Genomic DNA, 57021 nt, shown 5'->3' with positions numbered 1-57021 from the left:
CGTCGGACGGCCGGGTATCAGTTGCAACCGAACCGGATTCTCCGGGGCCGCTCACGACGGCGCTCGCCGGGACGTTGCTGTCCGTGCGCCGACCGCTTGAGGTGCTGCCGCCGTCGGACGTTTTGCCAGTTCTTTGACGTGCGCCTTGGACGCCGCCCGATAAGAAGATGACAGGCAGCACAGGCAGGATGCACGGCGAGATACCTGTGATCAAACCGCCTAAGAGGCCGATGAGTGCTAATTGCAGCATTGCGTCTCCCAACGTTGCCGGGCCGGCTGTGAGTTATGCAGGCTCCGGATATCTGTAGGCAGTTCGGAGCCGAAGCCGCGATGGCTTGGTTGAAAAACTTTTTCAATCCGCACCCATCCACCCCGCCCCACCCTCCGAATAGCTGGTGAGGCACAAACAGTCGGCCAAGCAAACGCGGAGTCGAGCAGCACGTGCCCACCCCCGATGGACCCAACGCCCTGGTTCCAAAAACAAGGAGAATGACATGTTGTCCACCAAGCGCCCCGCCCTCGCCTTCGTTGGCCTCACTGCAGCTGCCCTTCTCGGACTCACAGCCTGTGGTGGCTCAAGTACACCTTCATCGTCGTCAGCCGCTCCCTCTTCCGCGGCACCGTCGTCCGCGGCACCGTCGCCGTCCGCATCCGCCATGACCAGTGCCGCCATGGACCCGGCCCGTGACCTGGTAGGCCCTGGTTGCGCCGGTTACGCCGCGCAGGTCCCGGACGGTGCCGGCTCGGTAGTTGGCATGGCCCAGGATCCGGTGGCCGTAGCTGCTTCCAACAACCCGCTGCTCAAGACGCTGACCGCCGCAGTTTCCGGCCAGCTCAACCCGAAGGTGGACCTGGTCTCCACCTTGAACGGCAGTGAATTCACGGTCTTCGCACCGGTTGATGACGCTTTCGCCAAGATTGACGCCGCAACCATTGAAACGCTCAAGACGGACGATGCCCTGCTGAGCAAGATCCTCACGTACCACGTAGTCCCCGGCCAGCTGACCCCGGACCAGATCGTCGGCACCCACAAAACTGTGCAGGGTGGCGAAGTGACGGTAGCCGGCACCAAGGATGCCCTCACGGTTGACGGCGCCAACGTCATCTGCGGCGGCGTGCACACGGCCAACGCCACGGTTTACCTGATCGATTCGGTGCTGATGCCTAAGTAGGCCTTAATCCCACACCAAGCACAAACAAAAGCAGGCGCCGGAATCCGGCGCCTGCTTTTGTCTGTAGTGGAAGGGCGTGGGCGGTCAGCGCTGGCCCAGATCGCTGTCGACGTATGAGCCGGGTCGGTTATGTTCCGAGCCACAGGGGCAACGGTCAACCTCAAGCCGGACCGTCATGGGTTTGGACGCGTCCAAGGTGAGGGTCACGTCCTCGCCGGATTGCTTGCTGAATCGGAGGGTGCCTTGGTCAGAGGTGTTGGGCATGGTGGACCTTACTGGTGTGTGGATGGGTGTCAGCCAAAGGCTGGATTACTTTTCGCGGGGCTCCGGTGTGGGGTTCCCAACCACCGGGATGCTGCCGGTGGGCGTACCGCCGGGACAGTCGGCGTCCGGGCATTTTTCAGCGCACTCGTGCTTGGTAACGAGGTCGAACTGCACGCCGCGGTGTTGCTCCACGCCCGTCCGAATGGCACGTTCCACCACCGAAGTAGCCAGGCGTTTATGCAGCGACAGGGGATCGCGTCGTAGGTCTTTTGCCAGAGCGAAACAGAGCAGCAACATGACGATCACGAACGGCAGCGCCGCAACAATGGTGACTCTTTGCAACCCGGCCAAAGCCTCCGATGGTTCGTCACCACCAGCCAGGAGCATGACGGCCGCTACGGCACCCGTGAGGCTTCCCCAGAAGATGACCACGCCACGCCGCGGGTGCTCAGCTCCATTGGAGCTGAGCGAACCCATAACAATGGAGGCTGCATCAGCGCCGGTGATGAAGAAGATAGCCACCAGGACCATGGCCAGCACGATGACGCCCACCGTGAGCCAGCCGGGCATGCCCAGATTCTTGACCAGATCAAAGAGCGCGCCATCGAAATTGACGGATGGCACCCCGTTGGTCATGGTCACGAGTCCCGGTGTGCCGGCTTTGTCGGCTTCTTGCTGGACGTGGAAGGCGGCTCCGCCGAAGATGCCGAACCAGATCACACTGACCACGCTGGGCACCAGCAGTACGCCGGTGACGAATTGGCGGATGGTGCGGCCACGGCTGATGCGTGCGATGAACATACCCACGAACGGCGTCCAGGAGATCCACCAAGCCCAGTAGAAGATGGTCCAACTGGTCATCCAGCTGCGCAATGCGTCGTCGCCCACGGCTTCGGTCCGGGACGACATTTCCGCCAGGTCGCGGGCATAGTCGCCGATTGCTGAGGGGATCAGGTTGAGGATGAAAAGGGTGGGGCCGGCAACAAAGACGATGACCGCCAAAACCACCGCCAAGACCATGTTGATGTTGGAAAGCCACTGGATGCCCCGGCTGATGCCGGAGACCGCTGATGCCACGAAGCAGAAGGTCAGGATGGCCACGATGACCACCAGCACTGGTGTGCCGATTTCGCCGACCCAGCCGTTGGACGTCATGCCACTGCCGATCTGCAGGGCGCCAAGGCCCAAGGAAGCAGCGGTCCCGAAGAGTGTGGCGAAGATGGCCAGGATGTTGATGAACTTCCCGATGGGCCCTTCAACCATTCTGATCCCGAACAGCGAAGTGAATGCCGCGGAGACCAGCTGCTTGCGGCCCAGGCGGTATGTGCCGTAGGCCATGGCGATGCCAACCACGGCGTACATTGCCCAGGGGTGGAGGGTCCAGTGGAAGATCGATGTGGCCATGGCCGTCTGGATGGCAGCAGGGGTGCGGCCGTCCACGGTGCCTGGCGGCGGCGAGATGTAGTGGTACAGCGGTTCGGCCACGCCGTAGAACATGAGCCCGATGCCCATGCCGGCGGCGAACATCATGGCCACCCAGGAGATGGTGCGGAATTCAGGCTTCTCGCCGTCTTTGCCCAGCGGTATGTTCCCGAATTTGCCGAGAGCCAGCCACAGGACGAAGACGACGAACAATGAGGCGAGGACCATGAATAGCCAGCCGGTGTACTCCATGACCCAGTTCAGGGCGCCTTTGGAGGTTTCGGAGAGGCTGTCCCGTCCGACGAAGCCCCAGACCACGAAGGCGACGGCGATGGCGCCCGTGATCCCGAAGGTGACTTTGTCGAGGGTAAGTTTGCGGTTCCGGCGGGCCGAAACGGCCTGCTCGGTCTTGGCGTGGCGCAGCTCTTCCAGGATCTGTTCGTATTCTCCAGAATCGGGAAGGGGCTCGGCGCCTCCGTCCTCAGCGTCGAGGACTGCCGGGTTGGTTTCATCGGGGGAGACGCTGATGGTTTCGTCAACGTTCTCCGTGTGGACGGGTTGGGCAGCTGCTGGAGTATCCGCCAGACGGTCGTCGGCGGGTACCTCCCCGGGTGTTAAGGGTTTTAGTTCACTGTTTATAGCCATGAGCGGGTCCTTTGCTCGGCGAGTCATGGGCTGGCGTTTATGCATGGCCCTGGGGTGTGAGACCGGCGGGAAGGTTGGGGGCTTCTTCCGATTCGATGACCATGATGATGCGGTGCACCTCTTTGGGGGTGGGACGGGCTGGTTGTGCTGGGCTCAGTGAGCCTGAAGGGCGTTCCGCATGAATCAACAACATTCGCGCTAAGCAACAGAGTGCTCCCCGTCACACGCAAAGTCAAGGACTTTCGGATGTTTGCAGACACCTTGACATTGCGAGTGGGCCGGGTTCCACGTGTTGCGCATAATGCCTACTGTTGCGTAGGAAGCGTTGTCGGATGAGTCCCCAGCGGCGGTGCCAGCGGTCATGGGAGCTTCGCTGGGAGGTCTGTGGGCCGACGACGACATTCTCGAATCAGAAGGTCACGGACTCGACGTCGAATGGATTCCGGGCGCAGGAGCAGCAACTTTTGACGCAAGGACCAGGACCATCCACCCGGCGCGCGGCCGGAATGTTACGTCGGACGGCGCCATTATTGCAACAGTGCCCGTTGCCGCTCGCTCATTCGAGGAGCGGGCACTCGAGGAGCGGGCCTACCGGTGTCTGTAGCCCATTCGGGCGCTGATGGTCAGCCCGGCCTCGCGGAGGCCGTCGATGAGCCCTGGCTGGTCCTCGGGGGAAAAGCGGAACGCCGGGCCGGAGATACTCACGGCGGCAATGACGCTTCCTTCATGGTTGAAGACGGGTACGGCGACGGCGGTGAGGCCGATTTCGAACTCTTCGTGGACTGTGGCGTATCCGTTGCGGGCGACGTCCAGCAACTGCTTTTCCAGCTCCCCGCGGTTTGTCACGGTGCGTGGCGTTCGCGCGGGCAGGCCCACTGCCTTGAAGACCTGGCTTCTTTCGTCGGCCGTCAGCGCGGCCAGGAGAACCTTTCCGCTGGACGTGGCATGCAGGGGCGTCAGGCTGCCCACCCAGTCGTAGGTGGCCAGCGTTGAGGGTCCCATCGCCTGGTCCACGTTGACGGCATAGTTTGACCTCAGCACGGCCAGGTTGACGGTTTCCTTGTATTCGGTCGCCAGCGCCTCCAGGACTTGCCGCGCCTCATGCACCACACTCAGCCTGCCGGGGATGGAAGACGCCAGGCGGAGGATCCCAAAGCCCAATTGATACTTGCCCCGCTCACTGTTTTGCCGGACGAGTTCACGGTTAACCAGGGACCCAACCAGCCGGGACACAGTGGATTTGTGGATGCCCATCTCCTCAGCGATCTCGCTCACCCCGGCATCGCCTTCCCGGGCGAGGATTTCGAGGATTTGGAGCGCGCGGTCGACTGACTGGACGCCTCCGCCCTGGGCGTCTGCGTCCTTGTCGAAGTCCGGGTTGTTGCGTGCGGCCATGGTGCCTCGTGTCATTGTCCAGGCAGGCCGCCCTGGGCTGGTAGCACTGTCCGGCCTGCACCCTCGTCTTTCCTCATCCTAGACGGAGTTTTGCACGGACCCTTTCACACCCGGGGGACTCGCGGAACTGATGGACGCTGTCCACGGCAGCGGCAGGACGGGAACCGGCGCGCCGGCTGCCACTCCTTCAGGAGGAACGGCCATGTATCCGTCTGCCCAGGCAAGCCCACGCATCATCCCTGGACCCGTGTGGGACGAAGGGAACGCGAGGTCGTGGATAAAGGTGCAGGGTATGAGCCGTGTCCGTCCTGGGTCCGGATCGATGTCGGCCCCGGAGACTACGTGCGCGGTCGGTTGAAAACAACGGTTTCCCAGGGCGGCTAAAAGGGGTTCGCCAAGGGTCATGAGTGCCATCAATGCGGCCAGCGGATTTCCGGGCAGCCCAACGACGAATCGGCCATCAGGAAGTTCCGCCAACACTGCCGGATGCCCTGGTCGCATGGCAATCCCGTCCAGGAGGAGCCGCCCACCGAGTGCCGCAACGGCATCACGGAAGTGGTCGGTCCCGGATTTCCCGGTTCCGCCGGTGGTAATGGTCACGTCGGGCCTCTGGGCCTCATGGGCGCCGGCCAGTGCTGCCAGCCACTCTTCGTACGAATCGCCAATCCTGAGCTGGCCACCCGGGTCCCCGCCCAATTGCGAGATGACGGCAGCCAGCTGTGGGCCGAACGCGTCGCGGACCTGTCCTGGTGCAGGCTCACCTGAGGTCACCACCTCCGAGCCGGTCAGTACGACGGCGACCCTCGGCTTGCGTTGTACCTGAAGTTGGTCGTGGCCTGCCACGGCGGCGAGGGCAATGTGTGCCGGGTTGAGGAGCGTGCCGGCAGGTATGAGGACTTCACCCGTTGAGGCTTCTTCCCCTGCCGGGCGTATGTGTCTGCCCGCGAGTGCTTCGCTGGGCTTTGCCTCCGGCGTCAGCATGAGGCGTCGGGTACCTGATGCTGACTCGGTAATGTGGCCGCTTTCCTTGCGCAGAACTGCTGTGGCGCCGGTGGGGACGAGTCCGCCGGTAGCGATAACGCTGGCTTCACCGCCGGCGAGCGGGCGCCCTGACGTGGTGAGGGTCCACGGGCCGCTGCCGTTGATGGCCCAGCCGTCCATGGCTGAGGACGCATAGTGCGGTAGGTCCTGGTGCGCGGTGACCGGGCCTGCCAGCGTGCATCCGATCGCTTCAGTGAGAGTGACATGCACAGGCGGGAGCGGGGCAGCACAGCGGTAGGCAAGCTGCCGTGCTTCGGCCCAGGTGGGTGCATGCTTCCGGAAGAGGGGTGCGCTGGCGGCGATTTCTTGGGCAAGCATGGATGTCCGCTTCCTGAGGTGGTGCTGCTGGTGTGGCGCAGGTACCGGGGACTGCACGGCCTTCCCGTAATTGCCGCGCAGTCCCCGGTATCTGCTTGGTGCGTACTAAGCCTTCACGTAGCCGTTGGGGTTCAGTACGAACTTTGTTGCCGCCCCGGCGTCGAATTCGGCGTAGCCGCGCGGAGCGTCTTCGAGCGGTATGGCCTTGGCATTGACTGCCTTGGCGATCTGGACCTTGTCATGAAGGATGGCCATCATCAGTTGACGGTTGTACTTCATGACGGGGCACTGGCCGGTGGTGAAGGACAGGGACTTGGCCCAGCCGGTGCCCAAGGACAGGGAGAGGGAACCGTGCTTGGCGGCCTCATCGATTCCGCCCGGATCGCCGGTGACGTAGAGTCCCGGGATGCCCAAGGAACCGCCGGCGGCCGTAATGTCCATGAGGGAGTTCAACACGGTGGCCGGCGCCTCGTGCGAAGCGTCCTTTCCGTGTCCGCGTGCCTCGAAGCCCACAGCGTCGATGCCCGAATCAACTTCCGGAACGCCGAGGATTTGTTCAATCTGGTCCTTCGGGTCTCCCTTGGAGACGTTGACGGTTTCGCAACCGAACGAGCGCGCCTGCGCCAGTCGGTCTTCGTTCATGTCGCCCACAATCACGACGGCGGCGCCAAGCAACTGGGCGCCGACGGCGGCAGCAATACCTACAGGACCAGCGCCGGCTACGTAGACCGTGGAACCGACCCCGACGCCGGCGGTAACAGCACCGTGGAATCCGGTGGGGAAAATGTCCGAGAGCATGGTCAGGTCCAAGATCTTTTCCAGGGCCTGATCGCGGTCCGGGAAGCGCAGCAGGTTCCAGTCAGCGTAGGGGACCAGGACGTACTCAGCCTGTCCACCTACCCAGCCACCCATGTCCACGTAGCCGTAAGCGCTGCCGGGACGGTCGGGGTTGACGTTGAGGCAAATGCCGGTCTTCTGGTCCTTGCAGTTCCGGCAGCGGCCACAGGAGATGTTGAACGGCACCGAGACGATGTCGCCTACCTTGATGAACTCGACGTCGGGTCCCACCTCCACCACTTCGCCGGTGATTTCGTGGCCGAGGACCAGGTCCTGTGGTGCTGTGGTGCGGCCCCGGACCATGTGCTGGTCTGAACCGCAAATGTTGGTGGTCACAGTACGGAGGATTGCTCCGTGCGGCACTTTTCGACCCACGTTGGCCGGGTTGACGCCCGGACCGTCCTTGAGTTCGAACGTCGGGTAGTCAGTGTTGATGATTTCGACGACACCGGGTTCCTTGTAGGCGACTGCTCTGTTTCCGGACATGGACACTCCTTGGTACGTATGGCTGGTGCGGAAAATGAACACTGTCCACTTGCCCGAGAGCGGTGCTTCGATGAGGAATACCTCCCCAGGTTTCAGGCCACCGAAGCACCAGTCACGGACAAGTGGACAGCTTTCTCTTGTGGTCGGGCTGCGCTGGGAGCCCCACCACCATCAGAGCCGGGCTGCGCCCTGAAGCTGTACTGCAGCGCCTGCGGACGCTACCGTATGGTCGTTTTCCACTGTGCTGCCGCTGACGCCGATTGCGCCGATCACGGTGCCGTCTTCGGCGCGCAGTGGAATGCCGCCTGGGAAGGTAATGAGTCCGCCGTTGGAGACCTCGATGTTGTAGAGCGGTCCACCCGGCTGCGAAAGACCGCCGATCGCGCCCGTGGGCATGTCGAAGAGCCGGGCGGTGCGGGCCTTCTTGACGGAAATGTCGATGCTTCCGAGCCACGCCCCGTCCATGCGGGTGAAGGCCTTGAGGTTGCCGCCGGCGTCCACCACAGCGATGTTCATTGCGGTGTCGGTTTCCCGGGCGGCATTGTGGGCTGCGGCAAGTACTGCATCTGCTTGGACTTGGGTGATATCAGACATTGTTTCTCCGTTGATTGATGTCTTCATGAACTGGTCGGTCTGGGCGGGGCCGTCGGGCAAGCTGCCCCGGCGAAGGGCCTGGGCACCTTCGGTCGCCCTGATATCTTTGCCGCAACAGGAAAGATATATCAGTTACATACTATGACGTGAGTCACGTGGTGTCCAGAGTTTTTCAGGCCCTCTCCAGCCGGATGATCACGGACTTTGAGGTAGGCGTTCCGCTGGTATCCGCCACGGAATCGAGAGGCACCAGGACGTTGGTTTCCGGGTAGTAGGCGGCCGCGCAACCCTTCGGCGTCGAATACGAGACGAGACGGAAGTTCTCGGCCCGTCTGTCCGTTCCTTGGAACTCGGAGATCAGATGGACCATGTCCCCGTCGGCGAAGCCCAGCTCGTTGATGTCTTCGGCGTTGATGAGCACTACGCGACGGCCACCGTGAATGCCACGGTAGCGATCGTCCTTGCCGTAGATGGTGGTGTTGTACTGGTCATGCGAACGCAGGGTCTGAAGGACCAGGCGGCCAGGTGGGATCTTGATGAACTCCAGCTCGTTGCCCGTGAAGTGTGCCTTCCCGGATGCGGTGTCGAACTTTCTGGCATCGCGCGGTGGATGTGGGAGCACAAAGCCGCCCGGATGTTGGATCCGCTCCTCAAAGTCCTCGAAGCCATCAAAGACTGCCCCGATGTGCTTCCGGATCAGCGAGTAATCATCCCGCAGGGAGAGCCAGGAAGCCTGGGGGGTGTTGGGCAGGCGATGGTGGCCATCGGTAAAGAGCCTGTGCGCAAGATTGCACACGATGGCTACTTCGGAGTGGAGGTGTTCACTTGCGGGTTTGAGGCGTCCCCGTGATGCGTGGACGGCGCTCATGGAATCTTCCACTGTGACCCTCTGGTCACCGGTCCGCTGGGTGTCCTTCTCGGTGCGTCCGAGGGTGGGCAAAATCAAGGCCCGGCGACCAGTGGAAAGGTGTGAGTGGTTCAGTTTGGTGGAGATCTGGACGGTCAAGCGCGTGTTGGCCAGCGCCTGCTCGGTGACCTCTGAATCGGGGGCAGCCCGCACGAAGTTGCCTCCCATCCCCATGAAGAAGCGGACTTTCCCGTCCCGCATGGCGCGGATGGCGGCCACGGTGTCATAGCCGTGCTCCCGGGGTGACCGGAACTCGAATTCCTGGTCCAAGCGGTCGTGGAACGTCTCCGGCATCTTTTCGAAGATGCCCATGGTCCGGTCGCCCTGGACGTTCGAGTGGCCGCGCACGGGGCAAACGCCAGCGCCGGGCTTGCCAATGTTGCCCTGAAGGAGCAGGACATTGACTACGTCGCGGAGGGTAGGCACGGAATGTTTGTGCTGGGTCAGCCCCATGGCCCAGCAAACAATCGTGGCGTTGGAAGCGAGGAGCCGTTCACCGGTCGAATGGATCTGCTCCAGGGTCAGCCCAGTCGCTTCCACAATGTCAGCCCACTCCACCTTTTCAAGGAAACGCAGGTAGTCGTCGATGCCGACCGTGTGGTCATTGATGAACGCGTGGTCCAGGACGGTCTGCAGGCCTGGGGTGTTCCGGCCCGCAGCTTCTGCTTCAAGCAGGTATTTGCCCAGGCCCTGGAAAAGGGCCTGATCGCCGCCGGCGCGGATCTGCAGGAAGTCGTCCGTCAGCTGGGTCCCTTGAATCATGCCGGCTACATGCTGCGGGTTTTCGAAGTGCAGGAGCCCGGCTTCAGGAAGGGGATTGACGGACACGATGATCGCGCCGTTCTTCTTCGCCTTTTCCAAAGCGCTGAGCATGCGCGGGTGGTTGGTACCGGGATTCTGTCCCGCTACGAAGATCAGCGATGCCGTCTCCAGATCTGTCAGGCTGACAGAACCCTTGCCGATGCCGATGGTTTCCACCAGCGCGGAGCCGGAGGATTCATGGCACATGTTGGAGCAGTCCGGGAGGTTGTTGGTACCAATTCCCCGCACCAAGAGCTGGTACACGAATGCGGCTTCATTGGAGGTCCGGCCAGAAGTGTAGAAGACCGATTCATCCGGGTGTTCCATGGCCCGCAGCTCTTCAGCCATGAGGTCATAGGCGTCGTCCCAGTCGATGGGTTTGTAGTGGGTGGCCCCAACATCGAGGAACATCGGGTGCGTGAGCCGGCCTTGCTGGCCCAGCCAGAAGTCATCGCGGGTCTTGAGTTGGGCAACGGAGTGCTGGGCAAAGAATTCCGGCGTGACGCGGCGACGGGTAGCTTCCTCGGCCACTGCTTTGGCGCCGTTCTCGCAGAACTCTGCAGCGTTGCGCTTTTCGTGCTCAGGCCAGGCGCAACCCATGCAGTCGAACCCGTCGAGCTGATTCACCGCCAGGAGGGTCTGAACGCTGCGCACCGGTCCCATCTGTTCCAGCGAGATCTTCAGCGCGTTGGCAACAGCCGGGATGCCCACGGCCTTGGTTTTGGGTTTGGTGACGGTCAGCTTTGACTCGTCGATGTTCTCGCGCGGGGCTTTGGTAGCCATGGGAAACCCTTCAGATCCGGGAAATGGAAGCAGTCAGCAGCGTGGTTGGGGACTGCTGCCGTGCAGCCTCCACGGTGTGCAGCAGCAACAGCGCCGTCGTCACTGACCCGACGCCGCCTGGAACAGGACTCAGGCCGGCCGCGACGCCCGTGACACTGGCTTCATCAACGTCTCCCACCAGGGAACCGTCGGGCAGGACGTTCGTGCCGACGTCGATCACTACCGTCTGGGGCGAGATGTGGCTGCCTTTGAGCAGTCCGGTCCGGCCGGCGGCAACAACCACGACGTCGGCTCGCTGGGTATAGCGCTCCAGCGGTCCTGACTTGGAATGGCAGATAGTGACGGTCGCGTCCTTTTCGAGGAGGAGCAGCGACAGCGGCTTACCCACCACGGCGGAACGCCCGACGACGGCCACGTTCTGTCCCGCGACCGGGATCTGGAAGTGATCCAGCAGTTCCACCACGGCCCGCGCAGTAGCGGGTGCGAAGGCGGGCTGTCCCACAGCCAGGCGGCCGAGGCTCAGCGGATTGGCGCCGTCGATGTCCTTTTCCGGAGCTATGAGGCCCACCAAATCGTCAGCCTTCACGCCCACGGGCAGGGGCGTCTGGAGGATGATTCCGTTGACGGACGGTTCGGTGCTCAAATCTGTCAGAACGCTTGCCAGTACTTGTTCAGTGGCATCGGGTCCAAGATCGACGATCCGGCAGCCCATACCCAAGCGTTCGGCCGCACGTTCAATGGAACGGACGTACCAGTGCGTTGACTCGTCGTCTGTGGCCACCACCACGGCCAGGACAGGATGACGTCCGCTGTTTTCCAGGGCGCGGGTTTCTTCCCGGGCCCGTTGCTGGATGAGACCAGCGAGCCCCTTGCCGGAGAGCAGTTTGGTGTTCCCGAGCACTTCGGTCTTCACGCGAGGATCCTTTCGCGGACGCGCTTCACCAGGAAATCAGCTGCGAGGACCACCTTGTCCTCGAGTCCGTCCGTCTGTTCGGCCAGGCGGGAGCGGGCGGCGTTGTCTTTGATGGCGACGACGTTGATGTCGATGTTGACGCGGGCTGTTGTGGCGGCAGCGCGGGCGGCATCTGCTGCCGCGGCGACGTCGCTGATGACATTGGGGTTGGCCACGTCAAAGAGTTCGGTGGCCAGGTCCACTACTTCCCCAGCAACCTTGATGAGCTGCGCCGGGGTGTGGGCGGCCTGAATCAGGGCGTCCTGGATTGCCGCTGTGCGCGCACTTTTGAGTTCGTCCGTGCCCGACGGGAACTTGTAGGAGTCGATGACTGCCTGGAAGGCATGTTCGTCGGCGTCGGCGAGGCGCATTGCTTCCACGATCAGGTGGTCGGCAGCGCTGGTGATCCGTGCGACGAGTGCAGCGTGCTGCTCAAACTTTGTGCCGGTGGTGTATCTGGCAACCATGGCAACCAAGGCGGCACCTTGGGCTGCGTGCAGCGCCGCCGCCGCACCGCCGCCTGGAGTGGGCTGACGTGAGGCAAGCCTGGAGAGGTAATCATTGATGGTTTCTGAGCTGATCATGTGCCGTCCTGGCTGAACTGAAGAAGAGGGCTGAACTGAAGAAGAGGGCTGAACTGCAGAACTGAGGAAAGCAGCGGCCCGGACCCTGTCGCTTGCGAGGGGGGAGGGCCCGGGCCGCATGCCCTGGGCCGCTGCGCCGGGTGTTAGCCGCGGAGCCGGCTCATGGTGGGGTCGTACAGCGGATCTTCGGTGACGGTGGCCTGGATGCGGCGGCCGAAGTACTCGATTTCCACGGAATCACCCAGTGAAACAGCGGCCGGCAGGTAAGCGTAGGCAATGGGCTTGCGGACCGTGTAGCCGTACGCTGCGCTGGTGACGTAACCCACCGCCTGGTCCTTGTAGAACACCGGTTCCTTGCCCAGCACCAGGCTCCTGCCGTCGTCGACCGTCAAGCAGCGCAAGCGGCGGGCGGAGCTTTCCTCGCTGCGTCCTTCCAGGGCGGCCTTGCCGACGAAGTTCTCCTTGGTCATCTTCACGGCGAAGCCAAGGCCCGACTCGTAAGGGTCGTGTTCGGTGGTCATGTCCGTGCCCCAGGAACGGTAGCCCTTTTCGAGGCGCAGTGAGCTGAAGGCCGCGCGTCCTGCTGCGATGACGCCGAACGGCTGGCCGGCTTTCCACAGGGCGTCCCACAAACGCTGACCGTTGTCTGCGCTGGTGTAGAGCTCCCAGCCGAGTTCGCCCACGTAGGACAGCCGCATTGCGGTGACGGTGACGCCGCCGATGGTGACCTTCTTGGAACGGAAGTACTTCAGGCCGTCGTTGGAGAAGTCATCGTTGCTGACCGTGCTGATGAGGTCACGTGCCAGCGGGCCCCACAAACCGATGCAGCAGGTGCCACCCGTGGTGTCGCGGACCTGCACCCAATCGCTGGCCGTGCCGTTTTCTGTCTGGTGGCGGGCGGCACGCTCGAAGTAGGCGGTGTCGATGTTGCCGTTGGCGCCCAGCTGGAACAGGTCCTCGCTGAGGCGTGCCACGGTGATGTCGCTTCGGATGCCGCCGGCGTGGTCCAGAAGCAAGGTGTAGGTGACGGCGCCCGGCTTCTTGGACAGGTCTCCGGTGGTCAATTCCTGCAGCAGCTTCAGGGCGCCGGGGCCGGAGACCTCGAGGCGCTTCAGCGGTGTCATGTCGTACATGGCAACTGCTGTGCGGGTCTTCCATGCTTCTGCCGCGGCGATCGGAGAGCTGAACATTCCGGACCAGGCGTCGCGGGCCGGCGGCTGCCAGTCGTCCGGCATTTCCTTGAGCAGTTCGGCGTTTGCTTCGAACCAGTAGGGGCGTTCCCAACCGGCACCTTCCAGGAAGTAACCGCCCAGCTGCTTGTGGCGGGCGTGGAAGGGGCTGACGCGAAGGTTGCGGGGAGAAAGCTTGGGCTGGAGCGGGTGCAGGACATCGTAGATTTCCACGAAGTTCTGCTGGGAGGTCTCGCTGACATACTCGGGCGTCAGCTGGACTTCTTCGAAGCGGTGGATGTCGCAGTCACCCAGATCGATCTGGGACTTGCCGGTGGTCAGCAGTTCGGCAACGGCGCGGGCGATGCCGGCGGAGTGGGTGACCCACACGGCTTCGGCCACGAAGAAGCCGTCCACTTCCTTTGATTCGCCAACCAGCGAGCCGCCGTCCGGGGTGAAGGAGAAAATGCCATTGAAGCCATCCTCGATTTCGCTTTCGCGGAGGGCCGGCAGCAGCTGCTTGGTGGCTTCCCAAGCCGGGAGGAAGTCTTCCAAGGTGAAGTCCAGGCGGGAGGGCATGTTGTGTTCGCTGATGCTTTCCGGCGCGTACGTGCCGAGCTCATCAAGGTCCACGGGCATGGGCCGGTGCGCGTAGGACCCGATGCCGTAGCGCTCGCCGTGCTCGCGGTAGTAGAGGTCCTGGTCCTGGTGGCGCAGGATGGGCAGGGAAGCGCCATTGGGCAGCTCGTTCTTGCCCTGCTGCGCAGGCACGGGCGTGGTCTTCACGTACTGGTGTGCCAGTGGGAGGAGCGGAACGGACATCCCGATCATCTCGCCGATCTTGGCGCCCCAGAAGCCGGCGCAGGAAACCACGATGTCTGCGGGAATGACGCCGCCAGCGGTCTCGACGCCGGTGACGCGACGGTTTGACTGCTCGATTCCGGTCACCTCGGTGTTGCCGATGTACTTCACGCCTGCAGCTTCGGTGCGCTTGATGAGCAACTGGACGGCGCGGGCGGCCAAGGCCAGGCCGTCGGTGGGCACGTGGAGGCCACCCAGGATGTCTTCCTCGTTGATGAGCGGGTAGAGCTCCTTGCACTCGTCGCGGGTAAGGATCTTGCCGTCGATGCCCCACGACTGTGCGTAGCCGAGCTTGCGCTTCAGGTCAGCCAGGCGGGTCTCCGTAGTGGCCACCTCGAGGCCGCCCACTTGGTTGAAGCAGCTTTGGCCGTCCTCGGTCAGGGACAGCAGCTTCTCCACCGTGTACTTGGCGAAAAGTGCCATGGACTTTGACGGGTTGGTCTGGAAGACCAGGCCCGGGGCGTGGGACGTCGAGCCACCGGGCATGTTGAGCGGTCCTTGGTCCAGGACGGTGATGTTGTTCCACCCGCGGGTGACCAGTTCATCGGCGAGGTTGGTGCCGACAATCCCGGCTCCAATGATGACAATACGAGGCGTGGATGCCATGGAAGATTCTCCTGCAGAAGTTCGTGTGTGGGCTGGTACGGCGGGTGGCTTAGCGGAAAACTACTGTGCTGGTCTGGTCCAGCAGGACGCGGTGTTCACAGTGCCACCTGACAGCGCGGGACAATGCCAGGGCTTCGGCATCCTGGCCCACTGTTGAGAGTGTGGTGGGGCCGTAGCTGTGATCGACGCGGATGACTTCCTGCTCGATGATCGGTCCCTCGTCCAGATCTGCTGTCACGTAGTGGGCGGTGGCACCAACGAGCTTCACACCGCGGTCATAGGCCTGGTGGTACGGGCGGGCGCCCTTGAAGCCGGGCAGGAACGAGTGGTGGATGTTGATGGCGCGCCCTTCCAGTGCGCGGCACAAGTCATCCGAAAGGACCTGCATGTACCGGGCCAGCACCACGAGGTCTACGTTGTATTCCTCCACCAGGTCCAGGAGGCGTTGCTCAGCGTCGGCCTTCGTGTCCGGGGTGACGGGAATGTAGACGAACGGCAGGCCCGCGGCCTCAGCCATGGCCCGGTGGGTTTCGTGGTTGGAAGCAACCACCACCAGGTCGCCGCCCAGGCTGCCGCCCCGCCAACGGAAGATGAGGTCGTTGAGGCAGTGCCCGAACTTGGACACCATCACCAGGACCCGCTTCTTGGTTTGGTCGTGGAAGCTGAACTTCATTTCGAAGCGGTCAGCAATCGCACTGAATTCCTCTTCGAGCCGGGCCGGTGAGTAGGACAGCGGGCCGGAAAAAGCGGTTCGCAGGTGCAGCGTCTGGCGGAGGCCGTCGTCGAACTGCTGGTGTTCTTCGATGTTGAAGCCACGCTCAAACAGGAAGGTAGTGACTGCCTGAACGATTCCGGCCCGTTCGACGCACGACAATGTGAGTACGAATTTCTGGGCTTGCTCGTCTTTGAGCAATTCCGGCTTCGGCAGGGTGCTTACGGGGGAATCTGTCGCCATGAGGGTCATGTCGCCTCCTTTAGATATATTCTTGTGTCCTGAACTGATATATTACGATGGGAATCAGCGTATACTGGTGTCCGAGGCAGGTCAATAGATTTTTCGGTTTTGAAGAAGGGGCTGGCGCTGTGGCTTTTGGAACTCTTGCAACCGTCGGCGATGCCGCCAGGAAATCTTTGGCTGACATCGCCTACGAGCGGCTGCGCGACCGGCTGCTGATGCTGGAAATCAAGCCCGGCGACCTCCTTAATGATGACCAGCTCGCCAAGGACCTGGAGATCGGACGCACTCCAGTGCGCGAGGCCCTGAAGCGGCTGGAGCTGGACCGGCTCGTGATTACTTACCCGCGGCGGGGGACGTTTGCCACTCGCGTGGAAGTTACCGATCTGGCTTTTATTTCCGAGATTCGGGCCCAATTGGAACCCCTCGCCGCCGCACGCGCAGCACGGGTTGCCTCGGCTGCCACCCGGGAACACCTGCGGGACGTTATGCGTGCGGTGGAGGACTTTGATGTCAGCGCCGCGTCGGTGGTTGAAACACTGAGGCTCGACGCCAGCGTTCACCAGGGAATCTATGCGGCGGCTGCGAATCCGCACCTGGAAGACGTGCTGATTCGCTACGACAATCTGGCCACGCGCATCTGGTGCATGGTGCTGGACCGGCTCCCGGATCTTGAGCATCACGTGCGCGAGCACCTGGACCTCCTGCGGGCCGTCATCGACGGGGATGAAGAAGAAGCTGCTGAACTTGCCCGCGTCCACGTCAGCGGCTTCGAGCGCGCTGTGCGCCAGGCGCTCTTCGCGGCATAGGGCTGCCCTGCGCATTCCGGGCTGTTGACTCTCTGGTTGACCGGTTGCATACTGGACTTCCCACTAATATATCACCCGGATATCAGGCGGCATCGGCATCTGGCCAGCGTTCGGTCCGGGCGCTTGTGATGCAGTCACAGCCTTCAGCCCTTGGAGTATCGCGTGTTTAACAGACCCCTCCTTTTCGAACACATTCCGCTCACGGGCAGCAGCCGCGTTAAGCGGGGCATGGCGGAGATGCTCAAGGGCGGCGTCATCATGGACGTCGTTAACGTCGAGCAGGCCCGCATCGCCGAAGACGCCGGTGCCGTCGCCGTCATGGCGCTCGAGCGCGTCCCGGCCGATATCCGCGCCCAGGGCGGCGTGTCCCGGATGTCCGATCCCGACATGATCGATGCAATCATCGCCGCCGTGTCCATCCCGGTCATGGCCAAAGCTAGGATCGGCCACTTCGTTGAAGCCCAGGTCCTGCAGTCCCTCGGTGTTGACTACATCGACGAGTCCGAGGTCCTGACCCCGGCCGACTACATCAACCACATCGACAAGTGGAACTTCACCGTTCCCTTCGTCTGTGGCGCCACGAACCTTGGCGAGGCGCTGCGCCGTATCAACGAGGGCGCGGCGATGATCCGTTCCAAGGGCGAGGCCGGTACCGGTGATGTTTCCAACGCCACCGGGCACATGCGCCAGATCCGTGCCGAGATCGCCAAGCTTTCGGCTCTTCCGGAGGACGAGCTGTACGTTGCGGCCAAGGAGCTGCAGGCCCCGTACGAACTGGTCAAGGAAGTTGCCGCCACCGGTAAGCTCCCGGTGGTCCTCTTCACCGCCGGTGGCATCGCGACCCCGGCTGATGCTGCGATGATGATGCAGCTCGGCGCCGACGGCGTGTTCGTCGGTTCCGGGATCTTCAAGTCCGGCAACCCGGCAGAGCGCGCCGCCGCCGTAGTGAAGGCCACTGCTTACTACGACGACCCCGACGTGATCGCCAAGGTCTCCCGCGGCCTGGGCGAAGCCATGGTCGGCATCAACGTCGACGACATCCCCCAGCCACACCGCCTCGCAGAACGCGGCTGGTAGGGCTAAGCGTTGGACATGAAGCCGTTGAAGACCGTGGATGGCCGCGGCTTGCGGGAGGATTGGGCGATGTTGACGGGCCACACGGTTGAGGTGTGGCTCTCGGATGACCACGTTCTCACCGGGGTGGTGGAGCAGGCATCGGACGACGACTCCGTGCTGTGGATCGCCGCCGCAGGCCCTTCCACCAGGAGGTTGTTCGATAAGTCGACCGGCTACCAGGTCTGGGCCTGAGCGCCTCCTGAGTCAGACCCGCCAGGGTTCCTGGAGCCACCATCGCCACGGAGCTGTGGCCGCCCGCGCCACGCTGCTGGGGCCGCCCGCGCCTTCCCGCCGATACTTGCGCTTCTCAGAGATCGTCTTCAGGCCGGGCGGCGAGGATCCGATTCGCGCTGATCTGCAGGATGCCGAGTGACTCCTGGATCAGGGGCGATGCGATGCTGCCCCTGCGCACCGCAGCGACAATACGGCGAGTGGGCTTCCCCTTGCCCGTAATGCGCAGTCGAACCACGTTTTCGGCACTATGCAGGGGAGCGAGTCGCGGCAGCAGGCCCACGCCCAGCCCCGCACCCACGAACGCGATTTGGGTCTCCCATTCAACGGCCTCATGGGCAATCCGCGGTGTCACCCCGACTGCCGTGAATGCCGCGGTGAAGAGGGCGTGGTAGGTGGAGCCGGCGGCCTCGGTGATCCACGGCTCCGATGCCAGCTCTTCGAGCGTCACTGTTTCCCGCGATGCCAACGGATGGTCAGCCGGAATGATCACATCCAGGGGATCGTCGAGTAGAACGGTCTGCTCGAAGCGCGGATCGTCCTCACCATATGTTTCGGACTGCATGGCGACGATGACGGCGAGGTCGATTCGCTCGGCAACCAACAAATCGAAGCAGCGGGCCGGGTTGGCTTCGAGTACCTGCACCTCCAGCTGGGGGCGTGTCGAGCGCAGGGTGGCCGCCAGCGGCGCGAGCAACTGGGCGGCCGCCGTCGAGAATCCGCCGAGGCCAAAACGGGACTGCACCTGGTCGCCGGCCTCCATGGCTGCGGCGCGCAGGCTCTCCCAGTCGGCAATGAGGGTGTCCGAGCCTGCCACGAGAAAGCGGCCTGTGGCGGTCAGACGCACACCCCGGCCGTCCTTCGTCAGCAGTTGCATTCCCAGTACGCGCTGGAGCTCCCGCAATTGCGAAGAGACGGCGGAAGGAGAGTAGCCTGTGAGCTCCGCGGTTGCGCTTATGGTGCCGCACCGCGCAAACACTCGAAGTGTGATGAGCCTTGCATCGATCATGCACCTATTGTGCATGGTTATCTTCTAAATATTGCGCTTTTGTTGCAGATCAATCGTCCCTAATCTCATACTACGAAGACTTCGATAACGCCGGTCGCGACGATGCACCTGCGGTCCCCACAAAATGCACACTCACCCAGCCTCCCGGGAGGAAACCCATGACTGCTCCAGTGAACTTGCCCCTCAAATCACGCGGAAAATTCGCCTCATCGTTGCCTGCTGAGCAGCTGGCGGAAATCGCCGGGTTGTTCGAGTTCCGGCGCACGGGCTACTCCCTCGATGCCCCCTTCTACACAGATCCGACGATTTTCAAGATCGACATGGAAGCCATTTTTGGCCAGCACTGGATCTTTGCCGCCAGCGTGGCCGAGCTGCCGGAACCGGGAGACTACGTCACGGTCGATTACGGGCCCTACTCCCTGATCGTGCTGCGCAACGACGACGGCGATGTTAACGTCCTGCACAACGTGTGCCGTCACCGCGGCGCCCGCGTCCTGACCGAAGCCGCGGGGTCAACGGGAAACCTGGTGTGCGGCTATCACTCCTGGACTTACTCTCCCAACGGCGATTTGATCCACGCCTCGGCACCAGGGGAAACCAAGTTCGACAAGAGCTGCTTCGGCCTCAAGCGCGCTCACAGCCGCGTGGTCGCCGGACTCATCTTCGTCTGCGTTGCGGACGAACCGCCGGCGGATTTCGACGAAACCTCCAAGATTTTCGAGCCTTACCTCGCGCCCCACGATCTCTCGAAGACGAAAATCGCCTACCAGCAGAACATCATCGAGGAGGGCAACTGGAAGCTCGTCATGGAGAACAACCGTGAGTGCTACCACTGCGACGGCCACCCGGAGCTGGCCTGTTCCCTCTTCCCCACCTGGGGCCTGACGGAAGGGCTGATCCCGGCCCACCTCGAGGAAGTGTGGGACCGCAACAAGGAAGCAGAGTCCTCCCTTGAGGAGCGTTGCCGCCGCTACGGTCTCCCCTATGAGGTGGTGGAGGAGCTTGACACCCGCATTGCGGGAATCCGCATCTCCCGGGAACCGCTCGACGGTGAGGGCGAATCGTTCTCGCCCGATGGGCGCAGGCTCTCCAAGAAGCTGCTCGGCGACTTGCCGGACTTCCGTCTTGGCCGCTGCTCCATGCACCTGCAGCCCAACAGCTGGTTCCACTTCCTGGGGGACCACGTCATCACGTTCGGCGTCTTCCCCATCAACGAACACCAGTCACTGGTTCGCACCACCTGGCTGGTGGCTGACGACGCCGTGGAGGGTGTCGACTACGATCTGGACAAACTCACCTACACCTGGAAGCAGACCAATCTGCAGGACAAGGCGTTCGTTGAGCTGTGCCAGAAGGGCGCCGGCAGCCCCGCCTACGAGCCCGGCCCGTACATGAAGAGCGAATACCAGGTGGAGGCGTTCATCAACTGGTACGTCCAGCGTGTGCAGGAGCACTTGGCATGATCGAACTCCTCACAAAGACGGCAATTCAGGAACCTCAGCGCATTCGCGGTCTTGAGATGCCGTGGAACAGGGTGATGGGCAGCACCGAGGGTCCTGCCGGCGCTGCCCGTGCATTGGGCCCTTGGCATCCGCAGGAGTTCATGGCCGAATGTGTCGAGACCGTTCCCGAGGCGGGCGGCATGATGACTTTCGTGTTCCGCCGCTGCGACGGTGCGCCCCTGGCGTTCCGTGCGGGCCAGTACGTGAACGTCGCCTTTCCAGTGAACGGCGAGGACCAGGATCCGGCGGACCGCAGCTACTCGCTGTCCAGTTCGCCCACAGAGCCATGGACCTTCAACATCACCGTTAAATGCGACCCCACTGGGCTCGTCTCACCGTGGGTGCATGAGAATGTCAAACCCGGCACGGTGCTCGAGATGCTGGGACCGGTCGGGGCATTCCACCTGCCCGACGCCGACCGCAGGGCACGGTACCTCTTGCTGGCCGCCGGCGCAGGGATCACCCCCATCATGTCGATGGTTCGGACCATCCACTCCCTGCCGGGACAGGCCGATGTTGTGGTGCTTTATCACGGATCTGAGGCCGGAGGCTTTGCTTTCCACAAGGAGCTGGCCTACATCGCCTCCGTGGACTCGCGCGTCAAGGTCTTCTACTCCTTGGGCGACCGCAGCAAACCTGAAGGGTGGGAAGGGCTCAGCGGGCGACTGACCGCAGCCATGCTCGAAGAGGTGGCCCCCGATGCCAACGGTCGCCAGGTCTATGCCTGCGGTCCCGAGGGTTACCTGAACACCGCCACCGAGCTCCTGGGGAAGGTGGGCGTCGACGACACCTCCATCTACATGGAATTCTTCTCTGGAGATCGCCAGACGCTCCTTGAATACCAGGCGGAGCTCGCGCATGCAGCGGACATCGCCGAGGAAATCGCAGAGGAAATCGCGGATTCCGCGGAGGACTACTTCGAAAGCCAGCCCACCGCGTTCGGACTCTACGAGCCTGGCTATGACGCCGAGGGAACTCTGAAGGCCACGGGGCTGCCGCTGGAAACGGTCGACCCCGACGCACCCGGTTCTGAAGACCCCGACGGCGGTTCGGGCACGGCGCCGGAGGCCGATTCGCCTGATGCCTCGAGCTTCGACACCGTGGGAACGGGAAGCCTTACCCTGTCCTTCATGCGCACGGGCCTCAATGTGCGGATTGACCCCACCGAGCATATCCTCGGGGTGGCCCAGCGTGCGGGGGTCAGGATCGGCGCGAACTGCAAGGAAGGCATGTGTGGCTCCTGCAAGGTGGTCAAGCTTTCCGGGGAGGTCGAGATGAACCACCAGGGCGGGATCCGGGCACGGGAAATCGATGCAGGCAAGTTCCTGCCTTGCTGCTCCACCGCACAGACCGATTTGGTCATTGATGCGTAGGAACCCGGAAGAGTGCCTGGGAAGGCGCTCTTCCGGGCTTTTTACTTTTCCGGCTTCTCCAGGTGCGCCTGTTCCAACAGTTCTGTGAGCCACGGCCGCTGCGCGTGGTGGAACGTCAGCCCATCCGGCAGGCCTTGGACCGTGGAGTCCGAGCCGGAGATGTCGATGGTGACACGTCCACTTCCCATTGGGGCGTTGCTGATGTGCAGCTCACCGTAGGACTCCGGTAGAACGGGGTCCAGCCAGACGCCGCCCAACGAAATGTGGGCGTCATAGCGCATGAGGCCCGTGACCAGTTGTATGGGGGTGGTGGCAGCCCATGCTTGGGGTGAGCAGGCGGTTGGATAGGGAACCGGTTCGTTGAACTGTTTCCGGTCGAAGCCGCAGAAGAGTTCTGGAAGGCGTCCGCCCGAAAACTCGGCGGCTTCCAGCAGGGCTGTGGCAATCCTTTGTGCTTCTTCCACAAATCCGTACCGCAGCAGTCCCTGGACAATCAGGGCGTTGTCATGCGGCCAGACCGATCCATTGTGATAGCTCGCCGGGTTGTAGGCGCCCATGTTGCTGGCCAGCGTCCGGACTCCCCATCCGCTGAACATTTCGGGAGACATCAGGTGCTCCACCACAGAGGGGGCTTTATCCTCATCCACCAAGCCAAACCACAAACAGTGGCCCATGTTCGAGGCGCATGCGTCCACAGGCCGTTTGTCGCGGTCCAGCGCGACGGCGTAATAGCCCTTGTTCGGAAGCCAAAAGTCTTCGTTGAACTTCTGTTTGAGGCGATCCGCGCGCTCCTGAAGCTCCGCAGCCAAGGTGAGGTCGCCGTCGTCGTAGGCCATCCAAGCCCGGGCTGTATACGCGCCGTGCACGTACGCCTGGACTTCGCACAGCGCCAGAGGCGGTTCCGCGAGTGTGCCATCGGCAAAGTTGATGCCGTCCCAAGAGTCCTTCCATCCTTGGTTGATGAGCCCGTGCACATTGGGGCGACCGTACTCCACAAAGCCGTCGCCGTCCCGGTCGCCGTAGTCGCGGATCCACTCAAGGGCGCGGTCGGCGTTGGGCAGGAGGGCGGAGATGGTGTCCTTGGAGAAGCCCCAGCGGCTGATCGATCCCAGGACAATAACGAAGAGCGGCGTTGCATCAACGCTGCCGTAGTACGTGGACTTTCCGCCGAGAGCGAGGCCACTGGAGACGTCGAGCCTTACCTCATGCAGGATCTTGCCGGGTTCTTCCTCGCTGGCCGGATCCACTACTGTTCCCTGGCGGTCGGCTAACGTACGGAGCGTCCCCAGGGCGAGGGAGGGATCGACGGGCAGGGCCATCTCGGATGCCCAGAGTGAGTCGCGGCCGAACAGTGTCATGAACCAAGGAGCGCCGGCGGCCACCACCACCCTGTCCGGATGGTCCGGATCCTGGATCCTGAGGGCGCCGAGGTCCTCGTAGCTGCGCCGCAAGGTCCGCTCGATGGATCGATTGCCCATGTGCAGGACGGGGATCTTGTCCACCCACTCCTGCCGACGCCGGTCGCTCGGCGACATTTCCCCGCGCGCCGGGTGGGCGAACGGCGCCAAGGCCCCATTGGCGGCGGGCATCACGCTGACACGGGTGCTCCATTGCCCGTAGGGCGGAATGCTCGTCCTGAAACCCAAGGCCTTGGCTCCGACACCAGCTCCTTCGGCGCGGATCATCACACTTTTCCTTACGCCTTCCCATTGCCCCCGGATTTCCAGCGAGTCCCCCTCCATGCGTCGCGTTTCTTTCCATTCGCGGGTGATCCGGGCTTCCTTCACTTCAAAGAGATCCGCAAAGTCGGCCTCCACAGCCAGCGTGATGCTGCACTCGGCCGGTTGTTTGGAGTAGTTTCGGATGGTGATTTCCTCGAGGATGCCGGCACCGACTTCGCGGAGTCGCTCAACCAGCAGGGGACTGTCAGCGTAGCCACCTGATCGTGGCACGCGGCCTGCGAAGAGAGCCCGGTACGGCTCCTTGGTTTCTGCCGCCAGGGGTTCGACGGGCTGGCCGTTGATGGTCAACTCCCAACGGGACAGGATGCGGGTATCCAAGTGGAAGACGCCTTGCGGCAGGTCAGGCCGAATATCTCCGTTGGCTGCAGAGATGCAGAAAGCGGAGCCTTCAACGAGTGTTACGGTGCCGGAGCCAAGGGGGCCAGCGGCGGTGTCTGCGTTCCATCCAGCCACTTCTTGCCTCCAATCATCACGCCCGGATTACTCATCCAGCTGAGGGGACATGGTTTCCGGGGTGTGTGGCTGTATCCGAAGCTACGCCGAACTTGAGGATGGCACCAGAGCCTGCGGCCGGTTGCCTGCGGCCTGGGTTTGGGCCCGCGCTTCGGCAGAGGGGGCATTGGCTGCCGGCAACACAGAGTTAATCTGTTTCCCGGTTACTCCGGAGTACAGGGGGTCTATCATAGGGACAGGATCACACGCTGATGCAGCCCGGCGGACCTGTTTCTTCCGCCCCCGGAGGCCCGCTATGACCGACGCCCAAATCCAGAGTTTCCTTCAAGACTGCGTGGTGCTCGAAGACGACACCGACCAAGGCTTGGATCTTGAGACCATCTACGGCCTGTACATCAGTTGGTGCGTCCTTGGCCGCAAGGTGCCCATCCCGGACGACGCGTTCCGAACCGCCCTTGATCGTCATGGATTGAAGCACACCAAGCACAAAGGCCTGAGGATGTACCCCGGTTTGCGGATGGTTGGTCCTGCTGCCAGGGACTATATCGTCAACAGTGTGCCCATCCTGACGGAATCGGACATGCCTGCCTGGTCCGATTCAGACGACGACCCCGTTCCGTCCTTCGGCTGACCCGCCCGGAGTTCGGCTGACGCGTCCGGAGTTTGTGTACAGCTGGAGCCTTTAGGATGCCTTCTTGGGGTCAACAGCTGGACACAAACTCGGAAGTGGGTACTTGGTGAAGCCATCGATCGTATGGTTCCGTGATGACCTCCGGGTCAGGGACAACCCGGCCTTGCGTGCAGCCGTGGACGACGGCGCCGCGGTTGCCCTCTACGTCCTGGATGAAGAATCGCCAGGCATCCGGCCCTTGGGTGGCGCCGCCCGCTGGTGGCTGCATCATTCCTTGACGGCGCTCCGTGAGGAACTCGCCGCACTTGGAGTGCCGCTGTTGCTGCGCCGCGGCGGGGCCTTGGACATCGTCCGGAAAACGACGACGGCGATCGGGGCCGGCGCGCTCTACTGGAACCGCCGTTACGGCTCTGCCGAGCGAACGGTCGACGCCGGGATCAAGGCTTGGGCGCGTGAGTCAGGTGTGCACGTCTCAAGTTTTCAGGCCTCGCTGCTTCACGAGCCGTGGGAAGTGACCACCAAGACGGGTGGCCAGTACAAAGTTTTCACGCCGTTCTGGCGGACCGTTTCAGCGCAGGATTTCCGTGAACCGTTGGCGGTGCCCGCAAAGGGCCACGGCTTTGAAGGCGAACTTCCCGCCTATGATGACCTGGCGTCCTGGCACCTCCTGCCCACCAAGCCCGACTGGTCCGCGGGGCTGGCGGAGATGTGGACGCCAGGTGCAGCTGCCGGACACAAGCGGCTTGCCACGTTCGTGGCGGACGGCCTTGCCAACTACAGCGAGGGCCGGAATCGTCCGGACACGGATGGCAGCAGTTGCCTGTCACCATACCTGCGATGGGGAGAGCTCAGCCCTTTCGAGGTGTGGCACGCTCTGGGGTCCAAAGGCTCGGAAAGCGTCAGCATTTACGCTTCCGAGCTGGGCTGGCGTGAGTTCTGCTGGCACCAGTATTTCCACAACCCGCAACTGGCCACAGCCAACCTGCGCACCGAATTTGACCGCTTCCCGTGGGCATGGCCGGGCAGCGACGGCAGTAACAGCAAACATCCTGGCCACGAAACTGCACTTGAAGAACTCCGTGCCTGGCAAAAGGGCCGAACCGGTTTCCCCATGGTCGACGCCGGGCAACGGCAACTCTGGCACACGGGGTGGATGCACAACCGCGTTCGCATGGTTGCCGCCAGCTTCCTGGTGAAGAACCTCGGCATCCACTGGCAGCTCGGGGAGCAGTGGTTCTGGGACACGCTGGTGGACGCCGATCCAGCGTCCAATCCGGCCAACTGGCAATGGGTGGCCGGATCCGGGGCAGACGCGTCGCCGTTCTTCAGGATCTTCAACCCGGAGGCACAGCGGACCAAGTTCGATCCCCAGGGCAAGTACATTGCCCGGTGGCTTCCCGAGTTCGGTACGCCGGACTATCCGGAGGAGATCGTGGACTTGAAGACAACGCGGCAGGATGCGTTGGAGGCGTACAAGGGGCTGAAAGAGGTCCACTGACCCGCTGCGAAACATCCCTCTGGAAATTAGTAGGAAGTCCGAGTATATTCGGGATCAGAGATGACCTGGATCACAACCTGAGGCGTTCCCGCCGTTAACCGGAACAAGCGGCGCGGCAATCATCCACGATGCAAAGGAGCATTTCCATCATGGTGCGCGAACTTTCACACTACGTAGACGGCCAGAGAATCGACGGCACGTCCGGTCGGTTCAGTGACGTCTATGACCCCTGCACCGGTGAAGTGCAGGCACGGCTTCCGTTGGCCAGCGCGGAGGAGGTTCGCAACGCCGTCGCGAACGCTGAAAAGGGCCAGCTCGAATGGGCGGCCATGAACCCGCAGCGCCGGGGACGCATCCTGCTCAAGTTCGTGGACCTGGTCAACGAGCACATGGAGGAGCTCGCCAAGCTCCTGTCCTCCGAGCACGGCAAGACGCTCGCGGATGCCAAAGGCGACATCCAGCGCGGCATCGAGGTGGTCGAGTTCTCCGCAGCTGCCCCGCACCTGCTCAAGGGTGAGTTCTCGGACAACGCCGGCCAAGGGATCGACGTCCATTCGCTCCGCCAGCCGCTTGGCGTCGTCGCCGGAATTACGCCCTTCAACTTCCCGGCCATGATCCCGCTGTGGAAATCCGGACCGGCGCTCGCGGCCGGTAACGCGTTCATCCTCAAGCCCTCTGAGCGGGACCCGTCCGTGCCACTCCGCCTCGCCGAACTGTACAGCGAAGCCGGGGTGCCCAACGGCGTCTTCAACGTGATCAATGGCGACAAGGAAGCCGTGGATGCACTGCTCGAAGATCCGCGCGTGAAGGCCATCGGCTTTGTGGGCTCCACGCCGATCGCGCAGTACATCTACGCCACAGCGGCCGCTCACGGCAAGCGGGCCCAGTGCTTCGGCGGGGCGAAGAACCACATGGTGATCATGCCCGACGCAGACCTCGACATGGCCGCCGATGCCCTGATTGGCGCCGGATACGGTTCCGCCGGCGAACGCTGCATGGCGATCTCGGTTGCAGTTCCCGTTGGCCAGGAAACGGCCGATGCCTTGGTGGCCAAGCTGACGGAACGCGTGAAAGGACTCCGGGTGGGCCACAGCCTGGACAAGGACTCGGACTTCGGTCCCGTGGTGGCTGCCTCCGCGAAGGAACGCATTGAGGGCTACATCCAGTCCGGCGTGGACGAAGGTGCCACCCTGGTCACCGACGGCCGCGGCCTCACTGTGGATGGTTACGACAGCGGCTTCTGGGTTGGTCCCACACTGTTCGACAACGTCACCAAGGACATGAAGATCTACAAGGAAGAGATCTTCGGTCCCGTCCTCAGCGTCCTCCGCGCGGCTGATTACGACGAAGCGCTGAGGCTCTGCAGCGAGCACGAGTTTGGCAACGGCGTCGCAATTTTCACCCGCGACGGCGACTCCGCCCGCGACTTCGCCAGCCGCGTCGAGGTGGGCATGGTGGGTATCAACGTCCCGATTCCCGTCCCGATCGCGTACTACACGTTCGGCGGCTGGAAGGCCTCCGGCTTCGGAGACCTCAACCAGCACGGGGCCGACGCCTTCCGCTTCTACACGAAGACCAAGACCGTGACATCGCGGTGGCCCTCCGGCATCCGCCAGGGCGCCAGCTTCGTGATGCCGGCCGGCAGCTAATGGAGGCTTTGGAAACAGACGACGTCCTTTTTGAGCGACGCGGCCACCTCGGCATCGTGACGCTCAACCGACCCCAGGCAGTCAACGCCCTCAATGCGGGAATGGTGAAAGCCATGCTCCAGCAGTTGGCTGTCTGGGCCGACGACGACGCCGTGGCTACCGTCCTGGTGTGCGGCGCCGGCGATCGTGGGCTGTGTGCAGGCGGCGACATCGTTGCCATCTACAAGGACATGCTGCACGGCGGCACGGAAACAGCCTCGTTTTGGGCTGACGAATACCGGCTGAACTCTCTCATTGCCCGCTACCCCAAGCCGTACGTGGCATTCATGGACGGGCTGGTGCTTGGTGGCGGCGTTGGTGTTTCGGCGCACGGTTCGTTGCGGGTGGTCACAGAGCGGACCCGCACCGGCATGCCGGAGACCACCATCGGCTTTGTTCCCGACGTCGGCGGCACCCTTTTGCTCTCTCGCGCGCCCGGGCAGACGGGAACCCACGCGGCGCTGACCGGCGCGCACCTGTCCGGTGCGGATGCCTTGTTCCTGGGGCTCGCGGATCACTTTGTCCCGTCCGATAGCCTCCCAGCGCTGGCAGAAGCGCTGGAAAGCTCGACGGCGGATGCCGCCGTCGGACGCTTTGCCCAAGCCGCGCCGGACTCGGCTCTGGCGGGCCAGCAGGAGTGGATCGACGCCGCGTACGCGCATGACGATGCGGAGGAAATTGTGCGGAGTTTGCGTTCTTCTTCGCCGGAGGCTGTCGAGGCCGCGGACACCATTGAGGCCAAGTCGCCCACGTCCGTGAAAGTCACTTTGGCGTCGTTGCGGCGGGTCCGGGGGCTTTCGCTCGAGGAAGCGCTGGACCAGGAGTACCGCGTGGGGCTGCGATGCCTGGCCGGGCCCGATTTCCGTGAAGGCATCCGTGCACAGGTGGTGGACAAGGACCGCAACCCGCAATGGAAACCGCCGACTTTGGCCGAGGTGCACGAGTCCGACGTCGAGGGCTACTTTGCGTCGCTCGGGGATGCGGAACTCGGATTGGCAGGCTTGGCTGGTTGGGCCGGCGTGGCCGTGGAAGCACAGTGACCTCTCATCAGCAGCGAGTCGAAGGAGACGACATGACAGAGAACGCAGCATCGGCAACGGGACTCATCGCTTTCCTCGGCCTCGGTCATATGGGCGGCCCGATGGCGGCAAATCTGATCAAAGCAGGGCACGAAGTTATCGGCTATGACCCCGTTCCTGCGGCCGTCGAAGCAGCCCGGGCTCACGGTGTCCCCATGGCTTCGTCCGCCGCGGACGCTGTTACCAGGGCTTCCGTGGTGCTGACCATGCTCCCCAGCGGTAAGCACGTGCTGGACGCCTATCGGGGCGTGGACGGGCCGGGGCTCTTGTCAGTAGCCGGGCCGAACACGATGTTCCTGGACTGCTCAACCATTAACGTGGATGAGGCCCGCGAAGCCGCCGCGATCGCGCTGGAAGCCGGGCACCGCTCGGTGGATGCTCCCGTGTCAGGCGGTGTGGTGGGTGCTGAAGCCGGCACGCTGACCTTCATGGTGGGCGCATTGCCCGAGGACTTCGAGACGGTGAAACCGATCCTTGAACTCATGGGCAAGCGGATCGTGCACTGTGGCGATCACGGTGCGGGGCAGGCCGCCAAGGTCTGCAACAACATGATCCTGGGCGTTTCCATGATTGCGGTTGCTGAGGCCTTTGTCCTGGGCGAGAAGCTGGGCCTCACCCATCAGGCGCTCTTCGACGTCGCGTCCAACGCTTCCGGGCAGTGCTGGGCCTTGACCACCAACTGCCCCGTCCCAGGGCCTGTGCCCACCAGCCCGGCCAATCGCGACTACCAGCCAGGCTTTGCCGGGGCGTTGATGGCCAAGGACCTGCGCCTGGCCGTGAACGCTTTGGAGAGCACCGGTGTTGCGGCGGAGATGGGCCCGTTGGCGTCGCGGATCTACGATGCTTTTGCGGCAGGGGAGGGTGCCGGCAGGGACTTCTCCGGCATCATCACCGAGATCCGCGACAAGTCAGTCTGAGAGGTTTACCTGTGTATATGACGTTGCGTGAGAGGGAGAGCATGGCGGAGCAGTTCGAGAACATTGTGGTGGAACGTCGCGGCCGTGTTGGCTTGGTGACACTGAACCGGCCTTCGGCGTTGAATGCGCTCAACACTGCCCTCATGAAGGAACTGGTGGCCGCTGTTTCGTCGATGGACACCGACCCGGAGATCGGGGCCGTGGTAATCACGGGATCCGCCAAGGCCTTCGCCGCCGGGGCGGACATCAAGGAAATGTCCTCGCAGAGCTACATGGAAATGTACGCGGCTGACTGGTTCCGTGGTTGGGAGGACCTCACCCGGCTGCGTATCCCCGTGATTGCTGCCGTGTCGGGCTTCGCCCTGGGTGGTGGCTGCGAGCTGGCGATGATGGCCGACTTCATCATCGCCGGTGATAATGCCAAGTTCGGCCAGCCGGAAATCAACCTGGGCGTCATCCCGGGAATGGGCGGCTCGCAGCGGCTGACCCGGGCCGTGGGCAAGGCGAAGGCGATGGACATGGTGCTCACGGGACGTTTCATGGACGCCGCAGAGGCAGAACGCGCCGGACTGGTTTCCAGGGTGGTGCCGGCCGCTGAGGTGATCGACGAAGCTGTCAAAGCCGCCGAAATCATTGCTTCCAAGTCCAAACCCGTAGCCATGGTGGCCAAGGAAGCCGTGAACGCGGCCTTTGAGTTGGGGCTTGCCCAAGGTGTGCTCTTTGAACGACGCGTGTTTCACTCGCTCTTCGCCACGGAGGACCAGAAAGAGGGCATGGCCGCTTTCACTGAGAAGCGCGAACCGGAGTTCAAACACCGCTAGGTGCCTTGCGTTGTGGGGCCTGCTTTGCGTCCCAAATCCGACGCGAAGCGCGCAATGTAGGCCCCACAACGAGGATTCGTGCAAGCGCAGGGTTAGACTCAAGGGCACAAACCGATGGGGGAGAGAACATGTCAACGGAGATCGTTCACGCCGGGCGAACGGAAACAGCCGTCCAGCCGATCAATCGGCTGGCCATCGTGGCAGTATCCATGGCCGCGGTTGCCCTTGCCGCATTGTTTCTGTCCGGCATGGCCGTCATCGCGGTCTTTGTTGTCGGTGCAGGCCATGTTGCCCTGAACCAGATCCAGCAGGGAACAGAGCGGGGCCGGGGCTTGGCGCTCGCCGCTCTGGCCGTCGGGTATGGCATCGCGGTCTTCGCGTTGGTTTCAGCCATCATCTACGCGTTTACCCTCGCAGCCCAGTAGGGCGCAGATCACTTTCAATTCCTCGTCACGTTTTGGTTGTCGATGTCTCTTATTTTGGGGCACAAGAGACAACTGCGATGACTGAGGGACGCAATGACGTGGCAATTCTGCAACAACGATGACTGCTTGGACAGCTGGCACTGGACACAACTTGGCGGGCTTCCTGAGCCGTGCCCTGAGCTGTCGCCGGAGGAAGCGACTCAAGAGGATTGCCGGTTGGTTGCAACAGGCGTAGGCTCCTGCGGGCCATCACCGGATTGAGGAGTTTCTCATGGGACAACTGATCGTCCAGGATTTTGTCACCGCCGACGGATTCGCTGCAGACACCAACAACGAGTTCAAAGCGTACGAACTGCTTCAGGGCGGCACCGCCGAGTTCGATCACGCTCAGCTGCAGTGGCTTGGCAGCATCGAGGCAATGGTCCTTGGCGCCAACACTTACCGCATGTTCGCCGGGTTCTGGCCCACTCCTGCGTCGGACGGCGAAGTTATCGCACCTGCCCTCAACAGCCTGCGCCGGTACGTTTTCTCACGCCAACTGAAGGACGCCCCGTGGGGCGACTTCCCGCCGTCGACCATTGAATCCGGGGACGCAGTAGAGGCGATCCGCCGCATCAAACGGGAAACCGACGGCGACATTGTCTTGTGGGGCAGCCTGTCCTTGGGCGAAACGTTCTTCGCCGCAGGAGAAGTTGACGGCGTACGGCTGGTGGTCATGCCCATTGGGCAAGGCGCCGGCCGCGGAGTGTTCCCTGCAGGGCAAGACCCGGCGTTGCTCAAGTTGGTGGATGTCAACAGCTACGACGAAGGCCTGGTGGAGTTGACCTACTCCCTCCGACGCCAAGGCCACTGAGCCGCTCCACGGTCAGTCTTTCTCCTCCGCAAGCGGCGATCCCAAGGAGGCAGCAAAGGACACACGGGTGAGCTTGTCAGGGTTGGAAATTTGGCGCAGTCCGTGGATCAGCTCGTCTGGTCCGGACTCGGGGACCAGCACATCGCAGCGGCCCTGGTGGTAGAAGGCGAGTGCGGGCTCGCCGTTCACAGTGATGATTTCGGCGCGCACAGGCCGCGCAGGATCGACGACGAGTGACTTCGCGAAGATACCGACGAAGAAACGCCTGATGTTCTCTGCCCCAAAGATCGGATTGCGCGCGCTCTTGACCTTTCCGCCGCCGTCCGCCCAGAGGACAGCGTCACGGTCGAGCATGGCCACCACGGTGTCGATGTCCCCCTGCTCGATGGCCAGAACCAGCTTGGAGAGGACGGCCTGGTCCTTGGCACGGGGTGCGGGGGCATCGGGGTCGATGTCCAACTGCCGCTCAGCCCGTGACACAAGCTGCCGCACGGCCGCAGGGGTCTTCTCCAGAACCTCGCCGATCTCCGGGGCCGACATCCCGAAGGCGCGGTGCAGCACAAGAGCCGCCCGCGCCTCGGGAGTGAGCTGCTCTGCCAGATGCAGCAGGGCCAGGGAGAGCAGCTCGCGGTTGGCCACTGTCTCCTCCGGCAGCCGGTCAATGTCCACCGGCTCCGGAAGCCAAGGGCCGGGATACTCTTCGCGTCGCGCGGCGAGAGTGCGGACGCGGTCAACGGACCGTCGAACGCACACCGTGGTCAGCCAGGCCGGCCAGGACTTCACCTGGGATGCCGTGCCTTTTTGTTCCTGGCGCACAGCGTCGAGTGCCACGTCCGAGACCACATCTTCAGCATGGCCGAAGTCGCCAAGCATCCGGTACGCAATGCCGAGAAGCCGGTTTCGCTCGTTGTGCCAGGCCACTGCCGCGGACATGGGGGATGTCATGCGTCCAAAATACCCTTCAGGAGATAGGGTTCTTCGCATCGACCGGCGGCTGCATCCCAACGCTGATGGCGATCCGGTTCCAGACGTTGATCGTGGAGATCGCGAGGATGAGCGCCCCCATTTGGCCGTCGTCGAAGTGCGCTGCTGCGGCTTCCCAGATGTCGTCAGTCACTGTTGCCGGACCAAGGTTGGTCACCGCGTCCGTCAGGGCAAGTACGGCTTGTTCCCTGGCGTCGAAGAAAACTTTCGAATGCTGCCAGGCGGCAACGGCGTGCAATTTACGGCTGGGGATTCCGTGCTTTGCGCCGTCGCTTGCGTGCATGTCCACACAAAAACCGCAGCCGTTCAGGATCGAGGCACGGAGTTTGATCAGCTCGTACAGCTGCGGATCCACTGACTTCCTGGCGTAGCCTTCGAGGCCGATCACGGCCGCATAGCCGAGCTTGTTGGTGTGGCCGATGTTGATGCGTGTCATTTTGGGTCCCTTCACGATTGGTTCTTACGTGAGGGATGTCGGAGCGGGCGCGCAAAGTGTGACACGGGCGCCTGTTTTGCGCCCTAAGCCTGGACCTCCGCGGGGATCAGCGCGGCGTCGAAGAACGCGCGCTCCAGCCGAACCGCTTCGGCGAAGGTGCCGGCGACGCGCGTCCGCGCTTCCGCCGAGACAGGCTCGACGGCGTCAAACTCGTCACGCAACCAGGTCACCCACGCGTTGTACTCGGGATTGTTGTGCAGTCGGATCCACTCGGAGTGCTTCGAATGCGCGGGCCATGTTGAGGCATCGCCGGCACGCGCTGCCCAGTCCCCGTAAAGCCATTCGGCAACCAGGAGCACCGCCAAGACATCGGGGTACTCACGCGTGGCAAGAGCGTTGCGCATCAGGGCGTCGAAGTCGCGGGTTACCGGGCCAAGCACAGGCGCGGTCCGGTCAGCCTCCGGGACGTCCAGTTCGGTAAAGCAGTCCTGGAAATACGTGTTCTCATCGGATGCAAAGGCCCCCAGAACCCGCGCGAACACGAGCCGCGAAGGAAGTGAAGGAGCCGAGGCAACGGCTTGGCCCAAGAGTGCCGTGAAGGCATCGCAGAACTGGTAATCCTGCACGAGGTAGCGGCGCAGGTTGTCATCGGCAAGCGAACCGTCAAGCAGCTGGTCCACGAACGAATGACTGACGGCGGCGTCCCAATCGGCAGCACAGTTGTTCCTGAGTTCTTCGGCAAAGCCCACGTGTTTCCTCCTGAAGTGTCAGAAACGGAGCCTAGCAGCCGACGTCGATTGCCATGTCCTCGCGAGCTTGGAGATGATCCGATTCCCACGCAACAGCGCGCCCTGAAACGTGGTCTGCGCCCTCATGTAGCCTTGGCGGAAAACGTGCCGTGCAGGCGGAAGGTCTGTGGCAGGTCTCTGAGGGGGAATATGACTGGTGGCGGTTTCAAGCATGCGGCACAGCGGAGTGCTGCTGCTGCGCTTCTTGTGATCGGTTTGGCGAGCATGGGCGGTGTCCCGGCGACGGCTGCAGGGGCTCAGCCGCTCCACCATATTGACATGGACGGAGTCGTGTCCCTGATCGGAATGCCGTTCGTCGGGTCGGAGCTGCGGATGGGTGCCCCAGGGGAATTCACGGGCTGCGACAGGACCGAGGCAGCGCCCGAGGGTTACACCATTGAGTGGCTCAGTAACGGCACACCACTTCCAGCGGAACGCCAGGTGGAACCGCTCAAGCTTCTGCCGGAGGACCGGGGTAACCGGCTTTCCTTCAACGTCTACGCCACGACTCCGGAGAAGGCGCAGTGTGGCGACTCGCTACGGGGCGACGAGAACACCCTGTTGCACAGCAAAGAGACAAAGCCCATTGCGGCGTCCAACCGGGCCATGGGGTGGACAGGGCGGGGAAACTTCGAGCTGTTGGGCCGCACGGATGCAGGGGAACTCGTCTTGTATCCAAGGACCTACACCTACAGTCTCGGATCGTGCGACGCCGGGGTGTGCCCCAGCTACGAGACTGCGCAGTGGGATGAACCCAGCCTTGTTGGCACAGGATGGAACATCTTTGACATCGTGTTTTCGCCCGGTGACTTCGACGGGGACGGCAACAACGACATCCTTGCCCGTGACTCGCGTGGGGATCTGTATCTGTACCCGGGCGATGGCCGCGGAGGCTGGCTGGGCAGATCTGTTGTCGGCACAGGCTGGAGCATTTTCGACGCGATCGTGGGTCCGGGTGATTTCAACGGGGACGGCGACAACGATGTCCTTGCCCGCGACGCCGAGGGGGATCTTCACCTCTACCCGGGCGACGGCGAAGGCGGCTGGAAGCAGCCGGAAGTCGTGGGCACCGGGTGGCAGGTCTTTGACAAGGTCATTGCCTCCGGCGACCTCAGCGGCGACGGTGCTGTGGACATCCTTGGACGTGATTACGCCGGCTACATGCACCACTACAGAGCGGACGGCCGAGGGGGCTGGGAAGGGGCTAACACCTGGGGCCCCGGCTGGGAGGTAATGTCCGAAATCATCGGCGTCGGCAGCTTCACCCACAACTTGGGCGAGGCAATACATTGGGGGCACACGGTGACAAGGAACGACACCATCGCCATCAACCCGGACGGAGACCTGCTCAAGTACTCCGGCTTCGTCCCCACCGACCAAGTCATCGGGACCGGCTGGGACATCTTCCGCTCCTTGATCTAGCCAACCGGCCTTCGGACAGCACGACGCCGGCCGGACAGTCGGGCTGACTATCCGGCCGGCGTCGTTATTTCTTAGGCGGTGTGCCGCCCTCAGCTGACTATCCGGCTCCTTTCCGCGTGCATCGGCTCCGGCCAGTTGCCGACGAAGTCGGGCCAAAAGCCGATCTTTCGGCTGGCCGATGCCTTTGCGTGTTTGCGGACGGGGACCTGGATCTTGCGAAGCATGAGTGCCTCCTGACTGATGTCGAATGCCTGCGTCGGTGGGCGCAGGTGGTGGTGCCTGCCAAAGCAGGAGCCACCGCATCAGTCGGGTCGGGACCCTGGATCGAACGAAGGTTGAGGTGCTGCGCTTCGCTGCGGGTCCGTCACTGGACCAGCTCGGGGCGGCGGCAGCGGGGCGAGGACGTCCGGGATGTCGGACGCCCCGGGCGCGGAAGTGCTTGAGCCGCCGGCTCCTGATCCGCCCGCGGTACTTGGTGCCGGCACCGGTGCCGTGCGAAGAGGTGCGCCGGGAGCTGGGCTGCCGGAGGCGAGCATCGCGGCGGGCGGAACACCCGCAGGATCAAACGGCAGCAAGGGCCGGGGGAGGGGACTGCCTCCGAGCAGAGGCGCAACGGCTTGGGTGGTTTGCAGTACGACGGCGAGCGGCAGCGTCGCGGCGCCTCCGGGCGAGGTTGCGGCGTCAGGCAAGGACGACACCTCAGGTGAGGCAACGCCGTCGAGCGGGCTTGGCGCTGGAGGAAGCACAGGGGCGGGCAGCCCGGGTAACTCCGGCACTTCGGGCAAGAGGTCCACGAGGCTGTCCACCACCGGAAGTTCCTGTACTTCGGGAACGTGGTCGACGAGCGGGACTTCGGGGACGGTCACCGTCGGCAGGGCGGGCGCCGCTGGAACCTCGGGCAGTGCGGGAACCTCGGGCAGTGCGGGAACCTCGGGCAGTGCGGGAACCTCCGGCAATGGATCAAGGGTGGAGGCCACTGCATCCACAGCGTCTGCTCCGGGTGTGACTGCCGGCGCCTGTACAGGCTGCAAGACCGTAGGGCCGCTCGGCAGGGGAGGTACGACGGGCACTACGTCTGTCACCGCTGCTGTAGGACCGGCCAACCACAGCATCCCTACAGAGGACCCCAGCATGGCCAACAGGAAAGAGCGCAGAAGTACTCTGCGGCGTTGTCCTGGGTCTCTGGCCAAATTCTCCACCCCCACTGCGGCAATGGAGTTTCAGGATAAGCCCGCCCACGCATAGGGGTACAGACACTTTTGATTGATAATCCGAAACGAGGCGACCAACCGGGTCGCCCGCCAACAGGTCAGTCCTCGAAATCCCCGGCATCCCTGCGGAAGGTGCCCAGGACGCGGATGAGGTGATCGACGTCGTCGTCCCCGAAGCCCGACTTGCCGAAAACCTCAGCGTTGAGGGCCGCCGTCGCCTTCTTTGCCAGGGTGCGGCCCTCTGCGGTGAGCTCGATCAGGGTGGTGCGGCCGTCCGTGGGGTGCGGGGAACGGGCCACCAGCGCGGCCTTTTCCAGGCGGTCGACGGCGTTGGTCACCGAGGTGGGGTGGACCTGCAGGAGCGCGCTGGCCTTGTTCATGGGCAGCGCGCCGCTGCGGGCGAAACTCAGGAGCGCCAGGAGCTCGTAGCGGGCGAAGGTGAGCCCGAACGGCTTGAGCACCGTTTCGATGCGCGCGAGCAGGATCTGCTGGGTGCGCATGATCGCGGTGATGGCTGCCATGGGCGCGGCGACATCGCCCCAACCATGCCGTTCCCAGTTGCGTTGGGCATCGGCGATGGGATCGCGGGGGAGAGGGGTACCCATGGTCCTCCTTAGGTTGGTGAGGGGCTAGTCTTTCAGATTCGGGAACTCTTCCTCGGTGTATTCCACGCCAAGACCCGCGGGCAGCGGCCCATCGCCGTGCCGGGCTACCTCAGTGCCCCGCAATTCGACGCGCCTGATCTTGCCTGAAATGGTCTTGGGCAGCTCACCGAATTCGAGCCTGCGGATGCGCTTGAAGGGTGCAAGATGCTCCCGGCAGTAGCGCAGGATGTCCTCGGCAACAGCGGGTCCAGCCTCGTATCCGGCGGCCAGCACCACGAACGCTTTGGGCACTGACAGCTTCACCGCATCAGGCGAAGGGACGACGGCGGCCTCCGCAACAGCGGGGTGTTCGATCAGGACGCTTTCGAGTTCGAAAGGCGACAAACGGTAGTCGGAGGACTTGAACACGTCGTCGTCGCGTCCGACGTAAGTAATGACTCCTTGGGCGTCCCGGCTTGCCATGTCGCCCGTGTGGTAGTAGCCGTCACGGAACGCTTCGGCGGTCTTGGCCTCATCGCCGAAGTAGCCCTTCATGAGTCCCACAGGCCTGGGGTCCAAGCGCAAGCAGAGTTCGCCGTCGTCGGCTTCGTTCCCGGTCAAGGGATCGACAAGGACCACGTCGTATCCGGGCAGCGGCCGCCCCATCGAACCGATCTTCACGGGCTGGGCGGGCGTGTTGGCGATCTGGACCGTGGACTCTGTCTGGCCGAAGCCGTCGCGGATGGTGACGCCCCACGCCTCTTCCACTTGGCCGATGACCTCAGCATTCAGGGGTTCCCCGGCGGACACTACCTTGCGCGGCGGGGCTGTGAGCTGTGTGAGGTCGGCCTGGATGAGCATGCGCCACACCGTAGGCGGAGCGCAGAAGCTCGTGACGCCCTCGCGGCCCATCTGCTCCATGAGTGCGGCGGCGTCGAAGCGTTCGTAGTTGTAAATGAACACGCAGGCTTCGGCGATCCACGGCGTGAAGACGTTGGACCAGGCATGTTTGGCCCAACCCGGCGAAGCGACATTGAGGTGGACGTCACCTGGTTCAAGTCCGATCCAGTACATCGTGGAGAGGTGGCCCACAGGGTAGGACGTGTGCGTGTGCTCCACGAGCTTGGCGCGCGAGGTGGTGCCGGACGTGAAGTAGAGCAGCAGCGTCTCGTCCGCTTTGGTGGCTGCGTCGGGCGCGAAGGCCGTGCCGGCGTCGTATGAATCTGCGTACTGTCTTGCCTCCGCGTTGACGCGCTGAGCACCGATTTCAATCAGTGTGTAGTCGCCCGGAACCTCGGCAAATTTGCCCATGTTGGCACTTCCGACGGCGACCCAACGGGCGCCGCCACGCTGCACCCGGTCTTGGAGATCGCGTGCGCCCATGAGTGTGGTGGTGGGGATCATGACGATGCCCAGCTTGATGCCGGCCAGCATGAGTTCCCAGAGCTCAACCTGGTTGCCGAGCATGATGATCATGTGGTCGCCGCGCTTGACGCCTTGGCTCCGGAGCCAGTTGGCCACTTGGGACGACCGCTCTGAGAGGTCCTTGTAGGTGCGCCTGGTGGACGTACCGTCCTGCTCGACGATGACGAGCGCGGGCTTGCTGCCTCGGTCTTGGTCTGCGGCGATCTGGTCGAACCAGTCGAGGGCGAAGTTGAACTCCTCAAAACGCGGCCATTCGAATTCGCTGTGCGCCTGCTTGTAGTCCTCGCGCAGTTCGAGCAGCCGGTCGCGGGCCGCACGGAAGTCTTCGGTGACTGTCATAGTCCGCCTTTCGCTGGGGCTTCATTGCCCGGCCTAGTGATCCACATCACCTTGCAATATACTAGGACATCCAAGGGTTTGGAAGAGCCTGCGCGGGACATGACGAAGGGGTCACATGCTCGACGAAGAAACAATTGCCGCTACCGTTACCCTCGGCGCGGCGCCAGACGACGTCCTCCCTCCCTACCCGGAGGCGGACCTGATGCACGTGGTGGACCTGCTTCCGTCGGAAGAGCGATCGCGGTATTTGGAGATCCGGGAGTTCCTGCAAACGCGGGTTCGCGCCGCCAGCATCGAGTACTGGAACAGGGAAGAGTTCCCGTTCGGCTTGCTCGCCGAGATGGCCACGTTCGGCCTGGGCGGACTGCAGACGGACGGCTCGTCCAAGCTGTTCCAGGGCCTCATGTACACCGAAATAGCCCGCGCCGACGTCTCACTCTCGGCGTTGGTGGGCATCCACAACGAGCTCATTGTCGGCATGATCCACGAGCTCGGTTCGTCGGAACAGAAGCAGCGCTGGCTGCCTGGCCTTGAGGCCTTTACCCAGCTCGGCGCCTTCGCCTTGACCGAACCGGACCACGGCTCGGACATCGCCGGAGGACTCTCGACGACGGCGCGGCGCGACGGCGGCGAATGGGTCATCAACGGTGCCAAGCGCTGGATCGGAGCCGGGACGATCGCCGACTTCGCCTTGGTGTGGGCGCGCGATGAGGCCGATGGAAACATTAAAGGTTTCATTGTGGAGACGGACCGGGCCGGGTATTCGGCCACGAAGATCTCCAACAAGATCGGCCTCCGCATCATGCAGAACGCGGACATCGTCCTGAATGAGGTTCGCATCCCTGTTTCCAACCTCTTGCCGGGCGCTACCGAGTTCTCGCGGGCAAATGACCTCCTGCGTGATTCCCGGGCGTGGGTGGGCTGGCAGGCTGCGGGAATTCAGTTGGCAGCGTTCGACATCGCCCGGTCCTATGCCTTGGAGCGCAAGCAGTTCGGCAAGGAACTGGCCCGCTTCCAACTGGTGCAGCAGCAGCTTGCTGACATCCTGGGCAACGCCAATGCCTCGCTGTCCCTGATGGTGGAACTCGCGCGGATCCAGCAAGCGGGGAAACTCGAGATGGTTCAGGCGGCCATGTGCAAAGCAACCACTACGCGGCTGGCCCGTTCCTCGGTGGCGATGGGCCGGTCCCTGCTGGGTGGGAACGGCATCACCACGGACTACGAGATGGGGAAGCTCTTTGGAGATGCCGAGATCCTGTACACGTACGAGGGCAGCTACGAGATCAACTCAATGATCGTTGCCCGTGCAGTGACGGGTAAGTCGGCGTTTGTCTGAGACAGCAACAAGCATCCCTTCGCCAGTGGAATGCTGGCGAAGGGATGCTCGCGCGAGTTAGGAATCCTGAGCTACCACCAGAGCGGGGTCGGGGGCTGGGGACGTGGTGGCGGCGGCGTGTTCTGCCAGGACACCTGTCCGGTGCCTGATGCGGAGGCGGTAGAGGAGCGCCCCGCCGATGACTACAGCGGCAACAAAGATGACGCCGCCCCATTGGAGGTACCACTCGAACGGTGGAACCGAGTTATAGATCTCCTGTCGCGGCCACACGAGGTTTAGCGTCATGGCGCCGCCCCAGAGTACTGCCAGGATGTTCACCGGCAGCCCCCATTTGCCGAGGCTGAATCCCGGTTCTGATCCGTCATCCTTCAGGGGCCATTTCTTGAGGAACCGGCGCCGGAGCATCGGCACCGTAACCAGCAGGTAGGAGAGGTAGATCAGGACGATGCTGATGCTGGACAGAATGGTGAAGATGGCCGGCTGGGAGATGTTGACGATCAGGGGAATCACTGCCACTACACCGATAACGATGGCAGCCACTGTGGGGGTTTTCCGGGTGGGGTGCACTTTGCTGAGCTGGCGGCTGAAAGGCAGGTTGTTGTCCCTGGCCATGGCAAACATCATCCGGATCGCTGCCGCATGGACGGCCAGGGTGCAGACCACCACCGCCACGACGATGCAGGCCAGGAAGGCTTTGCCGAAGGGGCCGCCCAGCACTGAAAGGACGATGTACTGCAGTCCACCGTCGGCCGCTCCGAGCTTGGGATCGGATAGATCGGGCGCGGCCAGGATTCCGCCCAGGAGGAGCAGCCCTCCCAGGAGGAAGGATGCGGTAACGGCGCGCAGGATCGCCTTGGGAGCTGTGCGCTTGGGATCCTTGGTTTCTTCGCCCAAGGAACTGGCGGTATCGAATCCGTACATGACGTAACCGGAAGCCATGGCGGCAATGAGGAACACGCCGAAGAAGCCCAGGGGATGTTCTTCGCCGAATCCAGCAGTATCCAGGAGGACTTCCGGTCCGCGAACGGAGTGCCATATGAGCGCCGCAATGAGCAGGACGGCGGCAACCAGTTCCACGAACACTCCGACGCTGTTGATCATGGTCATGAGTTTCACGCCGAAAGCGTTGATAAGTGTGGAAATGCCGATCATGATGCTGGCCAGGATGACCCCATTGACGGCGAAGTCGTAGGGACCTGTTCCATCGCCAACCAACTGGAAGCCGGACCAGATTTGCGGCAAGGTGATTTGGAGGGCCAAAGCAACAGAGCCCAACGCCATGATCGAGGAGAGCAGTAGCAGCCAGCCCGCGAGCCACGCCCACGTTCCGGTCGAGAGCCGTTTGGCCCAGTTGTAGACGGAGCCGGCCACAGGGTATCTGCCCGCCAGTTCCGCAAAGCACAATGCGACCATGAGTTGGCCGACGAAGACGATGGGCCAGGACCACGCGTAGGCGGGTCCAGCCGTGGAAAAGCCAAAGTAGAAAAGTTGGAAAACGCCGGTGAGGATGGAGATGTAGCTGACGCCTGCGGCGAAGCTGGCAAACTTACCGATGCTGCGGTCGAGGGTTTGGGCGTAGCCAAACTCATCCATGCCGCTTGTATCGCTCTTGCTGGGTCCTGTTTTGCTGGGTTCTAACATTCGGAACTCCTAACTCAGACATGCACGAATGGTGATGACCTGCGGCCGCCATTGGACGCAGTCGAAATCAAAAGGCCGGGCACCGCTGTGTGCCTCCGGCTGTTTCCCCCATTGTTGTTGCGTGGTTGGCTGGCGCCTCGATGTAGTCGAAGTCCAGACCATGCCCGCCAAGCCGTAACCGTTTAGGTGTGGCGTGGGTCATAAGAAGCAGGTTAGTTCAGATTGAACAGGTGTTCAAGGCTTGCGAATGAACAAATGTTCAAGAATAATGCGTGCGCATTCATCGCTGGTTGATTCCCACGTCCGGTTGCCCGCGCGAGGGCGCGGAAAACGCCGGTGGGGTGCTGGCACCCTTCACCGGTGTTTTCGATCAACGGCTGCTGCCCCCTGCTCAGGCAAGGGACAAGCTAAAGTCCACCTCCGCCGTCGTGTCATCCGTCCGGCTGGCCCGGATGGGGTCCGCCTTAATGAGATCGGCACAGCGCTCACCAATCATCATCACGGTGATGTTGGGGTTCACGGTGACGTGTTCAGGCATGACGGAGGCGTCGGCCACACGTAGTCCGGTCACGCCCTTGACCCGTAGCTCGGGATCCAGTGGTGACATCTCGTCGCCCACCGGTCCCATGCGGACTGTGCCGACGGGGTGGTAGACGGTGTTGTGCGTTTTGCGGATGTAATCCTGCAGTTCCTCGTCGGTCTGCGCCTCGATGCCAGGGGAGAGCTCCCTGCCGGTCCATTCAGCCATGGCCGGCTGCGCGGCGATTTCCCGGGCCTTGCGGATACCGGCGACCATGACGCGCATGTCGTGCCCCTCCGGATCAGTGAAGTAGCGGGGGTCGACCATGGGCTTGTCGCGGAAGTCCCTGCTACGCAACCGAACGGTCCCGCGGGAACGGGCGTGGGTGACGTTCGGCGTGAGGCTGAAGCCGTTCTCCGTGGTGGGGTAGCCGTACCGCAGGGTGTTCATGTCGAAGGGCACGGAGCCGTAATGCATCATCAGGTCCGGGCGGTCCAAACCCTCTTCGGTGGGGGTGAAGATGCCGATCTCCCACCACTGGGTAGAGGATTGCACCATCGGCTGCTTGGCCTCGAACTGCACCACGCCTTCCGGATGGTCCTGCAGGTGCTCGCCAACGCCGGGGGAATCCACCAGGACGTCGATGCCGTGCTGCTCGAGGTGCGCCGCGGGGCCGATCCCGGAGAGCATGAGGAGCTTGGGCGAATCGATGGCGCCGGTGGACAGAATGACCTCGCGATGCGCGTTCAGCCTGTGTGTCCGGCCGAAGGCCGAGTCCACGACGTCGACGCCGGTGCAGCGCTTGTCTGCGTCGAACACCAGTTGGCGGGCCCGCAGGCCGGTCAGCAGCGTGAAGTTGTCGCGATCCACGATGGGGTGGATGTAGGACACCGAGCTGGACGAGCGCGTCCCGTCCGAGCGGCGATTGATCTGGAAAAAGTTGGCGCCGTTGACCACGGTGGTGCCGTCATTGAACTTTGCGCGGGGAATGCCGGTCTGCTCGCAGGCATCAAGGAGCGCTACGCCGGCGGGATCCGCCGCGGGCACATTCATCAGGTGCACCGGTCCCGAGCCGCCATGGTGGGGTGCGTCCGGGCCTGCGTCCTCGTTGGTTTCCAGCCGCTGGTAGAGCGGCCAGGCGGTGGCAGCGTTCCATCCGGTGGCGCCGTACTTGGACTCCCACTCGTCCAGGTCTTCGCGCGGGGCCCAGAAGGCGATGCAGGAGTTGTGGCTGGAGCAGCCGCCCATGACCTTGGCACGCGAGTGGCGCATAAACGAGTTGCCGTTTTCCTGCGGCTCGATCGGGTAATCCCAGTCGTACCCTGACTCCAGCAGTTCCATCCAGCGGTCCAGCTGCAGGATCTCCGGCAGGCCGCGGTCATCCGGTCCGGCTTCAACCAGCGCTACTGTGACGGCAGGGTCCTCGCTCAGGCGGGCGGCCACAGCGGCCCCGGCAGATCCTCCGCCAATGACGATGTAGTCGAACCCGCGCTCGCCGAGGTTCTCAATGTTGTCAACGTGCATCTATTTCTCCTTGCTGTGGTCAGCGAACCAGCCGGTCACCTGTGGGTTGGTGTTCTGGTAGATGTGCTTGGCTTCCTGGTATTCACCCAGTCCAGTGGGGCCCAGCTCGCGGCCAACGCCGGACTGGCCGAAGCCGCCCCATTCGGCCTGCGGAAGGTAGGGGTGGTAGTCGTTGATCCAAACGGTGCCGTGCCGCAACCGGCCAGCTACCCGTTGGGCCTTGCCGGCATCCTGGGTCCAGACGGCGCCGGCCAGTCCGTAGATGGTGTCGTTCGCGGTGGCCACAGCTTCGTCTTCCGTGCGGAAGGTTTCCACCGTCACCACCGGGCCGAAGGCTTCATCGACCACAACCGACATTCCCCGTTGGACGCGGTCCAGGACGGTCGGCTGGTAGTAGAACCCGGCGTCGTACGTTTCCCCTTCAGGTGCCGCGCCGCCGCACCGCAACCGCGCACCTTCCGCAACGCCACGCTGGACGTAGGCATCTACCTTCTCGCGGTGGGCTGCGGAAATCAGCGGTCCGGTTTCGGCAGACTCATCGAAGGGGCCGCCGAGGCGGATGTCCTGTGCCCTGCGGACCAGTTCGTCCACGAAGCGCTCGGCGATGGATTCCTCCACCACCAGCCGCGCCCCGGCGGAGCAGACCTGCCCTGAGTGCACAAACGCACCGTTCAACGCATTGTCGACGGCGGCGTCGAAGTCAGCGTCGGCAAACACGACGTTGGGGTTCTTGCCGCCGAGCTCCAGCGCCACCTTTTTCACGGTGCCCGCAGCGGCCGCGGCAATACGCTTGCCGGTTTCCAGGCCGCCTGTAAAGGAGACCAGGTCGATGTCAGGGTGCTCCGAAAGGGGTGCGCCCGCTTTGGCTCCGGGGCCTGTCAGGAGGTTGGCGACGCCGTCCGGCAGGCCAAGGTCCTTGAGCAACTGCATGGCAAGGATTGCCGTGGACGGGGTCAGCTCGGCGGGTTTGAGGACGAAGGTGCAGCCTGCGGCCAGCGCGGGAGCGATCTTCCACGCTGCCTGCAGCAGCGGGTAGTTCCACGGCGTGATCAAGCCGCAGACACCAACGGGCTCGTAGACGATTTTGCTCACGACGGCGTTGTCCCCAGCGTCGACTACGCGGCCTGCGGACTGCCCGGCGAGCCGTCCGAAATACTCGAAGCAGGCAGCGATGTCGTCGATGTCGATGCGGCTTTCGATGATTCGCTTGCCGGTGTCCAGCGATTCAGCGCGGGCGAACTTCTCCCGGCGTTCACGCAGTTCCGCGGCGACCTTCAGCAGGAACGCACCGCGCTCGGGTGCCGGGACAGAGGACCAGACGCCGGAGTCGAAGGCTGCACGAGCTGCCGAGATGGCGCGCTCGGCATCTTCGCGACCGGCCTCGGAAACCGTGGCGACCAGTTCGCCGTCGGCCGGATTGTGGATCTGGCGCACCGCGCCGGACGCGGCCGGCTCCCACGCGCCGTTAATGAAGAGAGTGGATGCGGAATCGGAGAATGTGGCTTGGGTCATACGATGCAGATTAGTTCATCTTGAACATCTGTTCAAGGGTAATTATGAACAAATGTTCAATCCTGGTTGCTGTGTTCCGGTGCCGGAGCCTGACTCACATGACCCCGTCCCGGTCGGAAATCGAGTACTACAGTGGATACATGGCTGCCAGCCGCAACCCGCTCGACGACCTGCGCGAAACCATCGGTCACCTGGCCGATCAGCTCAGGCTGCACGGTTCGGAGCGAGTTGATGACCTGGTGGGCGATCTCATGGGTGCGAGGCCCGGGCCGGCCCGGCCGCTGTCCGAGGTGCAGGCAGAGCTCGACGCGCTGGTTGGACTGGAGACCGTGAAGGAACAGGTGCGGGCGCTCGTCGCACTGCTCCAGGTCCAGGCCCGCCGTAAGGCGCACGGCCTGCCGGAGGTCGCCACATCACAGCATCTGGTGTTCCTTGGGAACCCCGGCACGGGCAAGACCACCGTGGCGCGGCTCCTGGCAGAGATGTACCGCGCGGTGGGTCTCCTGCAGAAAGGCCACTTGGTCGAGGTGGACCGTTCAGGCTTGGTGGGGCAGTACGTCGGCGCGACCGCCATCAAGACGGACCGGGTGATCCGGCGCGCCCTGGACGGCGTCCTGTTCATCGACGAGGCCTACGCGCTGGCCCCGGAGGACGGCCGGATGGACTTCGGCCCGGAGGCGATCGAGGTCCTGCTCAAGCGGATGGAGGACCACCGCCACCGCCTGGTGGTGATCGTGGCCGGATACCCTCGGCTCATGGAGTCCTTCCTGCTCTCGAACCCCGGACTGCGGTCCCGGTTCGCCCGCGAGATCACGTTCCCCGACTACTCCGTCGACGCACTCCAGACGATCTTCCATCAGATGCTGGCCCAGCACGAATACACGCTGGAGCCCGGTGCGGACCAGATAGTGCGCCGCATCTTCACTGGGCTCCACGCGAGCGAGGACTCCGGCAACGCACGCTTCGCCCGCACGCTGTTCGAGCAGGCGCTCAACCGCCAGGCGCTGCGGCTGTCGCGCGACAAGGAACAAAGTCTCGACGCGCTCGATCGTGAGGCGGTCATGACGCTCACCGGAGGCGACATCGTCGAGGCCGCGCTGGCTTTGGGCGAGGAGCCGGAACCGGAACCGGCGCCGGAACCGGAGCGGTCACCCTGGTGGCGCTGGCTGGTCTGACCGGATCTGCGGTGGCTCGCGGCGGTAGCCCGCATCAGGCCTTGGAACCCGGGCTGCCGCGTGCCTTTCACGTTTGGAATGGTGGCAAAGTTCAGCGCGAAGGGGCGAAAGCGATCTGCTCCGTGCGGGCAATGCCTCGCTCGATAGCTGCCTTGTCTATGCCCAGGAGCGTGGTGAGCCACATGCCGTTTTGCACAACGACCACGTCGGCTGCCCGCTCCCTGCATTCCTCAGGGGAAAGCCCTGAAACGGCATTCCCGATCAGCGCCGCAAGCCCCTGGAGATATCTTTCAAAGGCTGCGGCATTGATCTGCGCAAAGTCCTCATGTGCCTGGGCGAGCGCCCACAGGTGGAGGCGGAGGGACAGGTATCTGGTGGTCAGGAGTTCCGGGTCCGCTACGCGCCGGAGAGCGTCCCGGAGTTGCTCGTCCGGGGTTGAGGTCGGCGTCGGCTCCACCAGCAGGAGGTCGTGCTCTTCGATTTGGTGAAGCACCGCGCGAATCAAGCTCGATTTGTCTTCGTAATAGTAATTCACGAGCCCCAGTGCGACGCCGGCTTCGCGCGCCACAGCGCGCATGTTGATACCCGAAATGCCGTGGCGGGACAGAAGTTCCAGGGCCGCTTCTAGAATGCGCGTTTGCCTGTCAACCTGTTCGCCGGACTTTACGGTGCTTGTACCCATTCGGCCAGACTATTGCCAAACCCGGATCAGCGCATCTCGACCGCCTACAGGTTCTTCTCCGCGTACTCCCGCAGCGCATCGCGTACGAAGGTGGCTCCCGATTCCCCGCCGTAGTTGACCGCAAAACGCGGATCGGCAACGTACATTTCGCCGAGTCCGGTGACGTAGCCCTTCACATCGCCGCCAGGAACGGCCGTCGGGGTTCCGGGGATCCCGCGAAGCCATTCGACGTGCCGCCTGGCCAGGTCCTGGGCTTCGGCGCTGTCCGGTGAAACTCCGGATTCGGCAGCTGAAATCCAGTCGCTGCCAAGCTTCCGGGAGCGATCCTTCCACTGCTGCTTTTCGTCCGCGCTCATCCCACGCCACCACGCGTCACTCTTCGCGTAGGCGTCCTTGCCCCAGCGCTCCTCCACCTCGTCCTTGTACTGAGTGTGGTCGAAGCCGTCAAACATATCTTGTGCCATATGCTTTCCATCCCCTTTCAATGTCTCAATGGTTTGCCGCACCGACGCGATCTGCCGCGCCAGGCGATCCTGCTCCTGACCAAGCCATTCCAGATGGCCGCTCAACGCCTTGACGGTGTCGGTCTCCCGGGCAAGCACATCGGCAATCGCAGGCAGGCCCAGCCCAAGCTCCCGGAGCAGGAGTATCCTCTGGAGCTGCACCAATGCCGGCCCGTCGTAGTAGCGATAGCCGTTGTGACCGGTCCTGCTTGGCCTCAGTAGCCCAATGTCGTCGTAGTGACGCAGCGTGCGGCTGGTAGTCCCCGCCATCTTGGCGATTTCCTGGATCGACCAGTCCATGGGTCCTCCGTCCTGGCCCTGTCCTTCCGGGCTTGTCCTTTGACAGTAATGGTTGACGTTACGTCAAGGTCAAGGGACTGGATTGGCGGAATCAGTCGGCCAGGATCAGGGATGTGAGAGAACATTCGGTCAGGACGGTTGGGATGTGAGTGAGCATCCGGTCAGGACGGTTGGGACGTGAGTGAGCATCCGGCCAGGACGGTTGGGATGTGAGAGAACATTAAAGTCCGACGGCGGGTGCGGACTTCCCGAAAAGTCCGCACCCGCCGTCGGGCGCTAACAGAAGGTGCTAGGAGAGCGGGGTGACGTACGCTCCCGAGATTCCGCCGTCCACCAGGAACGTGGATGCCGTGATGAAGGAAGCGTCGTCACTGGCGAGGAACGCCACGGCAGCGGCCAGCTCTTCCGGCTCCGCAAAGCGCCCCAAAGGCACGTGGACCAGACGACGGGCAGCCTTTTCCGGGTCCTTTGCGAAGAGTTCCTTCAGCAGGGGAGTGTTCACTGGTCCCGGGCACAGGGCGTTGATGCGGATACCCTGACGGGCGAATTCGACGCCGAGTTCGCGGCTCATGGACAGCACGCCACCCTTGGAGGCGCTGTACGAAATCTGGGATGTTGCCGCTCCCATGACAGCCACGAACGACGCTGTGTTGATGATGGAGCCCTTGCCCTGCTCCTGCATGTACGGGATGGCGTACTTGCAGCAGTAGTAAACGGACGTCAGATTGACTTCCTGGACCCTGCGCCACGCGTCGATTCCTGTGTCCAGGATGGAGGCGTCGTCTGCGGGGGAGATGCCGGCGTTGTTGAAGGCGATGTCGACGCTGCCGTACGTCTCTTTGGTCTGGGCGTAGAGGTTGCGGACTTCTTCTTCGCTGGTCACATCCACCTTGACGAACAGGCCGCCAACCTCGGCTGCGGCGGCAAGACCGGAGGTCGGTTCGATGTCTGCGATCACTACGTTGGCGCCCTCGGCAGCCATCCGGCGCGCGGTGGCCAGGCCGATGCCGCTGGCTCCTCCGGTGATGACTGCGCTGCGGCCGGCGAGACGGTTGGAAACTACTGCTTGCATGGTTGCTCTCCTATGAAATAAGTGGGAAAAAGTTCAGGCGGACTGGGTGGAAATGAAGACGTTTTTGACCTCGGTGAAGGCATCCAGGGCATCGGGTCCGAGTTCACGGCCCAGCCCGGATTGTTTGAAGCCACCGAACGGCGTGGAGTAGCGGACCGAGGAATGCGAGTTGACCGACAGGTTCCCGGACTCGACCCCACGAGCCACGCGAAGCGCACGGTCCACCTTGGACGTCCAGATCGAGCCGGACAGCCCATACTCGGTGTTATTGGCGATCCTTATGGCGTCGGATTCGTCATCGAAAGGCACGACGGCGACTACCGGACCGAAGATCTCGTCGGTGAACGAGGGCGCGTCCAGGTCAGGCGTCAGCACTGTGGGCGGGAACCAGAAGCCTGGTCCTTCTGGCGCCTTGCCCTGGAAGGCGACCGGGGCGCCGTCGGGCACAAATGCCGAAACTGTGCGGAGCTGCTGAGCCGAAATCAGCGGGCCCATGGACGTGGCCGCGTCGGCCGGGTTCCCGACGGTCATGCCCAAAACTTCGGGCTCCAGAAGCTCCAGGAAGCGGTCATAGACACTGCGTTGCACAAGGATCCTGGAGCGTGCGCAGCAGTCCTGGCCGGCGTTGTCGAAGGCACCACTCGGGGCGGCAGCAGCGGCGAGCTCAAGGTCGGCGTCGTCGAAGATGATGTTGGCGCTCTTGCCGCCAAGCTCCAGCGTCACCCGCTTCACCTGATCGGCGCAGCCGGCCATGATCTGCTTACCAACGCCTGTGGAACCGGTGAAAACCACCTTTCGCACGGCGGGGTGGGTGACGAACCGCTGGCCCACCACAGATCCCTTGCCCGGAATGACCTGGAAAACACCATCAGGAATGCCCGCTTCAAGTGCCAGCTCGCCAAGACGGATGGCGGTCAGCGGAGTGACCTCCGCCGGCTTGAGCACCACCGTGTTGCCGGCCGCCAACGCTGGGGCGAAACCCCACCCCGCAATCGGCATGGGGAAATTCCACGGCACGATCACGCCCACCACGCCCAGCGGCTCATGGAACGTCATGTTGACGCCGCCCGCCACAGGAATTTGGCGGCCGAAGTGCCGTTCCGGAGCGGCGGAGTAGTAATTAAGGACGTCGCGGACGTTCCCCGCCTCCCATCGCGCGTTGCCAATGGTGTGCCCAGCGTTGCGCACCTCCAGTTGCGCGAGGTTTTCAAGATCGCGGTCGACGGCGGCGGCGAACCGGCGCAGCAGCAGCGCCCGGTCCGCGGGAGCCACGGCCCGCCACGATTCGTAGGCTGCAGCTGCCTTGGCGATGGTGGCATCCGTTTCTGCCAAACCCGCAAGTTGAACCGTCTGGAGTACTTCCTCGGTGGCCGGATTGATCACATCAAATACGGTTGCGGTCATGCGGGGGACATCGCTTTCATGGTTGCGGACTGTTCGGATCGGTAGCTTGCGGCGGCTTCCACGAAACCGCGGAACAGCCTGAGATCGCTGGCGTTTTGTTCGGGATGGAACTGGACACCAAGCACCCACCCGCCTTCCGTTGTTTCGAGCGCTTGGACCAGTCCGTCGTCGGATCGGGCCGTGACACGGAGAGTGTCTGGCACAGAGTCCATGGCCTGGTGGTGGTAGCAAGGCGACGTGGCTGATGCGCCGAGAAGGTCATGGATCAGGCTGCCCGGAGTGGTTGTGATCGCAGCCTCACCGTAGACTCCCGGAGCCGGCTGGCAGTTGCTTTCCGGGTGAACATCGGGGATGTGCTGGATCAGTGTTCCGCCTAAAACCACGTTGAGGAGTTGCGCGCCACGGCAGATGGCGAACAGCGGGAGATCACGGTCCAATGCGTCCCGTATGAGGGCCGAATCGTGCCTGTCCCGCAGCGGCTGCGGTTTGGTGGCTGGGTGCGGCTGTTCGCCGTAGAGGGAAGGATCGACGTCGGGACCTCCCACCACGATCAGGCCATCCACGAGGTCCAACACCGACTCGTCTGTGCCCAACGGAGGCAGCAGAATCGGCGTCGCCCCGGAGGCGACCACTGCCTCCACGTACTTTCCCGGAAGGATTGCCGCCGTCGTATTCCAGACGCCCCAGGAGGCCTCCTGGAGGTAACTGGTGAGCGCGATTCGCGGGCGGTAGGTTTCAGAGACGTTCGAAGCCACGGACCCGCTCCCAATCTGTGATGGCGCTGTCGTAAGCGGTGAGCTCAACCTTGGCGGCGTGGACGTAGTGGTCCACCACGTCGTCGCCGAACGCCTTGCGCGCAATGCTGCTCTCGGCCAGGAGGTCCCGCGCGTCCCGCAGCGTAGTCGGCAGCCGTTCCGCATCGGATTCGTAGGCGTTGCCCTTGGTGATTGCCGGCAACTGGAGATCGTTCTCGATCCCATGAATGACGGCGGCGATCATGGCCGCAACGGCGAGGTACGGGTTGACGTCGCCGCCGCCCACCCGATTCTCCGTGCGGAGGCCACGGCCGTGACCCACCACGCGGAGCGCGCAGCTGCGGTTGTCCAGCCCCCAAGCGATCGCCGTTGGGGCGAAGCTGCCCTCCACGAATCTCTTGTAGGAATTGATGTTGGGCGCCAGGAAGTAGGCGAGTTCGCGCAGCGCCGCCAGTTGACCCGCAACGAAGCGTTCCATCAAGGGGCTGAAGCCGTGTTCGCCGTCGCCCGCCAGTACGGGGTTGCCGTCCAAATCGGTGAGGCTGAAGTGGATGTGGCAGGAGTTGCCTTCGCGCTCGTTGAACTTGGACATGAACGTGATGCTCTTGCCGTGCTGGTCGGCGATTTCCTTGGCCCCGTTCTTGTAGAACGCGTGCTTATCGCAGGCGGCCAAGGCTTCATCGAAGCGGAACGTGATTTCCTGCTGCCCCAGGTTGCATTCGCCCTTGGACGACTCGACCACCAGGCCAGCTGCCTCCATGTTGTTGCGGATGGAGCGGATCACGGGTTCCAGCCGGGCCGTGGCAAGGAGCGAGTAGTCCACGTTGTACTGCGTGGACGGCGCGAGGCCGGTGTAGTTCTTCTGCCAGGCCTGGTTGTATGAGTCATCGAACATCAGGAACTCAAGCTCGGTGCCAACGTGGGCGCGGTAGCCAAGCTTTTCGAGCCGTTCGATCTGCGCTTTCAGGATCTGCCGTGGTGATGCGGCTACCGGCGTCCTGTCTGTCCAGAGGACATCGCACTGCACGATGGCTGTGCCTTCGAGCCAAGGGACCCTCCGGAGTGTTGAAATGTCCGGCAGCATCACCATGTCCCCGTAGCCGGTCTCCCAGGACGACATCGCGTAGCCGTCCACGGTTTGCATTTCAACATCCACGGCGAGCAGGTAGTTACAGCCCTCCGCGCCGTGATCCAGAACGTCTTCAAGGAAGGAACGCGCACCGCAGCGCTTGCCTTGGAGGCGACCGAGCGCATCGGTGATGGCGACGATGACAGTATCGATTTCGCCGCTTGCTACGGCTTCGCGCAGTTCGTCGACGGTGAGCTGCCGGTTACGGCTGGACTCTTGGATGTGGGAATTCATGATGTCTCCGCAGTGTGGTTCTGTGAGTGGATGTCAGGTTCTGCTGGCTGCTACTTCAGCTCGGCCTCGGCCATGGCGAGTTGGGCGAACTCTTCCTCGGGTGCGCCCGCCACGATCCGGTGCCGGCTGTAGAGCCAGTAGTAAAGGAGGGCAGCGGCAAAAATCGCTGCCGTAATGGAAGCGGCAAAGACGTCGACGACGAATGTCGCCACGACTGCCACCGCGGACAGGACCAAGGCAATCGACGTCGTGACGATTCCGCCCGGTGTCCTGTAACCGCGTTCCAGGTTGGGTTCCTTCTTGCGAAGGACGATGTGCGAGAGGTTCAGCAGGACGTAGGAAACCGTGGCCCCGAAGACTGCGATGTTGATGAGCAAGGCACCATCCTGGGTGATGGCCGCAAGGAGGAATCCAATGGTGCCAGGAACGATCAATGCCCAGTACGGGGTGCGCCGTTTGCCGGTGAGGGAGAGCCAGCGGGGGAGGTAGCCTGCTCGGGATAGGGCAAACAGCTGGCGTGAATAGGCGTAAATGATGGAGAAGAAGCTGGCCACCAGCCCAGCCAGGCCCGCGTAATTGATGAAGTCTGCCAGGAAAGTGTTGCCGCCGTAGGCGATGCGCAAGGCTTCCGGAAGTGGATTATCCGACTCGCTCATGGCCTGGGACCCAGCTGCCCCGGGTACCAGTACCAGCATCAGCGCGCCGAAGACCACCAGGATCACGACAGCGACGATGATGCCCCGTGGCATGTCCCGTTGAGGGTTCGAGGTTTCTTCGGCAGCGAGCGGAACGCCTTCCACCGCCAGGAAGAACCAGATGCCGTAGACCAAGGCCGCCAGGATGCCGCTGATACCCATGGGCAGGAACGCGCTGGAACCGGCGGATCCGTCAGGAACAATATCGAAGAGCCGGGCGGCATCGAATTTCGGAAGAAGGCCAACCACTGCAGCCACCAGCGCCACGGTTGCAACTGCCGTGATGGCAAACATGATCTTCAAGGCCTCGCCAACGCCCCGGATGTGGATGCCGATGAAGATAACGTACGTGACCAGGTAGACCGGCCAGGAATTCGTCAGGCCAAAGAGGCCCAGTGCCTCCACGTAGCCGCCAATGAACGTGGCAATGGCAGCCGGTGCCACCGCATATTCGATCAGTACCGCCATGCCGGTGGCGTATCCGCCCAGCGGCCCCAAAGCCCGGCGGGCGAACGCATAGCCAGCCCCCGCCGTCGGGAGCGTTGAGGAAAGTTCAGCGAGACCGAAAACCATGCAGGTGTACATGATGGCCATGAGCACGAAGGCGATCAGCAGGCCGCCCCAGCCTCCCTGGGCGAGGCCCAGGTTCCACCCGGCGAAGTCGCCGGAGATTACGTAAGCCACCCCCAAGCCGGCCAAGAGAATCCAACCGGCCGCACCCCGTTTGAGGCGCCGATGCTTCAAATACTCGTCCTCGCCGCCGAGCGGCTGGTGCGCTGTTTCCATGCGTGTCCCTAACGTTTGAGGAATGCTTTTGGGAAAGGAGAAGCTGAGGATCGATCGAATCCTAAAGGACTGTTTTCAGTCCAAAGTGTGATTCAAAGTCTGGAGCGTCACATTCCGTACGTCAAGGGTTTTTTCTAAATCTGGCCGGTTTCCGGCGTGTTGGGCGTCTTTCAATGGTCACTTTGATGACCTTTGACTGGGTGTGCAGGTAGCATGAAAGCAGCAGCGTCCCACCGTAGGGGATGCCCGGCGATGTAAGGGGAAACAGCGTGCCGGACTCACCGTTTGGCCCATCATTCTCGATGCTGCGCCCCGTCCGGGGTGGCAACGCGTTCGAGGAAACCATCGAGCACATTCTGCAGACCATCAAGCTCGGCATCTTTGCACCGGCAGAAAAATTGCCCCCGGAACGCGAGCTGGCCGAACAACTCGGTGTCTCGAGGGCAACGCTGCGGGACGCGCTGGGGGAACTGCAGAGCGCGGGCTATCTGGAGGTTCAGCGCGGGCGATACGGTGGAACCTATGTCTCCACGACGGCGGTGCATCGGAAGCCCGACGACGGTCCGCTGGATCCTGCCGAAGTGGAGGACGTGCTGCTGTTCAGGGCCATCATCGAGCCCGCTGCAGCTGCTTTGGCCGCAAAAGCAGACCTGTCGGCAGCAGCCCGGCAGCACCTGCAGGTCTGTTTATCTGAAGTAAGTTCGTCTCCGGCTGAAGGCTACAGGCCCCGGGATGCCCGGTTTCATATAGCGATCGCCGAGTTGTCGGGGTCCGCCAGCCTGGTGAACGCGGTGGCCGAAACGCGGGCGAGGCTCAACGAGCTGCTGGACCGCATCCCTTTGCTCGGAACCAACCTTGAGCATGCCAATGAGCAGCATACGGAGATCGCGGAGGCCATCCTTCGTGGCGATGCGCCGGCCGCGGAGCGGGCCACCGTCGAGCACCTTGAGGGTACGGCTTCACTGTTACGCGGCTTCCTGGCCTGACGCCCTTTCACGTCCCGCGGGTTTTTGGTGGATCCTCTTTCAGGTCCTGCGGGTTTTTGGTGGATCCTCTGTCAGATCCTGCGGGTTTCCGGCCGCTCCCAACCTGACCTCCCGTCGTCGAACGCGTTGCGGTTGCCCCTGTGGGTACAAGCGAAACGCGCCCGACGGCGGTTGGCTGGCTGTATTGGGGGACTCCACCTGGGGCACGCCCTAGTCAGCCAGGATGAGGTAGAGCGCCCGGCGTGTCTCGTCCAGTTTTTCGATGGCTGCTTGGCGCTGCTCTTCGGTTGCCGCCACTCGGAACTGGTGAATGACGCCCATGAGCTTTCCGATGCTCTGGTGGAAAGCCTGGTCGCTTCCGTTGGCGTCCGTGTTCCAGGCGTTGGCCAGCTCTTCCTCATGCTCGGCAACATACGCGCGACCAGCTTCCGTGAGCGTGAATTCCGTACGGCGGCCTTCGCCTACTGCGGTGATGAGTTCTTCATCGACCAATTGCTGCAGCGTCGGGTATACGGAGCCGGGGCTGGGACGCCATGCGCCTGATGTCTTCTCGGCGATGGTCTTGATCAGCCCGTAACCGTTCGATGGCGCTTCAGCCAAGAGGGAAAGAATCGCGGCGCGGACATCGCCCCGGTTGGCTCGTCGCGAACCGCCCGGACCGAAGCCCCTGGGACCGAATCCGCCGGGACCAAAACCTGGTCCAAAGCCGCCCGGACCAAAGCCCCCTCCGCCGTGACCGTGGGGTCCGCGGCGGCCCTTGCCCCTGTTGAATCGACCCCAGGTTTGGCCGTGCTCGGGATGGCCGTGGCCGTGTTCGGGGGAGGTGTTTTCGTGTTCGTGGATGCCTTTCATAGCAGCATCGTCCTTTCGGTTGTTGGTTCACCGAAGTTGTATCGGCGATAGTTAACGATATATCGGTAAATATCGCGACGTCAATACCTGGATTCCTGGTGCGCCAGCGGGATGTGGGTGAGGGTTGCCCGAATGGGGGTGGGATGTGGGTGAGGGCTTCCCGAAAGGGGGTGGGATGTGGGTGAGGGTTGCCCGAATGGGGGCGGGATGTGGGTGAGGGTTGGGGAAAGCACGACGGCGGGTGCGGACTTATCAAAAGTCCGCACCCGCCGTCGTGGTTGGTTCTAAAAAGTAGTGGCTATTTCCACCACGTGTCGAAAATGGTGACCGGAACGGTCCGCTTGTGGCGCGTGCGCACATACTTCTGTTCGATGAGCTGAGCCGCAGCCTCGGGGATGTCGCGGCCTTCGAGGTAGTCGTCGATCTGGTCGTAACGGACCCCGAGTTCGTCTTCGTCGGTGCGGCCGGGCTTGCCGTCCAGGAGGTCGGCCGTAGGGACCTTCTCCCAGACGCGGGACGGCGCGCCGAGTTCGGAAAGGAGCTCTCGGTTCTGGCGCTTGTTCAGGCCGAACAGCGGCAGGATGTCCGCACCGCCGTCGCCGAATTTCGTGAAGAAGCCCGTCACTGACTCTGCGCCGTGGTCGGTACCGATGACCAGGTAGTTGTGCTCGCCCGCCAGGGCGTACTGGGCAATCATGCGTGCGCGGGCCTTGGTGTTTCCCTTGTGGAAGTCTGAAATGGCTGCGCCGGTGGTCTTCTCGAACTCGTCTTCAAAACCGTCAACGGC

51 protein-coding genes (2 of these 51 running past the window's edge) are annotated in these 57021 nt (G+C 63.0%); 19 read left to right on the top strand and 32 right to left on the bottom strand.

Annotated features, from left to right (window positions below; genetic code table 11):
* Window positions 1-250, bottom strand: partial view of a cytochrome c biogenesis protein DipZ gene (locus ACIQC5_RS08785; protein ID WP_400280561.1) — the beginning only. The gene continues 1610 nt to the left of window position 1, outside the view; only the first 250 of its 1860 coding nucleotides appear in the window; its start codon is at window positions 248-250; its stop codon lies off the left edge, out of view.
* Between the two features lie 244 nt (window positions 251-494).
* Between ACIQC5_RS08785 and ACIQC5_RS08780 the strand changes: the two genes are divergently transcribed.
* Window positions 495-1172, top strand: a complete 678-nt coding sequence (locus ACIQC5_RS08780) for a fasciclin domain-containing protein (protein ID WP_400280559.1) — start codon at window positions 495-497, stop codon at window positions 1170-1172.
* A gap of 84 nt (window positions 1173-1256) precedes the next feature.
* On the opposite strand, the gene ACIQC5_RS08775 is transcribed toward ACIQC5_RS08780, so the two are convergent.
* Together ACIQC5_RS08775 and ACIQC5_RS08770 are read right to left on the bottom strand one after the other, a co-directional pair.
* Complete coding sequence (locus tag ACIQC5_RS08775; protein ID WP_400280557.1) at window positions 1257-1436, bottom strand: hypothetical protein; 180 nt, start codon at window positions 1434-1436, stop codon at window positions 1257-1259.
* A 45-nt stretch (window positions 1437-1481) separates the two neighbouring features.
* Window positions 1482-3503: a BCCT family transporter gene (locus ACIQC5_RS08770; protein ID WP_400280555.1), complete on the bottom strand. Its 2022-nt coding sequence runs from the start codon at window positions 3501-3503 to the stop codon at window positions 1482-1484.
* A gap of 325 nt (window positions 3504-3828) precedes the next feature.
* Between ACIQC5_RS08770 and ACIQC5_RS08765 the strand changes: the two genes are divergently transcribed.
* Window positions 3829-4107: a hypothetical protein gene (locus ACIQC5_RS08765; protein WP_400280553.1), complete on the top strand. Its 279-nt coding sequence runs from the start codon at window positions 3829-3831 to the stop codon at window positions 4105-4107.
* On the opposite strand, the gene ACIQC5_RS08760 is transcribed toward ACIQC5_RS08765, so the two are convergent.
* The 9 genes from ACIQC5_RS08760 to purU form a co-directional block, all read right to left on the bottom strand.
* Window positions 4092-4898: an IclR family transcriptional regulator gene (locus ACIQC5_RS08760; RefSeq protein ID WP_400280551.1), complete on the bottom strand. Its 807-nt coding sequence runs from the start codon at window positions 4896-4898 to the stop codon at window positions 4092-4094. The two genes, ACIQC5_RS08765 and ACIQC5_RS08760, sit on opposite strands and share 16 nt — an antisense overlap.
* Window positions 4899-4976: 78 nt before the next feature.
* Window positions 4977-6257, bottom strand: coding sequence for a molybdopterin molybdotransferase MoeA (locus ACIQC5_RS08755; RefSeq protein ID WP_400280549.1), 1281 nt, complete (start codon window positions 6255-6257; stop codon window positions 4977-4979).
* Window positions 6258-6362: 105 nt separating this feature from the next.
* A complete protein-coding gene (gene fdhA, locus ACIQC5_RS08750; protein WP_400280547.1) occupies window positions 6363-7580 on the bottom strand; it encodes a formaldehyde dehydrogenase, glutathione-independent in 1218 nt (405 codons plus the stop codon).
* 171 nt (window positions 7581-7751) lie between these two features.
* Window positions 7752-8174: a heme-binding protein gene (locus ACIQC5_RS08745; protein WP_400280545.1), complete on the bottom strand. Its 423-nt coding sequence runs from the start codon at window positions 8172-8174 to the stop codon at window positions 7752-7754.
* 172 nt (window positions 8175-8346) lie between these two features.
* A complete protein-coding gene (locus ACIQC5_RS08740) occupies window positions 8347-10665 on the bottom strand; it encodes an FdhF/YdeP family oxidoreductase (protein WP_400280543.1) in 2319 nt (772 codons plus the stop codon).
* Window positions 10666-10675: 10 nt separating this feature from the next.
* The gene (locus ACIQC5_RS08735; RefSeq protein WP_400280541.1) at window positions 10676-11578 is read right to left on the bottom strand and encodes a bifunctional 5,10-methylenetetrahydrofolate dehydrogenase/5,10-methenyltetrahydrofolate cyclohydrolase; all 903 of its coding nucleotides are present in this window, start codon (window positions 11576-11578) and stop codon (window positions 10676-10678) included.
* Window positions 11575-12201 carry a cyclodeaminase/cyclohydrolase family protein gene (locus ACIQC5_RS08730; RefSeq protein ID WP_400280539.1) on the bottom strand — a complete coding sequence of 209 codons (627 nt, stop codon included), beginning with the start codon at window positions 12199-12201 and terminating at the stop codon, window positions 11575-11577. The genes ACIQC5_RS08735 and ACIQC5_RS08730 overlap by 4 nt, the downstream gene beginning before the upstream one ends.
* Window positions 12202-12344: 143 nt before the next feature.
* A complete protein-coding gene (locus ACIQC5_RS08725; protein WP_400280537.1) occupies window positions 12345-14837 on the bottom strand; it encodes an FAD-dependent oxidoreductase in 2493 nt (830 codons plus the stop codon).
* 49 nt (window positions 14838-14886) lie between these two features.
* Window positions 14887-15801: a formyltetrahydrofolate deformylase gene (gene purU / locus ACIQC5_RS08720; protein ID WP_400280535.1), complete on the bottom strand. Its 915-nt coding sequence runs from the start codon at window positions 15799-15801 to the stop codon at window positions 14887-14889.
* Window positions 15802-15920: 119 nt separating this feature from the next.
* Between purU and ACIQC5_RS08715 the strand changes: the two genes are divergently transcribed.
* From ACIQC5_RS08715 to ACIQC5_RS08705, 3 genes are all read left to right on the top strand, one after another.
* Window positions 15921-16601, top strand: coding sequence for a GntR family transcriptional regulator (locus ACIQC5_RS08715; RefSeq protein ID WP_400280533.1), 681 nt, complete (start codon window positions 15921-15923; stop codon window positions 16599-16601).
* A 162-nt stretch (window positions 16602-16763) separates the two neighbouring features.
* Window positions 16764-17678, top strand: a complete 915-nt coding sequence (pdxS, locus tag ACIQC5_RS08710) for a pyridoxal 5'-phosphate synthase lyase subunit PdxS (protein ID WP_400280531.1) — start codon at window positions 16764-16766, stop codon at window positions 17676-17678.
* 15 nt (window positions 17679-17693) lie between these two features.
* Window positions 17694-17909, top strand: a complete 216-nt coding sequence (locus tag ACIQC5_RS08705; RefSeq protein WP_400280529.1) for a hypothetical protein — start codon at window positions 17694-17696, stop codon at window positions 17907-17909.
* 115 nt (window positions 17910-18024) lie between these two features.
* On the opposite strand, the gene ACIQC5_RS08700 is transcribed toward ACIQC5_RS08705, so the two are convergent.
* Entirely contained in the window at window positions 18025-18957 is a 933-nt protein-coding gene (locus ACIQC5_RS08700; RefSeq protein WP_400280527.1) for a LysR family transcriptional regulator, read from the bottom strand.
* Window positions 18958-19115: 158 nt separating this feature from the next.
* Between ACIQC5_RS08700 and ACIQC5_RS08695 the strand changes: the two genes are divergently transcribed.
* Window positions 19116-20420, top strand: coding sequence for an SRPBCC family protein (locus ACIQC5_RS08695; RefSeq protein WP_400280525.1), 1305 nt, complete (start codon window positions 19116-19118; stop codon window positions 20418-20420).
* Window positions 20417-21832, top strand: a complete 1416-nt coding sequence (locus ACIQC5_RS08690) for a ferredoxin reductase (RefSeq protein WP_400280523.1) — start codon at window positions 20417-20419, stop codon at window positions 21830-21832. The genes ACIQC5_RS08695 and ACIQC5_RS08690 overlap by 4 nt, the downstream gene beginning before the upstream one ends.
* A 41-nt stretch (window positions 21833-21873) precedes the next feature.
* On the opposite strand, the gene ACIQC5_RS08685 is transcribed toward ACIQC5_RS08690, so the two are convergent.
* The gene (locus tag ACIQC5_RS08685; RefSeq protein WP_400280521.1) at window positions 21874-24027 is read right to left on the bottom strand and encodes a glycogen debranching N-terminal domain-containing protein; all 2154 of its coding nucleotides are present in this window, start codon (window positions 24025-24027) and stop codon (window positions 21874-21876) included.
* Window positions 24028-24322: 295 nt separating this feature from the next.
* Between ACIQC5_RS08685 and ACIQC5_RS08680 the strand changes: the two genes are divergently transcribed.
* The 8 genes from ACIQC5_RS08680 to ACIQC5_RS08645 all read left to right on the top strand — a co-directional run bounded on the left by ACIQC5_RS08680 (window position 24323) and on the right by ACIQC5_RS08645 (window position 31939).
* The gene (locus tag ACIQC5_RS08680; RefSeq protein ID WP_400280519.1) at window positions 24323-24658 is read left to right on the top strand and encodes a hypothetical protein; all 336 of its coding nucleotides are present in this window, start codon (window positions 24323-24325) and stop codon (window positions 24656-24658) included.
* A 106-nt stretch (window positions 24659-24764) separates the two neighbouring features.
* The gene (locus ACIQC5_RS08675) at window positions 24765-26156 is read left to right on the top strand and encodes a cryptochrome/photolyase family protein (RefSeq protein WP_400280517.1); all 1392 of its coding nucleotides are present in this window, start codon (window positions 24765-24767) and stop codon (window positions 26154-26156) included.
* A gap of 149 nt (window positions 26157-26305) precedes the next feature.
* On the top strand, window positions 26306-27805 hold the full coding sequence (locus ACIQC5_RS08670; RefSeq protein ID WP_400280515.1) for a CoA-acylating methylmalonate-semialdehyde dehydrogenase: 1500 nt from the start codon (window positions 26306-26308) through the stop codon (window positions 27803-27805).
* Window positions 27805-28884 carry an enoyl-CoA hydratase/isomerase family protein gene (locus ACIQC5_RS08665; RefSeq protein WP_400280513.1) on the top strand — a complete coding sequence of 360 codons (1080 nt, stop codon included), beginning with the start codon at window positions 27805-27807 and terminating at the stop codon, window positions 28882-28884. Before ACIQC5_RS08670 ends, ACIQC5_RS08665 begins: the two co-directional genes overlap by 1 nt.
* Window positions 28885-28916: 32 nt before the next feature.
* Window positions 28917-29840, top strand: a complete 924-nt coding sequence (gene mmsB / locus ACIQC5_RS08660) for a 3-hydroxyisobutyrate dehydrogenase (RefSeq protein WP_400280511.1) — start codon at window positions 28917-28919, stop codon at window positions 29838-29840.
* A gap of 41 nt (window positions 29841-29881) precedes the next feature.
* Complete coding sequence (locus tag ACIQC5_RS08655) at window positions 29882-30661, top strand: enoyl-CoA hydratase (RefSeq protein WP_400280509.1); 780 nt, start codon at window positions 29882-29884, stop codon at window positions 30659-30661.
* Between the two features lie 128 nt (window positions 30662-30789).
* Window positions 30790-31086 (top strand): hypothetical protein, encoded by a 297-nt coding sequence (locus tag ACIQC5_RS08650; protein WP_400280507.1) that lies wholly within the window; start codon window positions 30790-30792, stop codon window positions 31084-31086.
* 271 nt (window positions 31087-31357) lie between these two features.
* Window positions 31358-31939 (top strand): dihydrofolate reductase family protein, encoded by a 582-nt coding sequence (locus tag ACIQC5_RS08645; protein WP_400280505.1) that lies wholly within the window; start codon window positions 31358-31360, stop codon window positions 31937-31939.
* Window positions 31940-31951: 12 nt separating this feature from the next.
* Here the strand turns inward: ACIQC5_RS08645 and ACIQC5_RS08640 are convergent, their stop codons facing one another.
* The 3 genes from ACIQC5_RS08640 to ACIQC5_RS08630 all read right to left on the bottom strand — a co-directional run bounded on the left by ACIQC5_RS08640 (window position 31952) and on the right by ACIQC5_RS08630 (window position 34108).
* Window positions 31952-32884 (bottom strand): sigma-70 family RNA polymerase sigma factor, encoded by a 933-nt coding sequence (locus ACIQC5_RS08640; RefSeq protein ID WP_400280503.1) that lies wholly within the window; start codon window positions 32882-32884, stop codon window positions 31952-31954.
* Window positions 32885-32900: 16 nt separating this feature from the next.
* Entirely contained in the window at window positions 32901-33359 is a 459-nt protein-coding gene (locus ACIQC5_RS08635; protein WP_400280501.1) for a carboxymuconolactone decarboxylase family protein, read from the bottom strand.
* Window positions 33360-33442: 83 nt separating this feature from the next.
* Window positions 33443-34108 carry a TenA family protein gene (locus tag ACIQC5_RS08630; RefSeq protein WP_400280499.1) on the bottom strand — a complete coding sequence of 222 codons (666 nt, stop codon included), beginning with the start codon at window positions 34106-34108 and terminating at the stop codon, window positions 33443-33445.
* Window positions 34109-34297: 189 nt separating this feature from the next.
* Between ACIQC5_RS08630 and ACIQC5_RS08625 the strand changes: the two genes are divergently transcribed.
* Window positions 34298-35569, top strand: a complete 1272-nt coding sequence (locus ACIQC5_RS08625) for an FG-GAP repeat domain-containing protein (protein WP_400280497.1) — start codon at window positions 34298-34300, stop codon at window positions 35567-35569.
* Between the two features lie 302 nt (window positions 35570-35871).
* Here ACIQC5_RS08625 and ACIQC5_RS08620 read toward each other — a convergent pair whose 3' ends face one another.
* The 3 genes from ACIQC5_RS08620 to ACIQC5_RS08610 all read right to left on the bottom strand — a co-directional run bounded on the left by ACIQC5_RS08620 (window position 35872) and on the right by ACIQC5_RS08610 (window position 39128).
* Window positions 35872-36672 carry a hypothetical protein gene (locus tag ACIQC5_RS08620; RefSeq protein WP_400280495.1) on the bottom strand — a complete coding sequence of 267 codons (801 nt, stop codon included), beginning with the start codon at window positions 36670-36672 and terminating at the stop codon, window positions 35872-35874.
* Window positions 36673-36878: 206 nt separating this feature from the next.
* Complete coding sequence (locus ACIQC5_RS08615; protein WP_400280493.1) at window positions 36879-37385, bottom strand: MarR family winged helix-turn-helix transcriptional regulator; 507 nt, start codon at window positions 37383-37385, stop codon at window positions 36879-36881.
* Between the two features lie 24 nt (window positions 37386-37409).
* Window positions 37410-39128 (bottom strand): AMP-binding protein, encoded by a 1719-nt coding sequence (locus ACIQC5_RS08610; protein ID WP_400280491.1) that lies wholly within the window; start codon window positions 39126-39128, stop codon window positions 37410-37412.
* Between the two features lie 115 nt (window positions 39129-39243).
* Here ACIQC5_RS08610 and ACIQC5_RS08605 point away from each other — a divergent pair, with 115 nt between their 5' ends.
* The gene (locus ACIQC5_RS08605) at window positions 39244-40464 is read left to right on the top strand and encodes an acyl-CoA dehydrogenase family protein (RefSeq protein ID WP_400280489.1); all 1221 of its coding nucleotides are present in this window, start codon (window positions 39244-39246) and stop codon (window positions 40462-40464) included.
* A gap of 57 nt (window positions 40465-40521) precedes the next feature.
* Here the strand turns inward: ACIQC5_RS08605 and ACIQC5_RS08600 are convergent, their stop codons facing one another.
* The 3 genes from ACIQC5_RS08600 to ACIQC5_RS08590 all read right to left on the bottom strand — a co-directional run bounded on the left by ACIQC5_RS08600 (window position 40522) and on the right by ACIQC5_RS08590 (window position 45661).
* The gene (locus tag ACIQC5_RS08600; protein WP_400280487.1) at window positions 40522-42105 is read right to left on the bottom strand and encodes an APC family permease; all 1584 of its coding nucleotides are present in this window, start codon (window positions 42103-42105) and stop codon (window positions 40522-40524) included.
* Between the two features lie 391 nt (window positions 42106-42496).
* Complete coding sequence (locus ACIQC5_RS08595) at window positions 42497-44149, bottom strand: GMC family oxidoreductase (protein WP_400280485.1); 1653 nt, start codon at window positions 44147-44149, stop codon at window positions 42497-42499.
* Window positions 44150-45661 (bottom strand): aldehyde dehydrogenase family protein, encoded by a 1512-nt coding sequence (locus tag ACIQC5_RS08590; RefSeq protein WP_400280483.1) that lies wholly within the window; start codon window positions 45659-45661, stop codon window positions 44150-44152. It abuts the gene before it with no gap.
* Window positions 45662-45801: 140 nt separating this feature from the next.
* Between ACIQC5_RS08590 and ACIQC5_RS08585 the strand changes: the two genes are divergently transcribed.
* On the top strand, window positions 45802-46836 hold the full coding sequence (locus ACIQC5_RS08585; protein WP_400280898.1) for an AAA family ATPase: 1035 nt from the start codon (window positions 45802-45804) through the stop codon (window positions 46834-46836).
* Window positions 46837-46927: 91 nt separating this feature from the next.
* Here the strand turns inward: ACIQC5_RS08585 and ACIQC5_RS08580 are convergent, their stop codons facing one another.
* The 7 genes from ACIQC5_RS08580 to eat form a co-directional block, all read right to left on the bottom strand.
* Window positions 46928-47518: a TetR/AcrR family transcriptional regulator gene (locus tag ACIQC5_RS08580; protein ID WP_400280481.1), complete on the bottom strand. Its 591-nt coding sequence runs from the start codon at window positions 47516-47518 to the stop codon at window positions 46928-46930.
* Between the two features lie 44 nt (window positions 47519-47562).
* Entirely contained in the window at window positions 47563-48321 is a 759-nt protein-coding gene (locus ACIQC5_RS08575; RefSeq protein ID WP_400280479.1) for a MerR family transcriptional regulator, read from the bottom strand.
* 289 nt (window positions 48322-48610) lie between these two features.
* Window positions 48611-49393: a 3-oxoacyl-ACP reductase gene (locus tag ACIQC5_RS08570; protein WP_400280477.1), complete on the bottom strand. Its 783-nt coding sequence runs from the start codon at window positions 49391-49393 to the stop codon at window positions 48611-48613.
* A gap of 33 nt (window positions 49394-49426) precedes the next feature.
* Window positions 49427-50797, bottom strand: a complete 1371-nt coding sequence (locus ACIQC5_RS08565) for an aldehyde dehydrogenase family protein (RefSeq protein ID WP_400280475.1) — start codon at window positions 50795-50797, stop codon at window positions 49427-49429.
* Window positions 50794-51552: a gamma-glutamyl-gamma-aminobutyrate hydrolase family protein gene (locus ACIQC5_RS08560; RefSeq protein ID WP_400280473.1), complete on the bottom strand. Its 759-nt coding sequence runs from the start codon at window positions 51550-51552 to the stop codon at window positions 50794-50796. The genes ACIQC5_RS08565 and ACIQC5_RS08560 overlap by 4 nt, the downstream gene beginning before the upstream one ends.
* Window positions 51533-52915, bottom strand: a complete 1383-nt coding sequence (locus ACIQC5_RS08555; RefSeq protein ID WP_400280471.1) for a glutamine synthetase family protein — start codon at window positions 52913-52915, stop codon at window positions 51533-51535. Before ACIQC5_RS08555 ends, ACIQC5_RS08560 begins: the two co-directional genes overlap by 20 nt.
* 50 nt (window positions 52916-52965) lie before the next feature.
* Window positions 52966-54396 (bottom strand): ethanolamine permease, encoded by a 1431-nt coding sequence (gene eat / locus ACIQC5_RS08550; RefSeq protein ID WP_400280469.1) that lies wholly within the window; start codon window positions 54394-54396, stop codon window positions 52966-52968.
* A 269-nt stretch (window positions 54397-54665) separates the two neighbouring features.
* On the opposite strand from eat, the gene ACIQC5_RS08545 reads away from it, so the two are divergent.
* Entirely contained in the window at window positions 54666-55382 is a 717-nt protein-coding gene (locus tag ACIQC5_RS08545) for a FadR/GntR family transcriptional regulator (protein WP_400280467.1), read from the top strand.
* Window positions 55383-55592: 210 nt separating this feature from the next.
* On the opposite strand, the gene ACIQC5_RS08540 is transcribed toward ACIQC5_RS08545, so the two are convergent.
* The gene (locus ACIQC5_RS08540) at window positions 55593-56234 is read right to left on the bottom strand and encodes a PadR family transcriptional regulator (RefSeq protein WP_400280465.1); all 642 of its coding nucleotides are present in this window, start codon (window positions 56232-56234) and stop codon (window positions 55593-55595) included.
* A 298-nt stretch (window positions 56235-56532) separates the two neighbouring features.
* A protein-coding gene (nadE, locus tag ACIQC5_RS08535) for an ammonia-dependent NAD(+) synthetase (RefSeq protein WP_400280463.1) crosses the window boundary here: on the bottom strand, window positions 56533-57021 show its 3' portion. It continues 333 nt past the right edge of the window; only the last 489 of its 822 coding nucleotides appear in the window; the start codon falls outside the window, past its right edge — the gene reads right to left on this strand; its stop codon occupies window positions 56533-56535.

The organism is Paenarthrobacter sp. NPDC092416, from assembly GCF_044755025.1.
GTDB lineage: Bacteria > Actinomycetota > Actinomycetes > Actinomycetales > Micrococcaceae > Arthrobacter.
The sequence above is the reverse complement of the archived record's forward strand: the minus strand, read 5'-3'. Positions and strand labels throughout refer to the sequence as shown.

Coding starts and splice junctions, on each gene's coding strand:
- ACIQC5_RS08780 (WP_400280559.1), top strand. CDS start 495: ATGTTGTCCACCAAGCGCCCCGCCCTCGCCTTCGTTGGCCTCACTGCA.
- ACIQC5_RS08775 (WP_400280557.1), bottom strand. CDS start 1,436: ATGCCCAACACCTCTGACCAAGGCACCCTCCGATTCAGCAAGCAATCC.
- ACIQC5_RS08770 (WP_400280555.1), bottom strand. CDS start 3,503: ATGGCTATAAACAGTGAACTAAAACCCTTAACACCCGGGGAGGTACCC.
- ACIQC5_RS08760 (WP_400280551.1), bottom strand. CDS start 4,898: ATGGCCGCACGCAACAACCCGGACTTCGACAAGGACGCAGACGCCCAG.
- ACIQC5_RS08755 (WP_400280549.1), bottom strand. CDS start 6,257: ATGCTTGCCCAAGAAATCGCCGCCAGCGCACCCCTCTTCCGGAAGCAT.
- fdhA (WP_400280547.1), bottom strand. CDS start 7,580: ATGTCCGGAAACAGAGCAGTCGCCTACAAGGAACCCGGTGTCGTCGAA.
- ACIQC5_RS08745 (WP_400280545.1), bottom strand. CDS start 8,174: ATGTCTGATATCACCCAAGTCCAAGCAGATGCAGTACTTGCCGCAGCC.
- ACIQC5_RS08740 (WP_400280543.1), bottom strand. CDS start 10,665: ATGGCTACCAAAGCCCCGCGCGAGAACATCGACGAGTCAAAGCTGACC.
- ACIQC5_RS08730 (WP_400280539.1), bottom strand. CDS start 12,201: ATGATCAGCTCAGAAACCATCAATGATTACCTCTCCAGGCTTGCCTCA.
- ACIQC5_RS08725 (WP_400280537.1), bottom strand. CDS start 14,837: ATGGCATCCACGCCTCGTATTGTCATCATTGGAGCCGGGATTGTCGGC.
- purU (WP_400280535.1), bottom strand. CDS start 15,801: ATGACCCTCATGGCGACAGATTCCCCCGTAAGCACCCTGCCGAAGCCG.
- ACIQC5_RS08705 (WP_400280529.1), top strand. CDS start 17,694: ATGAAGCCGTTGAAGACCGTGGATGGCCGCGGCTTGCGGGAGGATTGG.
- ACIQC5_RS08700 (WP_400280527.1), bottom strand. CDS start 18,957: ATGATCGATGCAAGGCTCATCACACTTCGAGTGTTTGCGCGGTGCGGC.
- ACIQC5_RS08695 (WP_400280525.1), top strand. CDS start 19,116: ATGACTGCTCCAGTGAACTTGCCCCTCAAATCACGCGGAAAATTCGCC.
- ACIQC5_RS08690 (WP_400280523.1), top strand. CDS start 20,417: ATGATCGAACTCCTCACAAAGACGGCAATTCAGGAACCTCAGCGCATT.
- ACIQC5_RS08680 (WP_400280519.1), top strand. CDS start 24,323: ATGACCGACGCCCAAATCCAGAGTTTCCTTCAAGACTGCGTGGTGCTC.
- ACIQC5_RS08670 (WP_400280515.1), top strand. CDS start 26,306: ATGGTGCGCGAACTTTCACACTACGTAGACGGCCAGAGAATCGACGGC.
- ACIQC5_RS08665 (WP_400280513.1), top strand. CDS start 27,805: ATGGAGGCTTTGGAAACAGACGACGTCCTTTTTGAGCGACGCGGCCAC.
- mmsB (WP_400280511.1), top strand. CDS start 28,917: ATGACAGAGAACGCAGCATCGGCAACGGGACTCATCGCTTTCCTCGGC.
- ACIQC5_RS08655 (WP_400280509.1), top strand. CDS start 29,882: ATGGCGGAGCAGTTCGAGAACATTGTGGTGGAACGTCGCGGCCGTGTT.
- ACIQC5_RS08650 (WP_400280507.1), top strand. CDS start 30,790: ATGTCAACGGAGATCGTTCACGCCGGGCGAACGGAAACAGCCGTCCAG.
- ACIQC5_RS08645 (WP_400280505.1), top strand. CDS start 31,358: ATGGGACAACTGATCGTCCAGGATTTTGTCACCGCCGACGGATTCGCT.
- ACIQC5_RS08640 (WP_400280503.1), bottom strand. CDS start 32,884: ATGACATCCCCCATGTCCGCGGCAGTGGCCTGGCACAACGAGCGAAAC.
- ACIQC5_RS08635 (WP_400280501.1), bottom strand. CDS start 33,359: ATGACACGCATCAACATCGGCCACACCAACAAGCTCGGCTATGCGGCC.
- ACIQC5_RS08625 (WP_400280497.1), top strand. CDS start 34,298: ATGACTGGTGGCGGTTTCAAGCATGCGGCACAGCGGAGTGCTGCTGCT.
- ACIQC5_RS08615 (WP_400280493.1), bottom strand. CDS start 37,385: ATGGGTACCCCTCTCCCCCGCGATCCCATCGCCGATGCCCAACGCAAC.
- ACIQC5_RS08610 (WP_400280491.1), bottom strand. CDS start 39,128: ATGACAGTCACCGAAGACTTCCGTGCGGCCCGCGACCGGCTGCTCGAA.
- ACIQC5_RS08605 (WP_400280489.1), top strand. CDS start 39,244: ATGCTCGACGAAGAAACAATTGCCGCTACCGTTACCCTCGGCGCGGCG.
- ACIQC5_RS08600 (WP_400280487.1), bottom strand. CDS start 42,105: ATGTTAGAACCCAGCAAAACAGGACCCAGCAAGAGCGATACAAGCGGC.
- ACIQC5_RS08595 (WP_400280485.1), bottom strand. CDS start 44,149: ATGCACGTTGACAACATTGAGAACCTCGGCGAGCGCGGGTTCGACTAC.
- ACIQC5_RS08590 (WP_400280483.1), bottom strand. CDS start 45,661: ATGACCCAAGCCACATTCTCCGATTCCGCATCCACTCTCTTCATTAAC.
- ACIQC5_RS08585 (WP_400280898.1), top strand. CDS start 45,802: ATGGCTGCCAGCCGCAACCCGCTCGACGACCTGCGCGAAACCATCGGT.
- ACIQC5_RS08580 (WP_400280481.1), bottom strand. CDS start 47,518: ATGGGTACAAGCACCGTAAAGTCCGGCGAACAGGTTGACAGGCAAACG.
- ACIQC5_RS08575 (WP_400280479.1), bottom strand. CDS start 48,321: ATGGACTGGTCGATCCAGGAAATCGCCAAGATGGCGGGGACTACCAGC.
- ACIQC5_RS08570 (WP_400280477.1), bottom strand. CDS start 49,393: ATGCAAGCAGTAGTTTCCAACCGTCTCGCCGGCCGCAGCGCAGTCATC.
- ACIQC5_RS08565 (WP_400280475.1), bottom strand. CDS start 50,797: ATGACCGCAACCGTATTTGATGTGATCAATCCGGCCACCGAGGAAGTA.
- ACIQC5_RS08555 (WP_400280471.1), bottom strand. CDS start 52,915: ATGAATTCCCACATCCAAGAGTCCAGCCGTAACCGGCAGCTCACCGTC.
- eat (WP_400280469.1), bottom strand. CDS start 54,396: ATGGAAACAGCGCACCAGCCGCTCGGCGGCGAGGACGAGTATTTGAAG.
- ACIQC5_RS08540 (WP_400280465.1), bottom strand. CDS start 56,234: ATGAAAGGCATCCACGAACACGAAAACACCTCCCCCGAACACGGCCAC.